Annotated in this window: 64 protein-coding genes, 2 tRNA genes and 1 pseudogene (1 of these 67 running past the window's edge); 13 read left to right on the forward strand and 54 right to left on the reverse strand. The window is 72.5% G+C overall.

Annotated features, from left to right (window positions below):
• Positions 1 to 56: 56 nt before the first annotated feature.
• Complete coding sequence (gene xylA / locus ACWGKI_RS05365) at positions 57 to 1,223, reverse strand: xylose isomerase (RefSeq protein WP_380245594.1); 1,167 nt, start codon at positions 1,221 to 1,223, stop codon at positions 57 to 59.
• Between the two features lie 127 nt (positions 1,224 to 1,350).
• On the opposite strand from xylA, the gene ACWGKI_RS05370 reads away from it, so the two are divergent.
• A complete protein-coding gene (locus ACWGKI_RS05370) occupies positions 1,351 to 2,580 on the forward strand; it encodes an ROK family protein (protein WP_452185266.1) in 1,230 nt (409 codons plus the stop codon).
• A 3-nt stretch (positions 2,581 to 2,583) separates the two neighbouring features.
• Here the strand turns inward: ACWGKI_RS05370 and ACWGKI_RS05375 are convergent, their stop codons facing one another.
• Positions 2,584 to 3,177 carry a DUF6584 family protein gene (locus ACWGKI_RS05375; RefSeq protein ID WP_452185268.1) on the reverse strand — a complete coding sequence of 198 codons (594 nt, stop codon included), beginning with the start codon at positions 3,175 to 3,177 and terminating at the stop codon, positions 2,584 to 2,586.
• 34 nt (positions 3,178 to 3,211) lie between these two features.
• On the opposite strand from ACWGKI_RS05375, the gene ACWGKI_RS05380 reads away from it, so the two are divergent.
• Positions 3,212 to 3,284, forward strand: a tRNA-Arg gene (locus tag ACWGKI_RS05380).
• A gap of 46 nt (positions 3,285 to 3,330) precedes the next feature.
• Positions 3,331 to 3,867 carry a DinB family protein gene (locus ACWGKI_RS05385; protein WP_452185269.1) on the forward strand — a complete coding sequence of 179 codons (537 nt, stop codon included), beginning with the start codon at positions 3,331 to 3,333 and terminating at the stop codon, positions 3,865 to 3,867.
• A gap of 81 nt (positions 3,868 to 3,948) precedes the next feature.
• Here ACWGKI_RS05385 and ACWGKI_RS05390 read toward each other — a convergent pair whose 3' ends face one another.
• Complete coding sequence (locus ACWGKI_RS05390; protein WP_380242527.1) at positions 3,949 to 5,184, reverse strand: MFS transporter; 1,236 nt, start codon at positions 5,182 to 5,184, stop codon at positions 3,949 to 3,951.
• A 351-nt stretch (positions 5,185 to 5,535) separates the two neighbouring features.
• Here ACWGKI_RS05390 and ACWGKI_RS05395 point away from each other — a divergent pair, with 351 nt between their 5' ends.
• Both ACWGKI_RS05395 and ACWGKI_RS05400 read left to right on the forward strand, forming a co-directional pair.
• Positions 5,536 to 10,050, forward strand: coding sequence for a hypothetical protein (locus ACWGKI_RS05395; RefSeq protein WP_452185271.1), 4,515 nt, complete (start codon positions 5,536 to 5,538; stop codon positions 10,048 to 10,050).
• Between the two features lie 37 nt (positions 10,051 to 10,087).
• Entirely contained in the window at positions 10,088 to 10,318 is a 231-nt protein-coding gene (locus ACWGKI_RS05400; protein ID WP_452185273.1) for a hypothetical protein, read from the forward strand.
• A gap of 65 nt (positions 10,319 to 10,383) precedes the next feature.
• On the opposite strand, the gene mscL is transcribed toward ACWGKI_RS05400, so the two are convergent.
• Both mscL and ACWGKI_RS05410 read right to left on the reverse strand, forming a co-directional pair.
• A complete protein-coding gene (gene mscL / locus ACWGKI_RS05405) occupies positions 10,384 to 10,815 on the reverse strand; it encodes a large conductance mechanosensitive channel protein MscL (protein WP_452185274.1) in 432 nt (143 codons plus the stop codon).
• Between the two features lie 103 nt (positions 10,816 to 10,918).
• On the reverse strand, positions 10,919 to 11,575 hold the full coding sequence (locus tag ACWGKI_RS05410) for an SAF domain-containing protein (RefSeq protein WP_452185276.1): 657 nt from the start codon (positions 11,573 to 11,575) through the stop codon (positions 10,919 to 10,921).
• A gap of 254 nt (positions 11,576 to 11,829) precedes the next feature.
• On the opposite strand from ACWGKI_RS05410, the gene ACWGKI_RS05415 reads away from it, so the two are divergent.
• Positions 11,830 to 11,976 (forward strand): hypothetical protein, encoded by a 147-nt coding sequence (locus ACWGKI_RS05415; protein WP_452185471.1) that lies wholly within the window; start codon positions 11,830 to 11,832, stop codon positions 11,974 to 11,976.
• A gap of 14 nt (positions 11,977 to 11,990) precedes the next feature.
• On the opposite strand, the pseudogene ACWGKI_RS05420 reads toward ACWGKI_RS05415, so the two are convergent.
• Positions 11,991 to 12,368 (reverse strand): annotated as a pseudogene (locus ACWGKI_RS05420) (FmdB family zinc ribbon protein); the annotation flags it as partial.
• Here ACWGKI_RS05420 and ACWGKI_RS05425 point away from each other — a divergent pair.
• Positions 12,346 to 14,961: a penicillin acylase family protein gene (locus ACWGKI_RS05425; RefSeq protein WP_452185469.1), complete on the forward strand. Its 2,616-nt coding sequence runs from the start codon at positions 12,346 to 12,348 to the stop codon at positions 14,959 to 14,961. The pseudogene ACWGKI_RS05420 and the gene ACWGKI_RS05425 sit on opposite strands and share 23 nt — an antisense overlap.
• 40 nt (positions 14,962 to 15,001) lie before the next feature.
• On the opposite strand, the gene ACWGKI_RS05430 is transcribed toward ACWGKI_RS05425, so the two are convergent.
• Together ACWGKI_RS05430 and ACWGKI_RS05435 are read right to left on the reverse strand one after the other, a co-directional pair.
• Complete coding sequence (locus ACWGKI_RS05430) at positions 15,002 to 15,454, reverse strand: hypothetical protein (protein WP_452185277.1); 453 nt, start codon at positions 15,452 to 15,454, stop codon at positions 15,002 to 15,004.
• 50 nt (positions 15,455 to 15,504) lie between these two features.
• On the reverse strand, positions 15,505 to 15,948 hold the full coding sequence (locus ACWGKI_RS05435) for a VOC family protein (RefSeq protein WP_452185279.1): 444 nt from the start codon (positions 15,946 to 15,948) through the stop codon (positions 15,505 to 15,507).
• Between the two features lie 142 nt (positions 15,949 to 16,090).
• Between ACWGKI_RS05435 and ACWGKI_RS05440 the strand changes: the two genes are divergently transcribed.
• Positions 16,091 to 16,642: a CGNR zinc finger domain-containing protein gene (locus tag ACWGKI_RS05440; protein WP_452185281.1), complete on the forward strand. Its 552-nt coding sequence runs from the start codon at positions 16,091 to 16,093 to the stop codon at positions 16,640 to 16,642.
• Between the two features lie 10 nt (positions 16,643 to 16,652).
• Here ACWGKI_RS05440 and ACWGKI_RS05445 read toward each other — a convergent pair whose 3' ends face one another.
• Positions 16,653 to 17,321: a 5-formyltetrahydrofolate cyclo-ligase gene (locus ACWGKI_RS05445; RefSeq protein ID WP_452185283.1), complete on the reverse strand. Its 669-nt coding sequence runs from the start codon at positions 17,319 to 17,321 to the stop codon at positions 16,653 to 16,655.
• Between the two features lie 107 nt (positions 17,322 to 17,428).
• Between ACWGKI_RS05445 and ACWGKI_RS05450 the strand changes: the two genes are divergently transcribed.
• From ACWGKI_RS05450 to ACWGKI_RS05465, 4 genes are all read left to right on the forward strand, one after another.
• Complete coding sequence (locus ACWGKI_RS05450) at positions 17,429 to 18,070, forward strand: GNAT family N-acetyltransferase (RefSeq protein WP_380242493.1); 642 nt, start codon at positions 17,429 to 17,431, stop codon at positions 18,068 to 18,070.
• Between the two features lie 92 nt (positions 18,071 to 18,162).
• The gene (locus tag ACWGKI_RS05455) at positions 18,163 to 19,458 is read left to right on the forward strand and encodes a hypothetical protein (protein ID WP_452185286.1); all 1,296 of its coding nucleotides are present in this window, start codon (positions 18,163 to 18,165) and stop codon (positions 19,456 to 19,458) included.
• A gap of 49 nt (positions 19,459 to 19,507) precedes the next feature.
• Positions 19,508 to 19,580 (forward strand) — tRNA-Ala (locus ACWGKI_RS05460).
• 227 nt (positions 19,581 to 19,807) lie between these two features.
• Positions 19,808 to 20,050 carry a BldC family transcriptional regulator gene (locus ACWGKI_RS05465; RefSeq protein ID WP_452185287.1) on the forward strand — a complete coding sequence of 81 codons (243 nt, stop codon included), beginning with the start codon at positions 19,808 to 19,810 and terminating at the stop codon, positions 20,048 to 20,050.
• On the opposite strand, the gene ACWGKI_RS05470 is transcribed toward ACWGKI_RS05465, so the two are convergent.
• From ACWGKI_RS05470 to ACWGKI_RS05565, 20 genes are all read right to left on the reverse strand, one after another.
• On the reverse strand, positions 20,047 to 20,301 hold the full coding sequence (locus tag ACWGKI_RS05470) for a hypothetical protein (RefSeq protein WP_452185289.1): 255 nt from the start codon (positions 20,299 to 20,301) through the stop codon (positions 20,047 to 20,049). The two genes, ACWGKI_RS05465 and ACWGKI_RS05470, sit on opposite strands and share 4 nt — an antisense overlap.
• A gap of 70 nt (positions 20,302 to 20,371) precedes the next feature.
• The gene (locus ACWGKI_RS05475; protein ID WP_452185291.1) at positions 20,372 to 21,037 is read right to left on the reverse strand and encodes a hypothetical protein; all 666 of its coding nucleotides are present in this window, start codon (positions 21,035 to 21,037) and stop codon (positions 20,372 to 20,374) included.
• 318 nt (positions 21,038 to 21,355) lie between these two features.
• On the reverse strand, positions 21,356 to 21,643 hold the full coding sequence (locus ACWGKI_RS05480) for a hypothetical protein (RefSeq protein ID WP_452185293.1): 288 nt from the start codon (positions 21,641 to 21,643) through the stop codon (positions 21,356 to 21,358).
• Positions 21,644 to 21,645: 2 nt separating this feature from the next.
• Entirely contained in the window at positions 21,646 to 24,315 is a 2,670-nt protein-coding gene (locus tag ACWGKI_RS05485) for an apiosidase-like domain-containing protein (RefSeq protein WP_452185295.1), read from the reverse strand.
• 11 nt (positions 24,316 to 24,326) lie between these two features.
• Positions 24,327 to 24,722, reverse strand: a complete 396-nt coding sequence (locus ACWGKI_RS05490) for a hypothetical protein (RefSeq protein ID WP_452185297.1) — start codon at positions 24,720 to 24,722, stop codon at positions 24,327 to 24,329.
• Between the two features lie 24 nt (positions 24,723 to 24,746).
• On the reverse strand, positions 24,747 to 24,884 hold the full coding sequence (locus tag ACWGKI_RS05495; protein ID WP_452185299.1) for a hypothetical protein: 138 nt from the start codon (positions 24,882 to 24,884) through the stop codon (positions 24,747 to 24,749).
• Between the two features lie 2 nt (positions 24,885 to 24,886).
• Positions 24,887 to 25,060, reverse strand: coding sequence for a hypothetical protein (locus tag ACWGKI_RS05500; RefSeq protein WP_452185301.1), 174 nt, complete (start codon positions 25,058 to 25,060; stop codon positions 24,887 to 24,889).
• Between the two features lie 3 nt (positions 25,061 to 25,063).
• Positions 25,064 to 25,297, reverse strand: coding sequence for a hypothetical protein (locus ACWGKI_RS05505; RefSeq protein ID WP_452185303.1), 234 nt, complete (start codon positions 25,295 to 25,297; stop codon positions 25,064 to 25,066).
• A gap of 3 nt (positions 25,298 to 25,300) precedes the next feature.
• Positions 25,301 to 25,792 (reverse strand): AP2 domain-containing protein, encoded by a 492-nt coding sequence (locus ACWGKI_RS05510; protein ID WP_452185305.1) that lies wholly within the window; start codon positions 25,790 to 25,792, stop codon positions 25,301 to 25,303.
• A 5-nt stretch (positions 25,793 to 25,797) separates the two neighbouring features.
• Entirely contained in the window at positions 25,798 to 26,829 is a 1,032-nt protein-coding gene (locus ACWGKI_RS05515) for a peptidoglycan recognition protein family protein (RefSeq protein WP_452185307.1), read from the reverse strand.
• A gap of 77 nt (positions 26,830 to 26,906) precedes the next feature.
• Entirely contained in the window at positions 26,907 to 27,203 is a 297-nt protein-coding gene (locus tag ACWGKI_RS05520; RefSeq protein ID WP_452185309.1) for a putative phage holin, read from the reverse strand.
• The gene (locus ACWGKI_RS05525) at positions 27,200 to 27,400 is read right to left on the reverse strand and encodes a DUF7620 family protein (RefSeq protein WP_452185311.1); all 201 of its coding nucleotides are present in this window, start codon (positions 27,398 to 27,400) and stop codon (positions 27,200 to 27,202) included. The genes ACWGKI_RS05520 and ACWGKI_RS05525 overlap by 4 nt, the downstream gene beginning before the upstream one ends.
• Positions 27,397 to 27,717: a hypothetical protein gene (locus ACWGKI_RS05530; protein WP_452185313.1), complete on the reverse strand. Its 321-nt coding sequence runs from the start codon at positions 27,715 to 27,717 to the stop codon at positions 27,397 to 27,399. Before ACWGKI_RS05530 ends, ACWGKI_RS05525 begins: the two co-directional genes overlap by 4 nt.
• Before the next feature lie 4 nt (positions 27,718 to 27,721).
• Positions 27,722 to 28,315 (reverse strand): hypothetical protein, encoded by a 594-nt coding sequence (locus ACWGKI_RS05535; RefSeq protein ID WP_452185315.1) that lies wholly within the window; start codon positions 28,313 to 28,315, stop codon positions 27,722 to 27,724.
• A gap of 1 nt (position 28,316) precedes the next feature.
• A complete protein-coding gene (locus tag ACWGKI_RS05540) occupies positions 28,317 to 28,502 on the reverse strand; it encodes a hypothetical protein (protein WP_452185317.1) in 186 nt (61 codons plus the stop codon).
• Positions 28,499 to 29,824, reverse strand: coding sequence for a hypothetical protein (locus ACWGKI_RS05545; RefSeq protein WP_452185319.1), 1,326 nt, complete (start codon positions 29,822 to 29,824; stop codon positions 28,499 to 28,501). Before ACWGKI_RS05545 ends, ACWGKI_RS05540 begins: the two co-directional genes overlap by 4 nt.
• Positions 29,825 to 29,837: 13 nt before the next feature.
• Positions 29,838 to 31,397 (reverse strand): glycerophosphodiester phosphodiesterase, encoded by a 1,560-nt coding sequence (locus tag ACWGKI_RS05550; RefSeq protein ID WP_452185321.1) that lies wholly within the window; start codon positions 31,395 to 31,397, stop codon positions 29,838 to 29,840.
• Positions 31,398 to 31,407: 10 nt separating this feature from the next.
• Positions 31,408 to 32,601 (reverse strand): hypothetical protein, encoded by a 1,194-nt coding sequence (locus ACWGKI_RS05555; RefSeq protein ID WP_452185323.1) that lies wholly within the window; start codon positions 32,599 to 32,601, stop codon positions 31,408 to 31,410.
• The gene (locus ACWGKI_RS05560; RefSeq protein WP_452185325.1) at positions 32,598 to 33,419 is read right to left on the reverse strand and encodes a hypothetical protein; all 822 of its coding nucleotides are present in this window, start codon (positions 33,417 to 33,419) and stop codon (positions 32,598 to 32,600) included. Before ACWGKI_RS05560 ends, ACWGKI_RS05555 begins: the two co-directional genes overlap by 4 nt.
• Complete coding sequence (locus ACWGKI_RS05565) at positions 33,416 to 38,074, reverse strand: phage tail tape measure protein (protein ID WP_452185327.1); 4,659 nt, start codon at positions 38,072 to 38,074, stop codon at positions 33,416 to 33,418. Before ACWGKI_RS05565 ends, ACWGKI_RS05560 begins: the two co-directional genes overlap by 4 nt.
• A 44-nt stretch (positions 38,075 to 38,118) precedes the next feature.
• Here ACWGKI_RS05565 and ACWGKI_RS05570 point away from each other — a divergent pair, with 44 nt between their 5' ends.
• Positions 38,119 to 38,259, forward strand: coding sequence for a hypothetical protein (locus ACWGKI_RS05570; RefSeq protein ID WP_452185328.1), 141 nt, complete (start codon positions 38,119 to 38,121; stop codon positions 38,257 to 38,259).
• On the opposite strand, the gene ACWGKI_RS05575 is transcribed toward ACWGKI_RS05570, so the two are convergent.
• From ACWGKI_RS05575 to ACWGKI_RS05695, 25 genes are all read right to left on the reverse strand, one after another.
• Positions 38,249 to 38,650 carry a hypothetical protein gene (locus tag ACWGKI_RS05575; RefSeq protein WP_452185330.1) on the reverse strand — a complete coding sequence of 134 codons (402 nt, stop codon included), beginning with the start codon at positions 38,648 to 38,650 and terminating at the stop codon, positions 38,249 to 38,251. The genes ACWGKI_RS05570 and ACWGKI_RS05575 overlap by 11 nt on opposite strands.
• Positions 38,651 to 38,673: 23 nt before the next feature.
• Complete coding sequence (locus ACWGKI_RS05580) at positions 38,674 to 39,183, reverse strand: hypothetical protein (RefSeq protein ID WP_452185331.1); 510 nt, start codon at positions 39,181 to 39,183, stop codon at positions 38,674 to 38,676.
• A gap of 84 nt (positions 39,184 to 39,267) precedes the next feature.
• Complete coding sequence (locus ACWGKI_RS05585) at positions 39,268 to 39,777, reverse strand: phage tail tube protein (protein ID WP_452185333.1); 510 nt, start codon at positions 39,775 to 39,777, stop codon at positions 39,268 to 39,270.
• A 5-nt stretch (positions 39,778 to 39,782) separates the two neighbouring features.
• On the reverse strand, positions 39,783 to 40,007 hold the full coding sequence (locus ACWGKI_RS05590) for a hypothetical protein (RefSeq protein WP_452185335.1): 225 nt from the start codon (positions 40,005 to 40,007) through the stop codon (positions 39,783 to 39,785).
• Between the two features lie 63 nt (positions 40,008 to 40,070).
• On the reverse strand, positions 40,071 to 40,475 hold the full coding sequence (locus ACWGKI_RS05595; protein ID WP_452185337.1) for a hypothetical protein: 405 nt from the start codon (positions 40,473 to 40,475) through the stop codon (positions 40,071 to 40,073).
• Positions 40,472 to 40,855, reverse strand: a complete 384-nt coding sequence (locus tag ACWGKI_RS05600) for a hypothetical protein (RefSeq protein ID WP_452185339.1) — start codon at positions 40,853 to 40,855, stop codon at positions 40,472 to 40,474. The genes ACWGKI_RS05595 and ACWGKI_RS05600 overlap by 4 nt, the downstream gene beginning before the upstream one ends.
• Entirely contained in the window at positions 40,855 to 41,271 is a 417-nt protein-coding gene (locus tag ACWGKI_RS05605) for a DUF6093 family protein (RefSeq protein ID WP_452185341.1), read from the reverse strand. The genes ACWGKI_RS05600 and ACWGKI_RS05605 overlap by 1 nt, the downstream gene beginning before the upstream one ends.
• Entirely contained in the window at positions 41,261 to 41,662 is a 402-nt protein-coding gene (locus ACWGKI_RS05610; protein WP_452185343.1) for a hypothetical protein, read from the reverse strand. Before ACWGKI_RS05610 ends, ACWGKI_RS05605 begins: the two co-directional genes overlap by 11 nt.
• A gap of 15 nt (positions 41,663 to 41,677) precedes the next feature.
• Positions 41,678 to 41,986: a Rho termination factor N-terminal domain-containing protein gene (locus tag ACWGKI_RS05615; protein WP_452185345.1), complete on the reverse strand. Its 309-nt coding sequence runs from the start codon at positions 41,984 to 41,986 to the stop codon at positions 41,678 to 41,680.
• Positions 41,987 to 42,067: 81 nt separating this feature from the next.
• Entirely contained in the window at positions 42,068 to 43,081 is a 1,014-nt protein-coding gene (locus ACWGKI_RS05620; RefSeq protein ID WP_452185347.1) for a major capsid protein, read from the reverse strand.
• Between the two features lie 16 nt (positions 43,082 to 43,097).
• On the reverse strand, positions 43,098 to 43,484 hold the full coding sequence (locus ACWGKI_RS05625; protein WP_452185349.1) for a head decoration protein: 387 nt from the start codon (positions 43,482 to 43,484) through the stop codon (positions 43,098 to 43,100).
• A gap of 36 nt (positions 43,485 to 43,520) precedes the next feature.
• Positions 43,521 to 44,270, reverse strand: coding sequence for a hypothetical protein (locus tag ACWGKI_RS05630; RefSeq protein WP_452185351.1), 750 nt, complete (start codon positions 44,268 to 44,270; stop codon positions 43,521 to 43,523).
• Between the two features lie 55 nt (positions 44,271 to 44,325).
• Entirely contained in the window at positions 44,326 to 45,252 is a 927-nt protein-coding gene (locus ACWGKI_RS05635) for a hypothetical protein (protein ID WP_452185353.1), read from the reverse strand.
• Entirely contained in the window at positions 45,252 to 46,748 is a 1,497-nt protein-coding gene (locus ACWGKI_RS05640; protein ID WP_452185355.1) for a phage portal protein, read from the reverse strand. Before ACWGKI_RS05640 ends, ACWGKI_RS05635 begins: the two co-directional genes overlap by 1 nt.
• Before the next feature lie 13 nt (positions 46,749 to 46,761).
• A complete protein-coding gene (locus ACWGKI_RS05645; protein ID WP_452185357.1) occupies positions 46,762 to 48,417 on the reverse strand; it encodes a hypothetical protein in 1,656 nt (551 codons plus the stop codon).
• 1 nt (position 48,418) lies between these two features.
• Positions 48,419 to 49,009, reverse strand: a complete 591-nt coding sequence (locus tag ACWGKI_RS05650) for a hypothetical protein (protein WP_452185359.1) — start codon at positions 49,007 to 49,009, stop codon at positions 48,419 to 48,421.
• 655 nt (positions 49,010 to 49,664) lie between these two features.
• Entirely contained in the window at positions 49,665 to 49,988 is a 324-nt protein-coding gene (locus ACWGKI_RS05655; protein WP_452185361.1) for a hypothetical protein, read from the reverse strand.
• Complete coding sequence (locus ACWGKI_RS05660) at positions 49,985 to 50,347, reverse strand: DUF6221 family protein (RefSeq protein WP_452185363.1); 363 nt, start codon at positions 50,345 to 50,347, stop codon at positions 49,985 to 49,987. The genes ACWGKI_RS05655 and ACWGKI_RS05660 overlap by 4 nt, the downstream gene beginning before the upstream one ends.
• The gene (locus ACWGKI_RS05665; protein WP_452185365.1) at positions 50,344 to 50,607 is read right to left on the reverse strand and encodes a hypothetical protein; all 264 of its coding nucleotides are present in this window, start codon (positions 50,605 to 50,607) and stop codon (positions 50,344 to 50,346) included. Before ACWGKI_RS05665 ends, ACWGKI_RS05660 begins: the two co-directional genes overlap by 4 nt.
• The gene (locus ACWGKI_RS05670) at positions 50,604 to 51,500 is read right to left on the reverse strand and encodes a hypothetical protein (protein WP_452185367.1); all 897 of its coding nucleotides are present in this window, start codon (positions 51,498 to 51,500) and stop codon (positions 50,604 to 50,606) included. Before ACWGKI_RS05670 ends, ACWGKI_RS05665 begins: the two co-directional genes overlap by 4 nt.
• Positions 51,497 to 51,655, reverse strand: coding sequence for a hypothetical protein (locus ACWGKI_RS05675; protein WP_452185369.1), 159 nt, complete (start codon positions 51,653 to 51,655; stop codon positions 51,497 to 51,499). The genes ACWGKI_RS05670 and ACWGKI_RS05675 overlap by 4 nt, the downstream gene beginning before the upstream one ends.
• Positions 51,652 to 51,921, reverse strand: coding sequence for a hypothetical protein (locus tag ACWGKI_RS05680; RefSeq protein ID WP_452185371.1), 270 nt, complete (start codon positions 51,919 to 51,921; stop codon positions 51,652 to 51,654). The genes ACWGKI_RS05675 and ACWGKI_RS05680 overlap by 4 nt, the downstream gene beginning before the upstream one ends.
• On the reverse strand, positions 51,921 to 52,211 hold the full coding sequence (locus ACWGKI_RS05685; protein ID WP_452185372.1) for a hypothetical protein: 291 nt from the start codon (positions 52,209 to 52,211) through the stop codon (positions 51,921 to 51,923). Before ACWGKI_RS05685 ends, ACWGKI_RS05680 begins: the two co-directional genes overlap by 1 nt.
• Positions 52,204 to 52,497 (reverse strand): hypothetical protein, encoded by a 294-nt coding sequence (locus ACWGKI_RS05690; protein ID WP_452185374.1) that lies wholly within the window; start codon positions 52,495 to 52,497, stop codon positions 52,204 to 52,206. The genes ACWGKI_RS05685 and ACWGKI_RS05690 overlap by 8 nt, the downstream gene beginning before the upstream one ends.
• Positions 52,494 to 52,595 carry the 3' portion of a hypothetical protein gene (locus ACWGKI_RS05695; RefSeq protein WP_452185376.1) on the reverse strand. It continues 99 nt past the right edge of the window, so only the last 102 of its 201 coding nucleotides appear in the window; the start codon falls outside the window, past its right edge; its stop codon occupies positions 52,494 to 52,496. Before ACWGKI_RS05695 ends, ACWGKI_RS05690 begins: the two co-directional genes overlap by 4 nt.

Below are 52,595 nucleotides of genomic sequence, written 5' to 3' on the forward strand. Positions count from 1 at the left end.
TCTCGTGACCGAGACGGGGCCAAACGCCCGCTCACAACACCGGGTGGGTGGGTTGATCAGCCGATGAGGTGCTTGAGCGCGAGCTGGTGCAGGCGCACCAGGCCGTAGTCGCGCTCGGCGACGGCGTCGACGTCGAGGTCCTCGTAGGAGGAGCGGTCGGCGAGGAAGGCGTCGAACGACTCGCCCTCGGCCAGGGTCGACTCGCCCAGCTCGAAGATGCCCGCGTGCTCGAAGGCCTGCTGCACCTCGGCGTCCTCGCGGTAGGCCTTGGCCTTGGCCGCGAGCATGTCGTACGTCTCCATGTTCGCCTTGGCCGACTCCCACACACCGTCGAGGTACTCGGTGCGGCTGGGCTTGTAGTCGAAGTGGCGCGGGCCCTCGTAGCGCGGCCCGCCGTTCGGGAAGCCGTTCTCGAGCAGGTCCACCGTGAAGAAGGCGCTCAGCAGGTCGCCGTGCCCGAAGACCAGGTCCTGGTCGTACTTCGGGCCGTGCTGGCCGTTGAGGTCGATGTGGAACAGCTTGCCCGCGTACAGCGCCAGCGCGAGACCGTGCGTGTAGTTGAGGCCCGCCATCTGCTCGTGGCCCGTCTCCGGGTTGAGGCCCACGATGTCGCCGTGCTCGAGCGTGCCGATGAGGGCGATCGCGTGCCCGATGCTCGGCAGGAAGATGTCGCCACGGGGCTCGTTGGGCTTGGGCTCCAGCGCGATGCGCAGGTCGTAGCCCTTCTCCTTGATGTAGGCGGCGACGGTGTCGATGCCCTCCGCGTAGCGGGCGTGCGCGGCGTGCAGGTCCTTGGAGTTGTCGTACTCCGTGCCCTCGCGGCCGCCCCACATGACGAACGTCGAGGCGCCCATCTCGGCGGCGAGGTCGACGTTGGTGAGCACCTTGCGCAGGCCGTAGCGGCGGACCGCGCGGTTGTTCGAGGTGAACGCGCCGTCCTTGAAGATGGGGTGCGTGAAGGTGTTGGTGGTGACCATCTCGCAGACGAGACCGGTCTCCTCGGCGGCGTTCTTCACGGCGTCGATGTGCTTCTGGCGCTCGGCACCCTCGGCGCCGAAGGGGAAGGCGTCGTTGTCGTGGAACGTGAAGCCCCAGGCGCCCAGGTCGGCGAGCTTGCGGATCGACTCCGCCGGGTCGAGGTCGGGGCGGGTGGCGGTGCCGAACGGGTCGGCAGCCGGCCAGCCCACGGTCCACAGGCCGAACGAGTACTTGATGTCGCTCACGGGGTTCTCCTCGTCGAGTCGTGTGTCGAAGGCTGCCGGGGACGGCGTCCGGTGCAGCGCCGCCGCGTCCGCGCGGCGTTTTGTTGTACGGCTGAACTATTGCGCGTCGCTGAGCTAGAGTCAACACGTGCCAGCCCCCTCGACGACGACGCCCGAGCGGGCTCCCCGCGTGCCCGACGACGGCGCCGCATCGCGTCAGCACACCCTGCGGGAGCGCAACCTGCGGCTCGTCGCCGGGGCCGTCTTCGGTGCAGGTTCACCGCCGTCGCGCGCGGACGTCGCGGCCGCCACCGGCCTCACGCGGGCCACGGTCTCGACCCTCGTGGACCGGCTCGTGGCCGGCGGGCTGGTCGCCGAGCTCCCGCCCGTCGTCGCGCAGCGCGCCGGCCGACCGGCCGTGCCGCTCGTGCCGGCCGCCCGGACCGTCGTCGGGCTCGGGCTGGAGGTGAACGTCGACTACCTCGGCGTGCGCGCGCTCGACCTCGTGGGTGACGTCGTCGCCGAGCGCGTCGTCACCGGCTCCCTGCACGACTCCGACCCGGTGGAGGTGCTGGGGCGCCTGCGCGCGCTCGCCGTCGACGTCGTGGCCGAGGTCGAGGCCGCCGGCATGCGCGTCGCCGGGGCGCGGCTCGCGCTGCCCGGCCTCGTGGACGCGCGTGCCGCGCGGCTGGAGGTCGCGCCCAACCTGGGCTGGTCGTCGGTCGAGCCCGTCCCCGCGCTGGACCTGCAATCCGGGGACGGCGCCACGCTGGACGTCGAGGTGGCGAACGAGGCCAAGCTCGCCGCGCTGGCCGAGCTCGCCGGCGAGGTGCCGCCGTCGTTCCTCTACGTCTCCGGTGACGTCGGCGTGGGCGCGGGCATCGTCGTCGACCGGCAGCTCTTCCTCGGCGAGCGCGGCTGGAACGGCGAGATCGGGCACGTCGTCGTCGACCCCGCCGGCCCGCGGTGCTCCTGCGGCGCCACCGGCTGCCTGGAGCAGTACGCCGGCAAGGAGGTGCTGCTGCGCGGCGCCGGGCTGCCCGACTCCGCCCCCGTCCAGGCGATCGTCGACCTGCTGCGCGCCGGCGACGACGGCGCCCTGGCCGCCGTGCAGCGCGCCGGCCGCGCCCTCGGCTCCGCGCTCGCCACGTTCGTCAACCTCGTCGACGTCTCCACGATCGTCCTCGGCGGCGCGTACGCCGAGCTGTTCGGGTGGGTCGGCCACGTCGTCGCCGGCGTCGTCGAGGAGCGCGCGCTCGCCGCGCCGTTCGCGCCCGTCGACGTGCGCCCCGCCGCCGCCGGTCCGCACGCCGCGCTCACCGGCGGCGCGCGCGAGGTGCTGCGGTCGGTGGTCGCCGACCCGGCCGGGTGGGTCTGACCGCTAGAACCAACCGACGATCACTCGGACGCCCAGGACGACGCACGTGGCGAGGCTGAGCAGGACGAGCGCGCCGACCGCGACGGCCACGGCGCACCCGACCCGGGCGCCGACGTCGGGCTTTTCGAAGTCGCCGGTCCGACCGTCGTCCCCCGCGTCCTGGGCCGCCGCCCGCAGTGCGGCCAGGCGAGCTGCGGCAACGGGTCCGAGCGTGTCGTCGTCGCCCGGCCATGCGACCGCGGCGAGGCGGCCCCTCGCGGACCGGAAGGCACGCTCGAACGCGGCGAGCTCTACGGGGTCCGCGTCCTCGGCGACGAACGACCAGCGCCCGGCCTGCACGAGCTCGCCCTGGGACCGGTAGACGTCCGCCAGCAGCGACCGGACATCGAGCCGGTGCGGGTAGGTGCGTACGAGGCTGCGCAGACGTTGGATCGCCGGGAGGACCCGACCCTGAGCAAGGTCGTCGTCCACCCGCTGCAGCGTGAGGTTGATCGGTACGTCGGAAGTATCCGGGGGACTCCCTGCCGGCACCAGCCGAGGGATCCGGGCAGACCGGTGTGACGGGACGCTAGGCTGTGGGCGGCCGCGGTCGATCACCGTGGCGGCACGCGTCGCCCCCGCGGTGACGCGCGCGCCTGTAGCTCAGTGGATAGAGCACCGCTCTCCTAAAGCGGGTGTCGGCAGTTCGAGTCTGCCCAGGCGCACTCGGTCGTGCGGGTCCGGTGGTGAATGCGGCCCTAGGCTGACGGCATGCCGCTCTCCGACGTCGAACCGCGCCTGGACTCCGCCGACTCTGCCGAGCAGTTCGTGGCCTACCTCGACTACTACCGCTCCGTCGTGGACCGGAAGCTCGCCGGCATGACCGACGCGCAGCTGCGCACCAGCCTGCTGCCGTCGGGCTGGACGCCGCTGGAGCTGCTGACGCACCTGGTGCACATGGAGCGCCGATGGTTCGTGTGGGGCTTCCTCGCGGAGCAGGTGGATCGCCCCTGGGGTGACAACGCCGACGAGGCGCCGGAGAGCCCGTGGCACGTGCCCGACGGCGTCGGCCGGGAGGAGCTGGTCGAGGCGCTGCACGCGGGTGGCGAGCGGACCCGGCAGATTCTGGCGACGCACGACCTCGGGGAGCGCGGCGCCGTCGGCGGACGGTTCGCGGCCGACGACCCGAAGCACGACGCGCCGCCCACCCTGTTGTGGATCTGCTTCCACGTGCTGCAGGAGTACGCCCGGCACGCAGGGCACCTCGACATCGCGCGCGAGCTGGCCGACGGCGTGACGGGGGAGTAGCCGACCTACCTCGCGGGACTTTGAACTACCTCGCGGAAGTCCGAACTACCTCGCGGGGGTCTGGACTACCTCGCGGGGTCGTCAGTCGGCCTGGGCGTGCGCGATGTTCGCGAGCTGCCGCCACACCAGGGCGAGGGTCAGGCCGGCGCCGACGAAGCCGAACCACATGGGTGCGGTCAGGCCCCAGTGCTCGGCGAGGACGCCGCCGATCCCGTTGCCCACGACGATGCCGCCGAAGACGCACATCATGTAGACGGACCCGACGCGCCCCTGGAACCGCGTGGGCGTGGCGCGCTGCCGCACCGTGTTGGACACCGTGCCCCACACGAACGCGTAGGCGCCGAAGACGAACAGGACCACCAGGGCCACCCACCCCGTCCGCGTGAGCGCCAGCGCGAGATGGAACAGCACCTCCAGCGACAGGCACACCTTCATCAGCGCGGCCAGGGAGTAGCGCCGCTCCAGCCGCCCGTACGTGAACGTCGCGAGGAGGCCGCCGACCGCGGACGCCGTGGTCAGCAGGCCGTACCCGACCGGCCCCATCTGCAGGTGGTCGAGCGAGTACTTCACGAGGATGCCCCAGGGCGCGGCCCACGTGACGTTGAAGACGAGGATCACCAGGGCGAGGGTGCGGACCGGGGGGTTGGTCCAGATCCAGCGCAGCCCCTCGGCGATGTCGTGCCGCACCCGGCGGCGACCGTCGTCCAGGCGCGCCCCGGCCGGGGGCGGGACCGGCGTGAGCACGACCCTGCGCACCAGCAGCACGGCGAGCAGCACGGTCAGCACCTGGGCCGCGAACGGCCACGCGGCCCCGGCGGCGAACAGCGCGGCGCCCAGCGGCGGCCCGACCAGCTGGTTCGCGGTGAGGAACCCGGCCTGCAGCCGCGAGTTGCCGATGCCGAGGTCCGCGGGCCGCACCAGCATCGGCAGCAGCGTCTGGGAGGTCGTGTCCGCGAACACCTCGGCCACGCCCATCAGCAGCATCGCGGCGAGCACGACGGCGATGTTCACGTGACCGGTCACGATGACGACGCACAGCGCTGCCACCACCACCGCGCGCAGCAGGTTGGCGACGATGACGAGGCGGCGGCGGTCGAGCCGGTCGGCGAGCACGCCGGCCCAGAGCCCGAAGATCAGCCAGGGCAGGCGCTGCAGCATCGCGGCGAGCGCGACGAGCATCGCGGACGACGTCTGGGACGCCACGAGCAGCGGCCCGGCCGCGAGAGCGACACCGTCGCCGATGTTGCTCACCCAGGACGCCGACATCAGCCACCGGAACCCGGTGCCCATGCGCGCGGGGGCCACCGCCTCGACCATCTTTCTCACGGGCGCCCAGCCTAGGTGCCCCAGGCAGGGGTCAGCCCTCAGAACTTCCTCACATGAGTTGCCAGATTCCCCCTCCTCGCTTATTGACGTCGCCCCAGCCGACCGGCACACTCTCGGTGACAGCGCGCATCGCCCGCCCCCTGCGCGGTGCGCGCTGTCCCTTGCCGGGCCGAGCCCGGCCCGACGCCCCTTCGGACCCCCCGCCGAGGGGGCGTCTACGCGATCTCCCGCCGTCGGGCCGCGGCCTGGCCGCCCGCACCGCCTGCCGGCCCGCCCTCCTGCTCCCACGGTTCCTCGGCGCGCCGAGCCCGCGCGAGGGGCCCGCCGTTCTACCGTGCTGGCGTGAGAGCCGCCCGACGATCCACCGCCACGACCGCGGTCGACCCCTCTGCCGGGGCCGCTGCCGCGCCGGCCACGTCCCCGCGGACCGGCCCGGACGAGGGCCGGCCGACGGCCCCGGCGGGGGAAGCCCCCGACACCGCGCCCGGCGGCCGCGACCACCAGGACGACCGGCCGGCCGACGCCGCACCGCACGGACGGCGCTCGGCGGAGAGCGCGTCGTCCGCGGCGGCAGCGGCCGTCGAGACCGCGACGCGCCGGTGGCGCGCCTCGCTGGTCGACATGGTCGGCGGTTCGTCGCTGTCGGACGTCGGCCTCCTGGGCGAGGCGATCGTCGACCTCTCGAAGGCGCACCCCAACGGCGTCGCGGGTCTCTTCGCCGGACGCCCGACGCGGCTGTCGAACCTGGTGCGCGAGGGCGAGGCGCTCCCCGCCGCCCGTCGGCGTGCCCGGGCCGTCGCGGCCCGTGCCGCGGAGCACGCCTCGCGCTACGGCGTCGCGCCCACCTACCTCGCCATCGGCGTCGCGACCTGGGTGGAGCACGAGGACCAGCCCGAGGTCCCGTTCGGCGGCGGCGGGCCGCAGCGGCACGACGTCGCCGCGCTCGCCCGGGTCGCCTCCGCCGGCAGGACGGCGCCCGGCGTCCCCGCACCGGACGAGGACGACGCGTTCGACGAGCTCGTGCTGGAGGACCTCGGCGACGCCGGAGCCGCCGCGGCGGACGACGCCGACGACGGCTTCGTGGCGCCGGAGGACGCGACCGGGTCGGACGCCGACACCGGCGAGGCCCCCGCGCTCACGACGTCGATCCCCGTCGTGTCCATGGCGTCGAGGGACCGGTCCGCCGCGCCGCGCGCCACGCCCTCGGACCCCGACGACGCTCCGCCCGCCGGCCGGGTGGTCCACGCGCCCGTCGTGCTGCGGCCCGTCACGCTGACGCCGCGCGGCGACGGCGGGGCGGACTACGACCTCACGCTGGAGCCCACGGTCGAGATCAACCCCGTCGTGGCCCGCACGCTGCGGGCCCACGGGGCGCTCCTGGACCCGGCGGCGCTCGCGCGCGCCACCTTCACCCTGGCGGGCTTCGACCCGACCGACGTGCTGGCCCGCGTGGCAGCCCTCGGCGAGGCGGTGCTCGACGACTTCCAGCTCGACCGCCGGGTGCTGGTGGGGACGTTCGTGCACCCGGGCCAGGCGCTCGTCGACGACCTCGACCAGCTCTCGCCCTCGCTGCACCGGCACGAGGTGGTGGCGGCGCTCGCCGGCGTGGACGACGCCGCGCAGCGGCTCGCCGCGCTGGAGCTGCCCGCCCTGCGCCGGGGCGACGCCGACCCGACGCGCGAGCGTGGTGTGGGCGACCTCGACCCGCAGCAGCGCTCCGTGCTCGACGCGCTCGCCACGGGCGGCCACCTGTTCGTCGACGCGCCCGTCGGGTCCGACGTCGCCGGCACGCTCGCCGCCGTCGTCGGCGAGGCGACGGCCGCGGGCCGCTCCGTGCTCTACGTGACCGGGCACCGCCGCGCGGCCGACCGGCTCGCGCTGCGGCTGGACGCGCTGGGGCTGGAGAGCCTGCTGCTCGACGTCCCCCCGCACCCGACGTGGCGCGAGGACGTCACCCGGCGCCTGCTGTCCGCGATGGCGAGCGAGCCCGAGCACGTGGACGTCGACGGCGCGGCGCGCGTGCGCGACGCCCTGATCGGGACCCGCGCGCAGCTCACCGGCTACATCGAGGCGCTGCACCAGCCGCGCTCCCCGTGGCAGGTGTCCGCCTACGACGCCCTCCAGGCGCTGGCCCGGCTCACCTCGGAGCGCCCGGCGCCGTCGACCACCGTGCGGCTCGCGTCCGAGTCGGTGCTCGCGCTGACGCCGGAACGCCGGCGCGAGATCGCGGCCGGGCTGGAGCGGGCCGCGACCCTCGGCGCGTTCACGCTGCGACCGTCGTCCACCCCCTGGTACGGGGCGCACCTGCTCACCGACGACGACGCGCGGCAGGCGCTGGTGCGGGTAGAGCGGCTGCGCGACGTCACGCTGCCGCAGCTGCGCCGCCAGCTCGCGTACACGGGCGAGGTCACGGGCCTGACGACGCCGACGACGGTGCGCGGCTGGGGCGCCCAGCTCACCATGCTCGGCGGCATGCGCAGCACGCTCGACCTGTTCCACCCGATGGTCTTCGAGCGCACCGCCGCCGACCTGGTCCAGGCGACGGCGTCGCGGCGGTGGCGGGCCGAGCACGGCATCGAGATGGGCCTGTTCGCGCGGCGGCGGCTGCGCAAGCGCGCCAAGGACATGGTGCGTCCGGGCGTTCGGGTGCCGGACCTCCACGCCGCGCTCGTGCAGGTGCAGGAGCAGCGCGACGTCTGGGCCGAGCACGCCCAGCGCGGCGGCTGGCCCACCCTCCCCGAGGGGCTCGCGTCGATCGAGGACACGTACGAGGCCGTCCGCATCGACCTCGAGGCGCTCGAGCCGGTGCTGGCCCCCACCACCCTCGGCGGCCACCTGCTGGACCTCGACCTCGACGGGCTCGCGGAGCGGCTGCAGCGCCTGGCCGGCGCCGCGGACTCCCTGGCGGTGCTGCCCGAGCGCACCAGCCTGCTGCGCCAGGCGCGGACGGCCGGTGTCGGCGACCTGGTCGACGACCTGGCCGACCGGCGGGTGCCGGGCGACCTCGTCGGGGCGGAGCTCGAGCTCGCGTGGTGGTCGTCCGTGTTCGAGCAGCTGCTGAACGCCGACCCGGTGCTCGCCGGGCAGGACGGCGTCGGCCTCGACGCGCTCGCCCGCCGCTTCCGCGACCTGGACCGCGCGCACCTCGCAGCCCTGTCCCAGCCGGTGCGCGTCGCCGCGCGAGCACATCTGGGCGCCGCGATGCGGGAGGACCGGGACTCGGCGGAGGCCCTGTTCACCGAGCTCATCGAGGGCCGGATGACGACGCTGCGTGACGTCGCGGAGCGGCACGGCGACGTGCTGCGCCGGCTGCGGCCCGCCCTGGTCGCCACCCCCACGCTGGTGCCGCACCTGCTGCCCGAGCACCGCACGGCCGACGTCGTCATCCTCGACGCCGTGCAGCACGTGCCGACCGAGGTGGTGGTGCCTGCCATCGCGCGCGGGCGGCAGATCGTGGTGGTCGGGGACCCGCGCTCGGCGTCCGGGACCAGCGTGCACGAGCTGTCCGCGCTGCTGCCGACGGTCACCCTGCAGCCGCACGAGAACAGCCGCGACCCGGAGCTGACCCGGCTGCTCGCCGCCCACGGCTACGAGGGCCTGCTGCGTCCGGCCCCCCTCCCGCGGGCGGAGGCGCTGGTGCACCTCGACGTGGTAGACGGGACCGGCATGCCCGACCCGGTCTCGGGCAGCGTCGAGAGCACGCAGGCCGAGGTGGACCGCGTGGTCGAGATCGCCATCGAGCACGCGCTGACCCGCCCGGAGGAGACGTTCGCGGTCGTCACGGTGACGGCCACGCACGCCGATCGCATCCGCGAGGCGCTGCTCGCCGAGGTCCGGACCAACCCCGCCCTGGCGCCGTTCTTCTCGGGCTCGCGGCCCGAGCCGGTCGTGGTCGCCGACATCACCGGCGTCGCGGGGCTGTCGCGGGACACCGTGCTGCTCTCCGTCGGCTTCGGCCGCACGCCGCACGGCCGCGTGCTGCACCGGTTCGGCGTGCTGGGCGAGGCCGGGGGAGAGGCCATGCTGGTCGGCGCGCTCGGCGCCACCCGCAAGCGGCTGCACGTCGTGTCCTGCTTCCGGTCCGACGCCCTCGACCCGGAGCGGCTGCGCGGCGCCGGCCCTCGGCTGCTGGTCGAGACCCTGGAGCTGGCCGAGCGTCGGTCGGGTGTCGCCGACCAGGTGCGGCTCGGCAACGGTGTCGACGTCGGACGCGCCCCGGACCGTCTCCTGGTCGACCTGGGTGAGCGGCTCTGGAAGCTGGGCTACCTCGTCGAGACCGACTACGGCGCCGCGGACGGCGACCGGATCCCGCTGGTCGTGGGACACCCGGACCTGCCCGGGGAGCTGCTCGTCGCGGTGCTCACCGACGACGCCGCGTACGTCGCGGAGCCGTCCGTGCGGGTGCGCGACCGGCAGCTCGCCGAGCGGCTCGAGCGGCTGGGCTGGGTCGTGACCCAGGTGTGGTCCGCCGCCGCGTTCCTCGACCCGGACGGCGAGGCCGACCGCGTGCGGCGGCTCGTGCAGCGGGTCCGCGACGAGCGGATCGGTACCGCCGGGGGCGTCGTCCCGCCGCGGGAGGTCGTCGTGCCCGTGCTCCCGGACGAGGACGAATCGCCCACCGACCTCGGTGGCACGCCCGACGTCGTCGACCTTCCCGAGCCCGACGCCGAGGTAGCCCCCAAGCATGCCGAGGTAGTACCCGAGGGTGCCGAGGTAGTACCGGACCTTGCCGAGGTAGTTCGCGAGGATGCCGAGGTAGTACCGGAGCATGCCGAGGTAGTTCGCGAGGATGCCGAGGTAGCACCCGACGACGAGCCAGGCGACGCCGGGGAGCCTTCACCTCGCCCGGAGGCGTGATCTCGTCGGCGTCCGGGCCGTGGCGGAGAATGGCCGGGTGAACGACACCCCCGAACCGTCCGAGCCGTCGACGGCCTCCGGCGCCGACAGGAGCATGCCGGACGGCGCGACCGCGCGTCGGCGACCCCGCCGTCGCGTGGTGCGTCAGGGCACCGAGCGAGAGACAGTCATGGGCCAGACGGCCGACGACCGTGCGGGCAATGACGACAAGGACGACAACGACGACCGGCTGCTGCGCGACGTCCCGCCGCACTGGGGCCGCCGCTGAGCCCGTCCGCGGGCTGCGGCCGCACCGGCCACCGGGTCAGAGCGCCACCGGGTTCGAGCGCAGGGTCAGAACTGAGAGCGGCCCGCCTGCGCGGCGAGCAGGTCACGGATCTCCTGGAGCAGCACGGTGTCCTGCGCCAGCGGCGGCGGCGCCTCCTCCTTGCCCCGGGCGCGGCGCTCGGCGAGCTTGTTCAGGGGCAGGACGATCGCGAAGTACAGGGCGGCCGCGATGATGAGGAAGTTGAGCACGGCGTTGAGGAAGCCGCCGACCGAGAGCACCGAGGCCGGGATGTCGTCGTGCGCGGCACGCAGGGTGATGTCCCAGAGGTTCGTCAGGTCGGGCCTGCCGAAGATCGCGCCGATGATCGGGTTGAGGACGTAGTCCACCATCGCGGTGACGACGGCGGTGAACGCGCTGCCGATGATGATGCCGACGGCGAGGTCGACGACGCTCCCGCGCATGACGAATTCCTTGAACCCTGCGAACACGCTCTTCATCTGGTTCCCCCCGGGATGCGGTACGCCGGGCTTCCCGCGGCGACTGACGGTCGCCGATTCTCGCCGCAGCGCCCCGCACGCCGCAACGTCACCCGGCGGCGTGTCACCGGACGAGGACGGCGCCTACGCTCCCGTCGCCGGAGGCCGCGGACAGCCCTGGCGCCTCGTCCTCGGACACGGCGACCAGCGTGACGTCCGCTCCTTCGGGCGTCCCGCCGCCTCCGCCGAGCAGCCCGCTCGAGGTGCCGGTCCGGGTGCCGGTCGGTCGCGGGAGCACGAGGGCCCGCCGCGCCAGGTAGACGTCGGCACGGTCGGCGCGTGCCCCGCCCTCCCCGACACCGACGGCCTCGTGCGCGACGACGAGATCCACGCGGTCGCCGGGGCGTAGCCACCCTGACGCGGTGTCCGCGAGACGGACCGGCACGACGACGGAGCCCCGCGGCGCCCCGGCCATGACGCCACCGCCGGGCAGCAGCTCTGCCCGGAGCGGGATCCCGGCAGGCAGCGTCGTCGCCGGAGCCCGCCCGACGAGCTCCGTGACGTCCGCCACCGCGCCGTCGGGGGCGAGCGTCGCGGCTACCGCCACCGTCGTGAGGTCCGCGGCCGACACGGGCTCTCCGGCAGGGAGGTCGTGCACGGGGACCACGACGTCCACGGACGGCGGCGGCGCGGGGCGCAGCACCTGGAGGACGGCGGTGGCGGCGAACCCGCAGCAGACGGCCGCGAGGACGAAGCGCGAACGCCACAGGGCGGCTCGCACCCGCCGCAGAGCACGCCGACGACTCCCTGCCGCGTCGCGCTCGCGCGCGCCCGGCGGATCGCCATCACGGCGTCGGGAAGACGTTCGGGGGATCGCGTCGGGCAGCGGCATGGCGGCGACGCTAGGTCGCCAGCGCCCGCCGGTCCGTCAGAAGCGTGCGCCCTGTGGACGACGGTCGCCTGGGGGCAGCGTCCCCGCTCGATGGATCAGCGGCGACGTCGCCCGCGAACCCGATAGCTCAGGAGGTCGCGGCCTTGGAGGCGCTCGACGACGAGGAGGACGCGCCCGACGACGAGCTGCTTGACGACGTGCTCGACGAGGAGGAGTCCTTGCTCGCCGACGTGGACGTCGAGGACGCGCTCGAGCTCTTCCCGGAGCCCGACCGCGAGTCCGTGCGGTAGAAGCCCGAGCCCTTGAAGGTGACGCCGACGGAGCCGTACTGCTTGCGCAGGCTCCCGCCGCACTCCGGGCAGACGGTCAGCGAGTCGTCGGTGAACGCCTGGTGGACGTCGAAGGCGTGGCCGCAGTCGGCACACCGGTACGCGTAGGTGGGCACGTGATCTCCTCGGGGCGGACGCCGGCACCTGCCGTCGACGCGGCGATGCTGGCACTCAGGTGATGCGAGTGCCAAGCATACGCCGGACGGTAGTCTCGCCTGCGTGTCAGCGACCGCCGCCCCTGCAGCACCCGGAAGCCCGTCCGAGCCGGATCCCTCCTCGGACGGCACGGAGACCGAGGAGACGCCCCCTCGGCAGGCCAGGCGCTCGCGGCTGCGCAGCGCCGTCGTCGGCATCGCCGTCGTCGTCGTCCTGGCGCTCGTGGCCACCACGGTCTTCACGGTCGTGACGCTGCGCCGCCCGCTGCCGGACCACGAGGGCACGCAGCAGGTGCCGGGCCTGACCTCCGCCGTCGACGTCCGCCGCGACGCGCAGGACGTGCCGCAGGTCTACGCGGACACCCCCGAGGACCTGTTCCGCGCCCAGGGCTACCTCCAGGCGCAGGACCGCTTCTTCGAGATGGACTACCGCCGGCACGTGACCGCCGGTCGCCTCGCCGAGCTCGTCGGTGACGTGCCGGCCGCGATCGAGGCGGACAAGGTCACGCGCACGTTCGGCTGGCGCCGGGTGGCCGAGCAGGAGTGGAACCAGATCTCCGACGAGTCCCGCGCGTACCTCCAGGCGTACGCGGAGGGCGTCAACGACTACCTCAAGGGCCGCGACGCCGAGGAGCTCGGCGTCGAGTACACGGTGCTGGGCGCCAGCGTGGACGTCAAGGAACCGGAGCCCTGGGACCCGGTGGACTCGCTCGCGTGGCTCAAGGCGATGGCCTGGGACCTGCGCGGCAACTACGACAGCGAGCTCGACCGCGCCCTCGCCTACAGCACGCTCGGCGACACGGACCAGGTCGACGAGCTCTTCCCCGACTACGACGCGAGCGGGAACCACCCGGTGCTGCGCAACCGCGACCTCGCGAACGACCGCACCTCGAAGGACGGGTCCGGCGACGAGCAGGACGACAGCGCGTCGGACGCCGAGCTGACCTCCGCGCTCACGGGCCGCGCCACCGGCGCGGGCGCCGCGACGGACGCGCTGGGAGCCGCGGTCGGCTCCGCCCGCACGGCGCTGGAGGCCGTCCCGGTGCTGGTGGGCAGGGGCGACGCGGCAGGCTCCAACTCGTGGGTCGTGTCGGGGGAGCACACGGCGTCGGGCAAGCCGATGCTCGCGAACGACCCGCACCTCGCCCTCTCCGCGCCGGGGATCTGGTCGCAGGTGGGGCTGCACTGCAACGAGGTCAGCGACGCGTGCCCCTTCGACGTCGCGGGCTTCTCGTTCGCGGGCTTCCCCGGCGTCGTCATCGGGCACAACGGCGACCTGGCCTGGGGCCTGACCAACATGGGCGCCGACGTCACCGACTTCTTCATCGAGCGTGTCCGCGGCGACACCTGGCTGAAGGACGCCGACGCGGAGGAGTGGGAGCCCCTCGACGTCCGCAAGGAGACCATCCGGGTGGCGGGCGGGCAGCCCGTCGACCTGACGGTGCGCAGCACGGAGCACGGTCCGATCGTCTCGGACGTGCTCGACGTCGGTGACGTGGTCGGCGCCCCCACCCGGGAGGGCACGGAGTTCGGGGAGTACGCCGTCGCGCTCCAGTGGACGGCGCTGCAGCCGGGCCGTACCGCCGACGCGGTCTTCGCGTTCGACACGGCCAAGGACGCGGGCGACATCCGGGCCGCGGCCAAGCTGTTCGAGGTGCCGGCGCAGAGCATCGTGTTCGCCACCACCGACGGCCACATCGGCTACCAGGCGCCCGGCCGCATCCCGGTGCGCGGCAAGGTCAAGGGCCCGGTGCCCTCGGACGGCACGTGGCCGCGGCCCGGCTGGGACCCCCGCTACGACTGGCAGGGCTGGGTGGACGCGGACGACATGCCCCGTGCGCTCGACCCCCAGGAGGGGTTCATCGTCGCGGCGAACCAGGCCGTGCTGCGCAGCGGATCCCAGCCGTACCTCGCGGACGACTGGGACTACGGCTACCGCTCGGAGCGCATCCGCAAGCTGCTGACCGAGCAGATCGCGGCGGGCCGCCCCTTCACCGCCGAGGACATGAACCGCATCCAGAACGACGACTGGTCGGCGTTCGCGGAGGCGCTCGTCCCGGCGCTCCTGGACATCGACCTCGACGACTCCTACGTCGCGGCCGGGCAGGACCTGCTCGCGGACTGGGACTACCGGATGGACGCCGACTCGCCGGCCGCGGCGTACTTCGCGGCCGTGTGGCGCAACCTCCTGCAGGAGGCGTTCTGGGACGACCTGCCCACGAGCATGCGGCCCGACGGCGGCTCGCAGTGGCTCGTCGTCGTGAAGTCGATGCTCGACAAGTCGGACGACAAGTTCTGGGACGACCGCACCACGGCGAACGTCGTCGAGTCGCGCGACGAGATCCTCACGCGTGCCCTGATCAGCGCGCGGCGCGACCTGACGGTGGAGCTGTCCAAGCAGCCGAAGGACTGGGACTGGGGCACGCTGCACACGCTGCGCCTCGAGCACCCGGTGCTCGGCGGCTCCGACGTGCCGGCGCTGGTGCGCGACCTGGTGAACCCGAACCCCGTGAAGATGCCGGGCGGCTCGTCGATCGTCAACGCGACCGGGTGGGACGCCGGCACGGGCTCCTTCGCGGTCACGACGGGGCCGTCCATGCGGATGGTCGTGGACCTGTCCGACCTGGACGCCTCGACGTGGGTGACCGTCACGGGCACGTCCGGCCACCCGGCGTCGTCGCACTACGACGACCAGCTCGACGAGTGGGCCGCGGGCAAGACGTTCGACTGGCCCTTCTCCCGGGAGGCCGTGGAGGAGTCCGCGAAGACGCGCGCCACCCTCGTGCCCTGACCGGGGCGCGCTGACCGGTCGCTCGTCGTGATCGTCGGCGTCAGAAGTCGTCGGCGAAGGCCGCGCCGTACGCGTCGGCCCACGACAGCTGCTGCGCGAGCTCGGCCGCGTCCGTGGTCTGGCTGGTCCCGGCGGCGGGCGGCGTCGAGGAGTCGTCCAGGAGGGCGATGCCGGCGACGGCGGTGGCCGCCGCCACGACGAAGGCGACGCCCAGGGCCGTGACGGTGCGGCCGGGGCCGCGCAGCCAGCGGCGCAGCACGCCGCCCGGCTCGGCGGCGTCCTGGTCGCCGTCGGCCGTGGTGGTGCCGTCTGCACGGCCGGCATCGGGGCCGTCCACGAGCCCGGCGACGAGGACGTCGAGCTGACGCGTGGTGAGGCGCTCGAACGCGTCGACGACGGCGGGCGCGAGGGTCCTGCCGGCCTGGCGGTCGGCGTCGCGGAAGCGGTCGAGCGCTTCCTGGTCCGCGCGGCCGAGGCGGTGTGCAGTGGTCATGGTCGGCTCTTCTCGGGTCTCGTGGGGGGTGTCTGGGGGTGGCGTCCGGGTCAGCGGCCCGGCGCGCGGGTCACGACCTGCTGGAGCACCCACCCGTTGCCGTCCGGGTCGGCGAACGACGCGTAGGTGCCGTAGCTGTCGGTGGCGGGGTGGGGGCCGGCGACGCGGTTGGCCTCGCCCGCCCAGTGGAAGACGCCGTCGGCGTCGTGCCAGAGGTCGCTCACGTCGGCGCCGCGGCGGCGCAGCTCGTCGCGGGCGGCGGCGATGTCGGTCGTGACGAGGTGCAGCCCCTGGAGGGACCCTGGCGCGGCGTCGGTGAGCCGCTCGCCGAAGATGATCGACGCCTCCGAGCCGGGAGGGGTGAGCTGCACGACCCGCAGGCCCTTCGGGCTGCGGAAGTCCGCGTCCAGGCGGAAGCCGAGCGCCGTGTAGAAGGCGGTCGCACGGTCGACGTCGGAGACGGGCAGGACGACGATCTCGAGCTTGAGCTCCATGGTGTTCCTCCGTGTTCTCGCAGACCGGCGTCACCGGTCTGACTGGTGACGACTCTCCTCGCGTCGCCGTCACCTGTCAAAGTGGTGATGATCACTCCCGCCTGCCCTTGCCTGCAGGCTCGTCACCCGTCAGGATGGTGACGTGATCCATGCCTTCCCCTGCGGCACCCTCGCCCTCGATTTCGTCGGCACCCTGCGCGCGCGACGCAACGACGAGCCCACGGAGAAGCTGACCTCTGCCGCGGACCTCGACGCGTGGTTCGTCGAGTCAGGGCTGCTGGCCGACGCCTCGTCGTCGGGCGCCGCCGACCTCGAGCGCGCCCTCGCGCTGCGCGAGGCCGTCTACGCGCTGGTGTGGTCGCGCCTGCACGACCGCCCGCTGCCCGCGGACGCCGTCGAGACGGTCAACGCGGTCGCCGCGACGCCGCCGCTCACGCCCGTGCTCACCGAGCAGGGATGGGCCTGGGCCGGAGGTGCGGACCAGGTGCTCTCGCAGGTCGCGCGGCAGGCCGTCGAGATCGTCGGCGGCGACGAGGCGGCGCTGCTGCGCGAGTGCGGCCGGCCCGAGTGCACGCAGGTCTACCTGGACCGTTCCCGCGGGCACCGCCGTGAGTGGTGCTCGATGGCCACGTGCGGCAGCCGGATGAAGGCCGCGGCCTACCGTGCGCGGCAGCGCGCCGGCTCGGACGCCTGACGGCGCGGGCTCAGCGCTCCAGCGCGGGAGCGGGCAGCTCCTGCCAGCCCTCGGGTGTCACGACGACGTGCACGGGCACGTCGTGCTCCGCGGCGGGCAGCGGCTGCTCGGCCGAGTCGTAGACCTCCTCGGGGAACACCAGCGCCACGACGGGCACGCCCGGCCGGCGCATCTTCAGCAGCCGGTCGTACCAGCCGCCGCCCTGGCCCAGCCGCACGCCGCGGTCGTCCACGGCGAGCGCCGGCGCGACGACGACGTCCGCCTTCGTGATGGCCTCGGCGCCCAGGGCGGGGCCGCTCGGCTCCGGGGGTCGGCCGGGGGCGCGCTCCAGCAGGTCGTCGGGCCCGGCGTACCAGGCCCAGTCGCGCGCGAGGCCCGCGCCGAGCACGGGCAGCAGGACGCGCGTGCCCCGGGCGGCGAGCTGCTCCAGCAGCACGTGCGTGCCGGGCTCGGTGGGGCGGGAGACGTAGGTCGCGACCACGTCGGCGTCGCGGACGGCGGGCACGGTGGCGAGGACGTCGGCGAGGGCCTTCGCGGCCTCGTCGCGGAGGCGGGGGGAACGCTCGGCGCGGTGGGCGCGGATGGCCCGGCGGAGCTCCTCCTTGGCGTCCGCGACCTCCATCCCGGCGACGACCGGGTACGGCCGGTGTGCTCTCGTTCCCTTGCGGTCGCCGTGCATGGGGCCATTGTGGCAGGGTCCCGTCCGGGAGTCCCGGCGCGCGCCGGTGACGCCGAGAACGGCTTCGGCACGGGCGGGACCGGAGCGTCGGGACGGAACGAGGTGGCATGACGCACAAGCACGCCCGCGGATGGGCCGTGTCGCGGCCGTGGCCGGTGACCCTGCGCGAGGACGGCCCGGCCGGCGCCGTCGTGCTGCGGCCGTTGCGCCGCAAGGACGGGCCGGAGTGGCTGCGTCTGCGGTCCCGCAACGCGGGCTGGCTCGAGCCGTGGGAGGCGACCTCGCCGGGGGAGCGTCCTGCCGCGTCGACGTTCGGCGACTACCTCCGGGTGCTGTCCGCGCAGGCGCGTGCGGGCACGACGCTGCCGTTCGCCGTGGAGCTGGACGGCGCGCTCGTCGGGCAGCTCACCGTGTCCCAGATCCTCTACGGCTCGCTGTGCTCGGCGAGCATCGGGTACTGGGTGTCGCAGGAGGTCGCGGGGCGGGGCGTCATCCCGACGGCGGTGGCGATGGCGGGCGACTACTGCCTCGCCGTGCTCGGGCTGCACCGCCTCGAGATCAACATCCGGCCCGAGAACGCGCCGAGCCTGCGGGTGGTGGCGAAGCTCGGCTTCCGCGACGAGGGCGTGCGCGAGCGATACCTGCACATCCAGGGCACCTGGCGCGACCACCGCACCTTCGCGATCACGACCGAGGACGTGCCCGAGGGGCTGCTGGCGCGCTGGCAGCGCGCCCGCGACGACGCCTGAGCGCTCCGCGCGGCGCCGTCGCACGGGCTCGACCACGGACACGCCGCGACGGCGTGCGTCGGCGTGGTCGTTGCGTCCCCTACCGTCGTGATGTGACAACGTCGGCGGCAGGACTCGCAGTGCTCGCGCTGTTCGTCCTGTGGCTGGGCTTCTTGGTGCCGCACCTGCTGCGGCACCGCCAGCAGCTGCTCGATGCGCGGACGGACGACCGGTTCTCCGGCGGGCTGCGGGTGCTGGCGGTGGCGGAGGCGGGCGGTACGCGCGGGGTGACGGCACCGACCGGCGGGTCGGTGCCGCTGCTGGTGCCCGGCACGTCGACGGGCGGCGGACGAGGGGAGCGATCGATGGGTCTGGACGACGACGAGGGCGCGTCGCGCGCCCTGACGACCCTGCGCGCCGACGCTGCGGAGGGTCGGCAGCACGAGTCCCGTCTCGCGATGCTGGAGCGGCGCGCCGCGCGGGCGCGCCGTCGGCTGCTGCTCACCGTGCTGCTGCTGCTCGTGACCGCCGCCGCCTGGGTCGTGGTGGCCCTCGGCCTGGTGGGCTGGGTCGCGGGCGCCGTGCCGTCTGCGCTGCTGCTCGGCGTGCTCGTGCTCGGCCGGGTGGCGGTGCTGCAGGCGCGTCGCGCCGACGCGCGCTGGGCGGCGGAGCGGAAGGCTGCGCGACGCCAGGCGACCGAGGCTCGCGCGCTCGCCAACGGCGGCCCGCACGCGCCCCGCAACCGGCCGCGGGTCACGGGGCACGCCGTGCGGCCGTCGGCCACGCACACCCAGATGATCCCCCGGGTGGCCGCGCCGGGTGCCCAGCCTGCGCCCGCTCGCCCGACACCTCGTGACTCGTCCCGCGTCACCGTCCCTCCGGGCGGTGCCCGCGACGAGGAGAGCGCGGAGCCCGAGCCGGTCTCGTCCCCTCGCGAGGCGCCGTCGTCCGGTCGGGACGTCTTCGACGTGCGCGCCGACGAGGTGCCGGCCCTGCCGGAGCCCGTGGTCGTCGTGGACCCAGGTCCCGGACCGGCCCCGCTGCCGGGGCCGCCGCCGGTCGGCAGCGACCCGTGGGAGCCGGTCCCCGTGCCGCTGCCCACGTACGTGACGAAGCCCGCCGCGCCCCGTCGTGAGCCTCGCCCGCTCGTGGCCTCGTCGTCGACGGCGCCCGGCCGCGTCGTGCCCGTCTCCGACGCTGCCCGTGTCGCCGCGCTGGCCGCGACCATGCAGGCGGCACTGGGCCCGACGGCGACGCCTGCGGGCGCCTCGGAGCAGCCCGGTGAGCGGACGGCGCCGGCCGCCGACGCCGTCGCCGACGTGGCCGCTCCCGAGGAGCCGCGGCCCCGCACCGAGACGCTCGGCCTGCCGCTGGACGAGATCCTCGCGCGGCGCCGGGCCGCAGGCTGAGCCGATTTGGCATGCGCCCCGGCCGGGATGTTAATGTTGCTCCGCACTTGGGGCTATGGCGCAGTTGGTAGCGCGTCTCGTTCGCAATGAGAAGGTCGGGGGTTCGAATCCCCCTAGCTCCACCGAGAAGAAGGCCCGGAACCGCAACGGTTCCGGGCCTTCGTCATTCCAGCCGCTCGAAGCGGCGGGGGTACATCTGGGGGACCATCCGCCGATCAGCCCTCGATGACTCGGATCGCGATGGCCCGCTCGCCGTCGCGCAGCTGCCCATCGAGCAACGCTCGGGCCTCGTCGTACGTCGCTCATCTGAGACCACGCGTTCCCCAGCGGCGTCCGGGAACAATGGGGCATGATGGCGAAGGTGCGCAGAGCTGCAAACGACGAGCCGCCCGGGCTCCTGTCGCCCGCCGAGGTGGCGCGCCTGTTCAACGTCGAGCCGAAGACGGTCAGCCGATGGGCCACGATCGGCAAACTACGTTCAATGCGCACGCTGGGTGGGCATCGACGATTCTTCGCCGACGAGGTCTACGAGCTCTTGCGCGCGACGCGAGCTGCCCAGGGCAGCCGGGACCACCCAAGAAGCAGATCCTAGGCGGCGAGCGGGATGCAGCACTCGCGCCTGACCCATGCTGTCCAGGTCCCCCAACCGGGATAGTCGGCGGTGAAGGCGAGCAGGCCCGGGGCGCGGTGGGTCACGACGCCTTCCACGGTGACGACTCCGCCGCCGTAGGACCGCGCGGTGCAGCGGGCGGGCACCGGGGCCGGCATGAGTCGCTGTCCGCGCGGTGCCGCGTCGTGGTGCTCGATCAGGCCGCGGTTGTCGCGGGTGTCTAGCTCGCGCATGCGTCCAGTGTCCGCCGACCCGGTGACAACGGGACCAGATGAAGTCCCCAGGGCCGAATCGCCCAAGGCGTCATCTGAGGCGAGCGACCAGAGGTTCCACCTTCTCTCGAACACGCTCTATCGAGTTCGCCACTTCCTCGAGCGTCGTCATCTCGCCTGGCATCCCCGGAGCGAGCACCAGTTCGTTGCGAGTCTCCGTGCGCACCACGAAGCGCATGTCGACCTCCGGAGTGGGTTCGACCGAGCCCAGGCTGCTCAACTGGATCCGCTCGCCATCGCGGAGAAGGCGCAGGTTGCACAATTTCATCTTCAACGGGCTGACCTCCTCCGTCCCGATCATGCTCCCCTCCGTTGACAGGAAGAGAGCTCCGCGAGCCGCCGCAACTAGGAGGTGGCGGTGCTTATCGGCGATGTCGAGCTGATGCAGCAACCAGAAGTCGTCGTCGCCCCCGGCCCAGGGTTGTAGCTTGTAGAGCTCATGGCGAACGTTCGCGTCGACGCCGGGCAATTGGGTCTTGGCCTGGTTCGGCCATTTGCCCTCGGTTTCCGCGATCGGGAAGGACGTCTTGCCCCTTCTCTGGCCGGCGCCGTCCTGGCCTGCGAGCTCGAATGCGAGGTAGTCGAGCGCAGTGCGGGCGCCGTGCACGGCGTCACCGAGGAGGCGTCCGATCACTGTCGGCGGTTCAGACAGGATTCGGACCGTCCCCCAACGCGAGCCCTCGTCGTCGGTGGTCACGAGCTCAACACGTAGAGCTTCTTGCGCGTATGCGTTGACCTCTGCGAGCAGGGCGCGGCAGTGTTCCCGCGCCCCGTCGAACCTTACGTCGATGCCCACACGTCTCCGCATCTGCAAACGCAAGCACGGCGGCAGCAAATGTTGAAGCGTGGGCAAGTCAGAATCACCCGAAGATCACCCCGCCGCTACGCGCTGACGGGCGTCCGAAGCGAGGTCTCACGTCAGGGTCGCCTTCCCCGCGGCCACGACGAAGACGCCCCCGCCCACCCCGCGAAGGGTGGACGGGGGCGTTCGTCTGGCCGCGGGCACGGCGGCCGGTCAGGGGGCGGAGGGCGGCAGCAGGGTCACGACGTCGATCACGCCGGCCTCACGCACGAGCACCTCGGGATCAGCCGCGGCGCGCATGAGCGCGAAACTGCGGCCCATCTTCAGAACCACGCCGCCAGTGCCCTCGGCGTCGGGCCCGGCGACGAGCAGGCTTGCGGTGTCGCCGTCGCGGGTGAGCGTGTGCCAGGTGTTGCCGTCGAGGGTGACCTCGAGCGTTCCGGCGGGCGGCTCGGTGAGGTCCCAGTGGATGACCTCGCGGCCTCTGCGGTCGATCTGCATCGCTACCCCCTGGGAGACGAGACGGTGAAGGTGGATCCGTGCGGGCCGGACGGGCGGAACGGGTTGCCGTAGGGCCCGCGTGCGATGACGAGCTCCGGCTCGACGTCGGGGACGTCGGAGCCGGCGAGGGCCGCCCGCGCGCTCGGCAGGGTGGCTGCGAGCGTCCCGGCGACCGAGAGGGTCCCGGCCGCTACGGCCGTGGTCTTGGGCAGCGTGGCGGTGAGGGTGCCGCCGATGACGCCCTCGACGGCCCCGCCGAGCGCGCTGGTGGTGCGTGGCAGGGTCGTGGTGAGCGTGCCGGTGATGGTGACTGTGGCGTCGAGGTCGGCGGTGACGGCGGGCAGCGTGGCGGCGAGGGTGCCGGTTGCGACGCCCTCACCGTTGACGGACGCCGTGACGCGCGGGGCGGTCGCGGCGAGGCTGCCGATGACGACGACGCTCGCCGCGGCCATGGACGTGACGGTCGGCGTACTCGCCGTGATCGTGCCCGTGACGGTGACGCTGCCCGCGCTCGCCCCGGAGGCGGCGGGCAGGGCGCCCGCGATGCCGCCGGTGATCCGGACGGCGCCGGCCGTGGCGCCGGTGACGCGCGGCAGGGGTCCGCCGAGCGTGCCCTCGATGGCCGGGAACGGGTCGGCCTCGAAGACGTACAGCCAGTCGGACTGCCCGGCGGCGTTGTTGCCCGGCGCGGCGAGGCTGCCCGACGACGCGAGCGTGGTCGACGCGCCAGTCGTCGGGTCGAGGCGGCGCACCGTGGAGTTTGCGCCGAGCCGGGCCAGGTCGACGGTCATCGCCCGCGACGTGGGCGCGTACAGCACCGCGGCGGAACCGTCCGACGAGACAGCCGCGGTGGCGTAGGCCGACTCCAGCGGGTCGACCCGGGAGGCGGTCTGCGTGCCCGTGGCGGGCGGCGTGCCGGCGCCGGAGGTGAGGAACGTACCCGCGGTGTCGGGCACGAGACGGTGCCACGGGATGGCCGCGACCGCGTCGGCCATGACCTTCTGGTGGGCGAGCATCGTCGAGGGCAGCAGGCTGGTCCACGTCGCCTCGGTGCCGTCCTGCGGCGGGTTGTACACGCCGTCGCGGCCGTACTGGACGCCGACGGTGCCGTTCGTGAGTGCGGCGCCGAGCACACGGCGCAGCGTCTCGGACGTCGTCGCCGCGCCGCCCTCGTTGTTCTCGCCCTCGAAGTTGCCCTCGGCGAACACGACGGGCCCGTTGTTCAGGGCGTAGGCGCGGCGGGAGAGCGGCGCGTACTGCTGGTAGGTGTACGTCGCCTCGAAGTCGACCTGGCCGGCCCAGGCCGCGTTGTCCGACGACGTCTGGTCCTGATACAGCTGCACCGTGAAGGGCTGCAGCGCCCCGGCCGCCCGCACGGCGGTGCGCACGGCCGCGACGATGGACTCCTGCGCGGCCCACTGCTCCGTCAGCCAGTCGACGCCGTACCCGAACAGGACGTTCGGATAGTCCTTCAGCGCGGTGCCCCACGCCGTGCCCCAGGCAGTCGCCTGCGCGGTGGTGCTGATCATGTTCGCGGGCCCGACGAGGAACCACACGGTCACGCCGTACGTCGCGGCCATCTCGACGAACGACTTCACCCGGGCGACCCACGTGGGGTTCACGGTGGAGTAGTTGCCGGGGGTGGTCAGCGCGTGGACGTTCGAGCCGTCCCACGTGGTCGCGTCGGTGATGTCGAGCTCGGGCAGGCACATCACGTAGCACGTGTTGATGCCGTACGCGGCACGGTTGGCGAAGTAGGTCGGCCAGTCGGCGGGTGCGCCGCCGATGATGTACCAGGGGGTGTCCCCGCGCAGGTAGACGGGCTGGCCGTTCTGGTCGAGGAAGTGGCGCCCGGCGATGGTACGGGGGTGCGGCTGGGCGACGGTGGTGGCGGTGCCGGAGGCGGCCGCCGACAGGCGGGGGAGCGCGGCCGTCAGGGTGCCGGTCGTCGTCGGCATGGTGACGGAGCCGGTGATCGTCGCGGTCACGCGGGGGAGCGATGCCGAGGCCGCCCCCGCCACGGCGACGGCCGCAGGCTGGATCGTCGCGGCGTACGCGTGCGCGAACGACGCTCCGGAGGCCCACGACGACGTGGGGACGCCGGCCGTGTCCGCCGGTGCAGAGAAGACGCCCTGCCGGGCCGCCGTCCCGTGCGGGACGTCGACGACCTGAGTCCACCCCGCGGCGGGCAGGATGTCGGCGAGGTCCTGCGCGACGACGCCGGCCAGGGCGAGCCAGTCGTCCGACCCGGGGGCGATCGCTCCGACGACGGACGGGACGGCCGCGCTGCCGGCGAAGAACGCGCCGAACGGGCTGCCCGAGCCGGTCGCATTGGTGACTCGGTGGACGACGGCGGAGCACTGGAACGGGCTACCGCCGAGCGAGTTTGCGGTGAAGGTGTACGTGCCCGTGTCGGCCGCGGTGGCGCGCTTGTAGAACCAGCCGAGCCCGCCGCCGTACACGCCCTCGACGGTGATCGAGTCCCACCCGCCGAGGACCCAGCCGGACGGGATCGTCATCGCGCTGGCCGGCGGGTTCGGGGTTCCCCACAGGCCGAAGACGTAGGCGATGAGGAGCGAGCCGGACGCCACCCCGGACGGGACTGCAGGCGCCGCCGACGCGCCCGCCGCGTTGGCGGCGGACGTCGTCGCTGCGACGACGGGCCGGGCCACTGGTCAGCCTCTCAGGCCACGGGCACGGTGAAGGAGGGGACGCCCAGGTCGAGGGTCGCGCCGGACGACAGCGCCGTGGTGGCGAGCTGCATGTCGCCGCCGCCGCCCGTCGCCGTGACGGTGCCGTCGATCTTCCCGGTGCCGCCGCTGGTCTTCACGCGGAAGTAGCCCGCGGTCCCCGTGGCGCCGACGGTGACCGACGCGGGGTCGGCCGCCGTGAGCACGCCGCCGGAGGAGGTGAACGAGCCCGCGATCGTCACGGTCGCGAGCAGGGTGCCCGTCGCCGTCGTCTCCGGGGTGGCGGGCTTGCTGCCCGAGCGGATCTCGATGGTGGCGCCCGAGCCGATGTCGGTGGCGAGCGCTGCGCCCATGGCCTGCGCGGCGGTGGCGGCGATGGAGATGGTCATGACGGACTCCGATCAGGTGAGGGCCTACAGGCCCGGCCAGCGGCGGTAGTTGGCGAGCTGCTCGCGGGCGCCGTTGACGGCGCCCAGCGTGGTGAAGAAGACGATGCCGACGACGTACAGGACGACGTCGCGTGCGGCGGCGGCCGCGGCCCGGGTGGTCACGGTCAGTCCGTGAACGGCGGCAGGTCGCAGGACCCGTCGCAGCCGATCGGGGCGCAGTCGCGGCACTGGATGCCGTACGCCTGCGGGTGGCGGACGAGGGCCGGGGGCGGGTCGGTCTTGGCCGGGGAGGGGGCGCACGGCGCGCCCCCCGTGCCGGGGCGAACGCCGCGCGCCATCGGTCAGCCCTCGATCTCGGCGCTGGCGGTCGGCCGGTACGCAACGCCGAGGCCGCCGGCCACGAGGCCGAAGACCGCGGTGACCACGCCGCCGGACGCCACGACCTTGGTCGCGACATCGGCGTCCAGCCAGATCGGTGCGAGGCCGGTCGCGAGAAGTACGAGCGCCGAGGCGCCCAGAAGGACGAAGTACGCCACCGTGCGCACGCGCGCGGGGACAGCAGGAGTGGGGGTCATGGGTCAGCCCTCCAGGGGGAAGTTGAGGCGAGCGAACTCGCCGTGGAGTTCGAGCGCGGCGACGTCGTAGGCACGCGCCGCCTCCTCGCGGGTGGCGTAGGCACCGAGGTAGCGCTGCCGCCCGTGAAGCTTGATGTTCGCGACCCACGCGCCCTTGGCCTTGCGCCAGCTGACGCCCTTGAATCCGCTGGTGTTGTGCCGCGGGCGGCGGTAGTTGTGCATGTTGTCGGCGTGGGTCGCCGGACGGAGGTTCGCGCGTCGGTTGTCGAGGCCGTTCCCGTTGATGTGGTCCACGTAGGGCCAGCCGGTGATGAGCGTGTGCATGAGGATCGATCGGCGCCTCTGACCGCCCCGGATGGACTCCTGGTGCACGGCATAGGCGTGACCCTTCGAGACGCTGGCGGCCCACGGTGTGGACGCCGTCACGCGGTCGTAGTCCTCCGCGTCGACGAGGGCGACGAGGCCCTGGCTCAAGGGGATCTCCACGGTCGACATCAGGCTCAGCCCCGCTTCACGAGAGCGGCGATGGTTTTGGTGCCGATGTCGCCGTCGTCGTCGACGCCGAGCCAGCGCTGGATCGCCTTCCAGCGCGAGATGAACCGGGAGCCGGGGCGCCCGGTGACCTGCAGGCCGGTGAGCCCGGCGACGCGCTGGGCGATCTTGTTGCGGTACTTCCCGGCACCCTTCCCGGCGCCGCGGCACAGGGAGAACCAGGTGTCGGGGCCGGCGACGCCGTCCTTGTCGATGCCCGCGTCCTCCTGGAACTCGCGCACGCCGCTGGCGGTCATGGGGCCGAAGGACGAGTCCGCCTTGCCGATCTTGTAGCCGCGCTCGAGGAGCGCGTTCTGCAGGAGCCGGACCTGCCAGCGCCGGGAGCCGAGGCGCAACGTGGGCAGGCGGTGAGGCTTGCGCTTCGCGCCGACGACCGGCGCGCGGTCCTCGCCGCGCGAGGCCCCGTCACCGCCGCGCGCCGCGACGATCTCCTTCGCGCGCTCGAGGATCCCCGGGATCTGCGGGATCCGGTTGTCGCCCGGGCACGCCTTGCCACGGGCGCCGGACCACTTCACGCCGCCGCGCTGCAGCCGGCCACCGAGCTGGCCCGAGGGGAAGTTCCCGTCGACGCCGAGCCGGTGCCAGCCGATGCCGCCCTTCGGGTCGTCGGAGCGCTCCATGAGCCGCAGCGGGATGCCGTCGACCATGTGCGCCTCTGCGGCGATGACCGCCAAGGACTCGCACTGCGCGGCAGTCCATCGGCCGCCTGCGTCCGCGCCCTGGGTCTCGACGCTGATCGTGTTCTTCGCGCCGTACTCGGCGGCGGAGCGTGCGCCGGTGCCGGCGTACTGCTCACGGGCGCCGTCGCGCGCCACGTGGAAGTGCGACCCGGCGTGCCTGATGCCGGAGAAGTAGCCGAACAGCGACGGCTGCTCGCCGGCGGACAGGTGGAAGACGAGGACGTTCGGCTTCACGCCCCCGCGGGACAGGTTGTTCAACCAGTTGATCTGCCGCTTGCGTGCGCACGCGTACCAGCTCATCGGTGCCTCCGGACATGACGAAGGCCCGCACGGTGGCGGGCCTCAGGTGGGGTTTTGTCTGCGTGGAGTTGGGGGCGTCAGCGGTTCTCTCGCCGTGCCGCGACTTGCCGGGCGATCAGTTGCCAGAGTCGCTGCAGGCCCAGCACGCCGAGGACGGTGAACATCACTGGGACGAACCACTCGCGGATCGAGTACTGCGGCCAGAGGTACGCCGCTGCCACGATCCCGAAGGCGATCCACAGGGCGAGGGAGACGGACCAGACGTTCCGCCCCTCCGGGTAGCGCCACCACTTCGTCAGCACGGTGTACGTCACCCAGAACGCGAACCACACCGTGAAGGCGAACAGAGCCGCGGCCGTGCGCTCGTCGATCATGGCTGCCTCCCGCTGTACACGTGCGCGATGCTCGGGCCCAGGTGGTTCTCCTGCTGGATCTTGCGCAGGCGAGCCCCGATCCGGCGCGCTTCCTTGCCCTGCTCGACGACCTCCTGCAGGTGGTCGACGGACGCCTTGAGCGCCCTCTCCGCCTCCATCTGCTTGGCCCGGTGCTGCTTGTGTCGGTTCCAGATCATGACGTCGCCTCCCCGCGGGGCGGCTCTTCCCGGACCACGGACAGGCGCTGAATCTGCTCGCTGCGCGCCGCCTGCAGTACCTCGAGCACGCGCACCGTGGTGCGTGAGTTCTCGATGAGCTCGGCGTCGTGCTCCGTGCTCTCCTTGAGGGCTGTGAGCGCGGTCTCCAGCGCAACCCGGTACGTCTCGGCGCGCTTCTCCGCGGCGTCGACCTCGCGGCGCGACGCGAGTCCCTTCCCGGTGATGAGCATGAGGACCACGACACCGAGGAGGGTCCCCGGGGTCAGGTCCGTGAGCCACTGAGGCAAGAACTCCATGCGCTCAGTCCGCCCAGTACCCGCCGGAGATGCGCGTGAACGCGGCGGTCCCGGTGACGGTGTAGATCTTCACGGCCTTGGCGACGTCGATGTAGCCTTGCCGGCCGCCGCCCGTCGACCCGGTGGAGGTCGAGACCGGCTCCTCGCGCACGGGCGGGGCGATTCCGGCCGGGAGGGTGAACGCCGTCACGTACCCGTCGCCCGCCCCCACCGACGTGTTCTGGATGGTCCCGGAGAAGCGGACCACGTTGCCGATCTGGCGGGCCTTCACGGTGACCGGGGCCGTCCACCCGGTACCCAGCGACGTGACGGTGAGCCAGTCGGTGTCGGGGATCTCGACGTCGTCGCGCTCGTCCCTGATGCGGATGAACTCCTCACCCACGCGCACGAACAGGGCGCCCGGGTCCGCGACCCACCAGGCGAGGCCGTCGGTGGCGATCCCCTCGCCGGCCAGGTCGGCGACGGCCGCCTCCGCGGTCGCGAGGTCCGGCACCCGCATCACGTCGTTGATCGAGGCGGAGAAGTCGCGGAAGGCAGGCAGGAACGCCGACGGCCCCCCACCGCCCGGGACCTCGTGACCGCGTGCATCGGTGACCATGTCAGGGCTCCTCGGTGTCGGCCGGCGCGGGCTCGGCGGTGATGGGGTGCGACGCCGCGGTGTGCAGCTCCAGGTCGACGACGACGGCGTAGCAGATGCCGCACGCGCTCCACGGGGCGCGCGGGTTGGGCTTCGGCGCGGCGACCGGTTCCGGGTCGCCGCTGGGCTCGACGGCCGGATCGGTCACACTCGCCTCCGGTAGGTGACTCGCAGGGTCATGCCGGCCGTGCCCTTGCCGCGCAGGCCGCGGTACGCGCTGCCGTTGACGACCAGGCCGCGGGAAAGGCCGGTGCGCCAGTTGTCGAGCGAGCCCGGCCCGAGGTCGAGGCGGAGCCACTTCGAGTCGCCCTTGCCGAGCGAGGTCGTCGTGACCGTGGCGCCTGTGGTCGGGGCCCCGTTCGGTCGTGAGCCGTTCTCGGCGACGACGATGCGGATCGGCTGGCCGAGGGTGCGCTCGCCGAGGCGGGCGTCGACGAGCCGGACCTCGATCTTGAGGATCTCCACGGCGCGCAGGTCCTTCACGCGGGTGCCGTAGGTGGCGAGCCCGGACAGGTCACCCGAGCCGTACCTGGAGCCCTGGTACAGGGTGTAGGGGTAGCCGTAGCGGCCCCGGTTCCAGTCGTCCCAGCGGTGCACGGCGTGCCGGTATGTGCCGGTCGAGGTGGGGGAGATCGTCTTGGTGACGGTCTCGTACTTCGCTGCACCGCCAGACCCGCCACCGCCGGACCCGGACGGTCGCGACGGCGGCGGCGCGGGCGCCGGGCCGGCGATCGTCGCGGTGTCCGACCAGCTCGACGTGCCGCCCGCGTTCGACTGCGCGATCTGGACCTGTCGCGTGCGGCCCTCGGCGACGGAGATCGTCGTCGAGCCGCCGGTGAGCCCGGTCCGCACCGACCATGCGCCGCTGCCGTAGCGCCAGCGCACGCGGGTCGAGTCGACGTCGCTGGGTCGCGGCCAGGAGACGGTGACGGTCGTCCCGGAGCGCGACAGGCTCGGCTCCCCGGGAGTCGAGGGCTTCGCCGGCGTCCAGCCGACCTCGCACACGGCGATCGCTTCCGACCCGTCGGACGCCCAGTTGAGGACGACGACGTCGCCCACCGCGGGGTCTACGTAGGACGTCCCGGTCGCGGCAGTCACGATCGCGCCTGCGGCGTTGACCTTCACGCGGCCGGCGCCGGGGATGGCGGTCACCGTGCCGCGCGCGGGAAGGAGGTCCGGCTCCACGGGCGGCTCGGCGAACTGCCCCTTCGGTCCGAGGATGCACGCGCCGCGGCCCGTCCACTCGTTGCGCAGGACGATGACGTCCGTGTCGACGACGTCGGGCCAGTACGTGTCCGCCGCGGCGAGGAGCCACGTCGGGTCGCCGCCGTCCAGCGACACGAGTCCACGGTTCGACTCTCCGTCCCATTCCAGCAGCGGCGTCACGACCACGCGGCGCAGGTCCGTGCCCGCTCGCACGCCCTGGTCGAGCGCCTGCACCAGCGGGGCGAGGAGGTCTTCGTCGGTCATGGCCCCCGCCCCGTCAGTACCCGACCTGCACGGGCGTGAGCAGGTCGTAGGAGACGTCGCGCCACAGCGCGTTCGTGCCGTTGCACGTCAGGTGCAGGCCGAGGTTCGTGCGGTAGGTGCCGTCCGTGACGTTCACCGACCCGCCGGTGTCCAGGCGCCGCACCCGGATGCCGGTGCCGTTGAGGATGATCTCGACCTCGACGAAGTCCACGCGGTCGGCGTTCGACAGAGCCGGCGTCAGAGCGGCTGTGCCGATGTTCACCGCGGCGACGCCCGGGTCGACGCGGTAGACGTCCAGGGTGCCGCTGCGGCGGAACAGGAAGTGGTAGCCCGACTGCCCGGCCGCGGCCGCGTCCTGGTACGCCACCCCGTCAGCGGTGGCGCCCAGGAACACGCCCGCCCAGCGCGCGGTCGTGCCGGTGTTCGGGCCGCCGCCCGAGTCGAACCCGAGCCGTGCACGGAACCGCAGCACGCTCGTGCCCGCCACGGGGCTGAGGGCCGGCGCCCACGACTGCCGCATCGACTTGCTGCCGGCCGACGACATGCCGTTCATCCACAGCGCGCCCTGGCTCGTCTGGTAGTTGATGGCGGGCGTCGTGTCGCCGGCGCTGCTCCAGTAGTCCCAGCCGTACCAGGGCGCGGCGCTCGAGTACGGGTCCCGCGGGCAGCGAGGGAAGTACCCGGTCGCGCCCCACGGGTCGTCGAAGAACGCGCCGTCGACCGACTTCGCCTGCAGCGCCGTCCAGTCCGCGGGCGTGCCCACCGTGTACGGCACGACCTTGATCCCAGCCGCGCGGAACGCCGCGATGTCGGGCGCGCTCATCGACTGCCCCGGCCCGAGGAACTCGATGCCCGAGTTGACGAGCTCGGTCGGCGTCGTGGTCGTCGTCGTGCTCGTCAGGAGCATCGACGCGATGCCGGCCGCCGCGGTCTGCTGGACGACGTCGAGGGTGAACGACTGCACGATGACCTGCCGGTGCAGGCCGCGCGCCACGATCGAGTCGATGACGTCCTGCGTGGCCGCGGCGTCCTTGATCTCCGCGACGATGACGACCTGCCCGCCGAACTCCGCGAGGACGTCCTCCCACATGGCCGGCGACGCCGCCTTGCCGCCGGGCCACGGCGAGTTCACCTGCCGGGACTTCCACTGCGCGAGCGTCATCGCCGACACGGTCGCGGTGGCGCCTGACATCGTGCGCGTCGTCGTGGCGTCGTGGATGCACACGAGCTCACCGGTCGCGAGCTTGCGCACGTCCGTCTCCGGCAGGAACCCCGAGCGGAAGCAGTCGCGGTAGCCCTCCAGCGTGTGCTCGGGGTGGATCCGCGCGCCGCCCCGGTGCCCGACGATGATCGGCGCGGTCGACGCCTTCAGCCGGTCCACGAGGTCGGGCGCCGGCGTGACCCCCAGGATGGCGAGCTGGTTGGTCACCTCGGCGCCGACCGTGTCGGGCAGGTCGTCCACGGCCGCCGCGAACTCGTCGATGGCGCCGGCGAGGGCGAGGAAGTTCGCGTTCATCGCCTGGCCCCAGCGTCCACGGCGGGTGCCGGGCACCGGCAGGTCGAGCTCGACCATGTGTTCCCCCTCAGAATCCGTAGGCGTCGTCACCGAACGCGCCGGTTCCGTACGCGTACTCGCTGTTCAGGTCCGGCCGCACCGCACGCTCGGAGGCGATCGACAGCGTGATGGACATGGCCGTCTTGCCGAGCAGGTCGAGCGACACGGCCAGCACGTATCCGATGCGCTCGACGCCGTCTCGCAGCGCCGTCAGCGCGTCGTCGGGCTCGACACGCGGGTCGGGCGCGACCTGCATCTGCACCGTGCGCGCGGGCCGCAGCCCGGCCGCCAGCCGCTCCCTGCCGGCGGCGAGCGCCTGCTCCGCAGACTCGATCTGCTCCGACGTCCACGACTCGGTGACACGGCCGTAGGTGGCGACCGCGAACGGGCCCGTCGTCTGCTCGACCATGACCGACGCCGCGGCGCCGCCGTCCTGCGAATGCTGCGACAGGACGGTGACCGAGTTGACGATGCCGTCGCGGGTGTCCGACCGGGGTGCAGAGATCAGCGTCGGCATGCCCGCCTGGCCGCGCGGCTCCCCGTCGCGGTAGACCCCCTCGGGCTCCGGAGCATCGGGCAGCGTGGGCAGCAGCTGCACGTCACCGTCAGCATCCATCCGCAGGCGGGCCGGGATGGCGTCCGCGATGTCGTACAGGGCGTCGAGCTTCGACCCGGCCCACTGCGTGCCGGGCAGGGCCGCGCGGTCCACGACGGCGTCGTCCACGGTCACCGACAGGGTGTCGGGGAGCAGGCGTGCGAACTCGGACACCAGGGTCGCTTCCTCGTCCGGCGACTGCGGCACCTGCAGCACGTCGTCGACCGCGGCCTGCAGACGGCCGACGCACGTCACCTGCACCGTGCCTTCCTCGTCCTCCTCCCACGCCTGGACGCGGACCCGAGCGAGCGGCGTCACCCACTCCTCGCCGGTGACCGTCGACGTGATGACGACCGCGATCGTGAGCGTCTGCCCGAACGTCGCCAGGGGGTGCGCGACGTCGGCGCCAGGCATCCAGTCGAAGCGGCGGCCGCCGACCGCCGTGTAGCGCGGGACCGTGATCGACACCTGCTCGTGCACGGCACGGGCCGCGACGTCCCACGAGATCGAACCATCGATGATCGGCACGTCGTCCGAGAGCAGGTCCCCCATCGGCGACCAGGACTGGATGACCGTGCGCCACCGGTAGACCGACGCCATGACTTCGTCGGGTGCACCGTCCCTCATGGCGCGAGACCGCCCCAGTCGAAGGCGTCCACACCATCCCAGGTGAGCCCGTCGATCTGCGCGTCGAAGTCGTCGAACGTGTAGCCGAGGGTCGTCATGAGGGCGTCGAGGTCGTCCCACGAGTAGATCGTCGGGACCACGGACGGCTCGGGGTCGTCCACCCAGGTGAGCGTCAGGTCCCACACGCGCGACGTGGACACGCCGCTGTCGCCGCCCCACAGCACCGACGACGCCGCGGTGATGACCGCGAGGTCCGACGCCGGCAGGTCGCGTGCGTCACCGTTCGTCCGGAGCACCACCGCGCCGCCAAGCGCGAGCACCTCGCGCAGGGCAGCCGACGCCTCGCGCGACAGGCGGAGCGACGCCTGCATCGTCCCAACACCGCCAGCCGCCAGGACCATGACCGGACGTGAGCGCCCGTGGATCTCGAACGTCGACGAGTGCAGCGACGGCGACGACGGCAGCCCGTTGTCCACCCACGCTTCGATCGGCACCACGATCGACGAGTCCATCGACTGCAGCAGGTAGCGGTCCTCCGCGCCCGCCGGCGCCCACGGCACCGTCACGAGGCTCGACGTGAAGTCCTCACCGGTCGACAGCGTGATCCGGTACTGCACGCCGACGTTCACCGGCGTGCGCGTGTCGATGAGCCGGATCTGCGCGCCGTCGGAGATCGCCGCGCCACCCTGGACCAGCACCTCCTCACCGGCCCCCACCCGGTGCACCTCGTACTCGATCCCCGCTTCCAGGTCCGAGACGAGGATCTGCACCGGGCGGGGGTCCGCCGACGTCAGCAGCGCCGCCGTGATCGTGGTCATCGCTTCCCCCCTCGGGCCAGCGCGGCCGAGCCGGTCACGGCGGACTTGATCGTCGAGCGCACGATCCCCGAGATCGGCTTCCCCTCGACGTCGAGCGTGAGGGTGACGCCGTTGAGCGCCGACGCCAGGGCCGCCGCGTCCGTCGTGACCGTGATGTGCTGCTGCATGCCGCCGGTCGATGTCGACGCCAGGCGTCGCGTCTGCTCGGCCGTCAGCGCGTACGAGTTCGTCACCGGCACGATCAGCTCGGGCCCGAGTTCGCCTGTCAGGTACGGCTCACCGGCCGACATCGGGCCGCCCATAGCTCGCTTCTTCAGCCCCGACTTCTTCCCGGTGAGCGCCAGTGCCAGACCGTCAGCCATGTAGACGCCCCAGTTACGGATCGCCTTCTCGACCTTCGCGTCCTGCTTCCCCAAGCTCTTCACGAGCGACTGCGCCGCCGACAAGCCGAACGCCTCCGCAACCTGCGTTCCAGCAGCGGTCGAGTACGTGGCGATGCTCTTGTACGCCGTGTTCAGCGACTTCGAATCCGCCTGGCCCAGCCCGAGGAGCGCATCCGCAGCCGGAATGCCGACCTCCACGCCCATCCCTGCGACCTCCTCGAGGATGACGCCCGCGAACCCCTTCTTTCGCAGCGCTCCCAGCTTCGAGGCGAAGGCCTTCACCTTGCCGGCGTACCCTCTCGCGGCGGCCAGGTACTGCTTCCCCGTCACAGCCTCGGCCTTGCCAGTCCACGGGTTCACCGTGCCCTCGACACCGCCGAGCGTGAACCCACCAGCCAGCGCGGACCCGACCGACGCCTTGATCGACGCGATGTCCTCGAGCCGGCCCTTCGCCGACTCGAGCCGCTTGTCCAGCGACTCCGCCTGCCGGTACAGGCCACGCATGGCCCACTCCGCCTTGCCCGCCCGTGCGGCGAGAGTGCGCGACTGGCTCTTCGTCAGATCGCCCGAGCGTGCAAGCCCGAGCATCTGGTCGACCACGCTGTATGCGCCGGCGGCTCCAGAGGTCGCCTGCGCCAGAATGTCGCTGCGTCGGAGGTCGGTGCCGAACTGCGTGCGCTCGTCACGGAGGTTCGACAGCCGGTCCGACTGCCTCGACACCTCGTCCTTGCGCTTGTCGTACTCCCGCTCGAGCCGGTCTGCCTTCCGCTCCGCCTCGCTGAGCTTCCGCGCTGCCGCCTTGTCGTCGGACGCCATCTTGGACTTCTGCGCGGTACGCTCCGCCCGCTCGGCGTCCTTCACCGCAGCGCGCGCGTCCCTCAGCGTCGCGGCCGTCCGGTCGCGCCGCAGCTTCGCCGCCGCGAGGGCGCGCTCTGCCGCCCCGACGCCGCCCCCGCCGAGACGACCACCTCCCGCGAGCCCCTGCAGGGCCGCCAAGGAGTCGCGCGGGATCCGCCGCCCGTTGATCGCCGACATGATGTCGTCGCCGTAGTAGTCCGACGCCGGTTCGTTCACGAGCCACTCACGCGAGCGCACCCGTGCCAAGGGCATCCCGTGCTCGTCCACGCCGAGGAGGTTGTCCTCGCGCGGGTCCACGGGCGGCATGCCCGGCAGGCGGCCGCCACCGTTCAGCGCCAGGTGCACGTGCGAGCGGTGCGTGCGGCGCGTGACGGCGGCGACGTCGTTCGTGTAGTGCCCGTTTCGGATGAACCCGCGCGGTGTGTAGTACAGCTCCTTCGCCTTCGAGCCGAACGCGCGCGCCAGCAGGTCGAACGTGCGGCCCATGTTCGGCGACACGATGTCGATCGCGCGGCCCATGCCGTGGTACGAGGGGTAGCCGGTCGCCGTCACCGCGCCCGGCCGGTAGCCCGAGGTGATGCGCGCGCCCCCGTCGATCGCATGGACCGCCTTCGTCATCGCCGCGACGCCGCGCGGTGTGCCGCCGGTCCAGCCCGCGCCCTCGCCGTCACCCATCTGCGAGATGACACGGGCGCCGACCTTGATCGTCATGCCGCCGTTCTGCACGACGAACTTGCTGACCGCCCTCTGCGCCTCGCTCGTGTCGGCGCCGACGTCGATCTTCGGCTCCATGCGGTCGAAGTAGTCCTGGGTGCTCTCGCCCTTCCTGCGGGCAGAGCTCGTGTCCGCGCCGACCTTGATGTCCGGCTTCTGGTCGCCCACCCAGGACGTCAGCTTGAGCACGGTCTCACGCCCCTGCTTGTCCTTTCCCTTGATCGTGACCGTGCCGTCCGAGTCGTCGACCTTCGCGGTGTAGTCGGACAGGGTGGCGATCGCAGAGCCGTCCTTCGCGCGGATGGTGACGCTGCCGTCGGCCTCGTTCACCTGGGTGGTGACCTCGTCCAGCGTCTTCGCCGCGGGCGCGCCGTCGCCCTTGATCTTGAGGGTGCCGTCGGCGCGTTCGATCGAGACCAGGAAGTCGCGCAGAGCGGTCGACGCGGCCGCCGTGTTGACCTCGACGTCCGCCACGTAGTTCCCCGCGACGAGGCCGAGGGTGTCCGCGAGGGCTCGCGCCTTGGCGAGCGGCATGCCCATGCCGGTCGCCATGTCGACGTAGTCCTTGCGTGCGCGCTTGATGACCTCCTGGACCTTCGCCTGCGACCTGCCGTTCTGCTCCATCGACGCTGCGACGGCGAGTGCCTTGTCCGAGATGCCGTCGAGCACCTCCTGGTTCGCGCGGCCCTTCTCGGTCGTGATGTCGAGGGTCTCGCCGTTCTCCTTCAGCGCCTTCTTCGCCGAGTCGAGCTGCTCCTGGTACTGACGGCGGGCATCGCGCTCTTCGAGCACCACGCCCGCGGCCTTCTGCTGCGCCTCGATCAGCTCGGCCAGCGACGCGACCTGCTCATCGATCGCGCCCGTCGTCGTCTGGTAGTTCGCGTTGAGCTCGTCCTGCGCGAGACCGGCAGCCTTGTCGGCCTCCGTCTTCTGCGCCTGCTCCTTCTGCGCGTCTGAGAGCCGGCCCGACTGGTCGTCGATCGCCATCGTGAACCGCTCCGCGTACTGGGACGCGTTGAGCATGGTCCCGTTGACGCGCGCGCCGCCCTCTTCTGCGTATCGCCGGGCCGCGGCCGTCACCTTGTCGTAGGCGGCCGAGTTCCCGAGGATTGCTGCCTGGACGTCCTCGGTGGCGACACCGATCTCCTTCGCCTGGTCGAGGATCGTGCCGGGGTTCTTCCCGAAGATGTTCTCGACCCAGTTACCCTGGTCCTCCGAGATGCGCGTCGACAGGGTGCGCATCGTCGCGTCGGTGATCTGGCCGAGGCTGTCGAGCGTCGCGATGTACTCGTCGGTCTGGGACCGCGCCGTCGCAGCCTCCTGCGCCCACACCTGCAGCCCGACGGCCGCGAGCCCGACAAGGCCGCCGGCGACGGTCGCCGTCTTGCCTACGGTCTTCCAGGACACGCCGAAGTCCTTGAGTGCCGCGTTCGCGTTGTTCAGCCCGATCACGAGCTTGCCCGCGCCCGCCGCGCCGAGCGCGAGCACGCCCCCGGCGCCGAGCGCCAGCGTGATCCCCGACAGCACGCTGCCGTCGATACGGCCCAGCGCGTTCACGAGGTCCGTGGCCCCCTGCACCATGCCACGGAGCACGTCGTTGCCGCCGGAGCCAGCGCGGATGAACGCGGTCTCCACAGAGCCACCGAACGCCTCGATGTCGCCCGAGAGGTTGTCGAGCCGGGCCGCGGCCGTCTTCGCTGCGTAGCCCTGGTCGTCGACGTCCTTGGTCCACTTTCGGACCTTCTCGGCACCGGCGTCGTACAGCACGTTGGCGGCCTGCAGCGACTCGTTCCCGAAGATCCGGCCGAGGGAGTTCGCGCGCTCCTCATCGGTCAGCCGAGACATCCTCGTCTTCAGCTGCTCGGCCGTGCCCGCGAGGCCGACGAACTTCCCCTGGCTGTCGAAGACGTTGATGCCGAGGCTCTCCATCTCCTTCGCCGCGACCTTCGACGGCGACGTGAGAGACGAAACCATCGACCGCAGCGACGTGCCCGCCTGCTCGCCGACGATCGCGTTCGACGCGAACAGCGCGAGGGTGCCCGTCGTCTCCTCGAGCGTGACGCCGAGCTGCGCCACGGGAACACCGGCGTACTTCAGGGCGCCCGCGAGATCGGAGACGTCGCCCTGCGCCTTGCCGGCGCCCGCGGAGAGCACGTCAGCGATGTGCGTGACATCCTCGCCGCCGAGCTTGAATTGCGTCATCGCGCCAGCTGCGATCTCCGCCGCGTCAGCCACCGACAGTGCGCCCGACGCGGCCAGGTCGAGCGTGCCGTTCAGGCCGCCACCGAGCACGTCCTGCGCCGTCACGCCGGCCTTGAGGAGGTTCTCGATGCCCGCCGCGGCCTCGGTCGCCGAGAACGCCGTCTTCGCGCCGGCGCCGATCGCAGCCTCGCGGAGCTTGTTCAGTTCGACCGTCGTCGCGCCGCCCGTCGCCTTCACGGCAGACATCTGGCGGTCGAACGTGGCGTACGTCTTGATCGCGAGCCCTGCGCCGGCGACCGCCGCAGCCCCCACCAGGCCGAGACCAGTGGTGACGCCCCGCGCCGACTGCTCGTACTTCGCCAGGTACTGCTCGGCCGACTGGCCGTTCTTCGCCAGGTCCGCGTTGACGTCCTTGACCGCCATGCGCGCGGTCTTCATGGCGCTGGTGAACCCTGATGCATTCGCGGTGAGGACGTACTTCACGGTGCGATCGGCCACGAGTTCACCCCCCGATCTGCGCGGAAATGAGAGAGGATGGACGGATGACACAGGCACCGGAGCGGGAGGCGACCTCGACGCGGCGCGCCGCGCGACGGCGGCTGCCCTGGAACCAGATCGCGGCCACGATCGTCGGCGTGGTGATCCTGATCGCTGCGGCGATCGGGTGGTCCGTCACGGGCTGAGTAGCGCCGCCACCGCCGGGCTCTTCGCCTGCGCGGACCAGATCAGCGCGTCCTCGTGCGGTGCGGCGTTGCCCTCTGCTCGGGCCTTCTGCGCGATGCGGATCGCCGTTGTCACGTGGCACCGGACGGGCGGCGGAACGTCGATGCCGAACTCCGCCTCGCGCGCCTGGCAGACGTCCTTGGGCCACCCGCACAGGGGGCAAACCTCGGACGCCTCCCACTCCGCGAGGGCGAGCATCCACTCCCGCTCGGTGTCGTCCCACTCGACCTCAGGCCAGGACGTGACCATCCGGCCGGCGTCGTCGTACTCGTAGACCGTCGTTGGCTCCCAGCCGAGGAACCGCTTGTACGAGACGCCCAGGGTGCGCGCTGCCGTGACCTCCGCCCGCACCCTGGGATCGCGGAGGCGCGAGATCAGAAAGGGCGGGTGCGGTCCCGGTTCAGCGCGAGCACGGCGACACCGAGGTTGGTGTACTGGCCGTCGGACATCTCGTCGAGAGCCTCGGCCCACTCGTCCTCGGTGACCTCCTCGACGTCGCCGGAGTCGTGGTGCTTGACCGACCGGACCGACTCAGGCAGCACCTCGGCCAGGAACGACGACCAGTTCAGGTTGAACTGCTCGTCGTTCGCGTTGCCCTCGCGCGGCGGGTGCGACTCCTCGATCTCGGCCCACCGCTTGCGCGACACGGCCTCGAGCTCGACGTCGAGCACGGTCGCGTCGCCGCGGGCCTTCGCGTCCTCGAACGCCTTCTCCGCTTCACGGACCGCGGCCCGTGACTTCGACGCGAGCCGAGCGTCACCGTCGTTGGCCGCGGCGTTCTTCGCCGCGACGACGGCGTCCGACGCGGCCTCGATCTCCGCGGCGACGGCGGCGTCCGGGTAGAACGGCACCGTGCGGCGGGCGCGCTTGATGTTCAGGGGCATGGCTTCTCCTCAGGGGTGACAGGGGTTCAGGGGTGGAGCCCGGCGGCCGCGGACCCCTGTAGCCGCGGCCGCCGGGGGACTGGGTCAGGCGCCGGCGACGACCTCGACGTCGTCGTGGCCCTGGCCGGTGACGAACGTCGGCCAGGTCGACCGGGTGACCGAGTTGGCCTCGGGCGCGACGTCCTGCTTCATGCCCGGCTTGATCGGCAGCACCGACACCTTCTGCGAGGCCGCGATCGCCGTCTCGTAGGGCAGGCCGCGACGGCGCACGACGTACATCTCGGTGCCCTCGACGAGCGTGTCGACGAGCTCGTTGAACTCGGTCTCGTGGACGGAGTTCGTGTTGTCGATGCCCGTGAGGGTCAGGCCGCGGGTCTTGCGACCCGGCTGCCCGTACGTCTCACGCGAGCACAGGCGGTCGTCGGTGATCGTGGCCTGGTCCGCGGTCGGCGCGTAGCCGTCCGGGGTCAGGTAGCACGAGATGTCCACGCCGGCCGTGATCTCCGCGACCGTCGGGGCCGCGGGGTTCGCGATCGCGGGCACGAGCCAGACGGCCATGTTGCCGTCGAACGGAGTGCTGGGGATGTCGACCATGGGGATCAGTTCTCCTTCTCGGGGGCCTCCGCGGCCGAGGTGTTCGGCCGCGTCTCACGCGAGGCCGTCCGGCCCGCGAGCTTGGTGTGGTGCTTCGCCGGCCGCGCGAGGGGCGACGGGGGGTAGAGCTTCGGCTTGACCTGCTCGAAGCGGCCCGAGAGCACCGCGGGGTCGTTCTCCTGCCGGTCGAACTCGTGGCCGGTCTGGTGGTCCTTGACGCGGATGAACACAGCGCACCTCCGGGCATGCCGACGAGCCCCGCACCGGTCGGTGGGGGCTCGTAGGGGTAGGGGTCAGGCCGTCCGGGAGACGGTCAGGTCGAACTCGAGGATCACGACCTGGTAGCGCAGGTCGGTGTCCGTGGCGGTCAGGCCGGCCGCGTAGGGCCCGGCGATGCGCGGGGGCCGCAACTTGCCGCAGGACCAGCCAGCGACGTCAATCCGCTTTCCGGACCACGCCTGCTCTGCCTCGCCCGCCAGGACGAGCGCCTGCAGCCCCGTCGCCGCGGCCACGGTGACGCGCCAGGTGCCCGTCGCGCCGTGCGTGTTCGCGACCATGCCCGGCTTCGGCTCCGGCACCTGCAGGTTGCCGACGAGCCAGGGGGGAGTCGCGGTGCTCGGGGCCTGGAAGTCGTGGAACGTGCGACCCGCGGGTGCGAGCGCCTTGAGCGCGTTGAACAGGTACGCCGGCGTCGTCACAGCAGGCCATCCAGGATCTCGCCGAGGTACTTCTCGACCGCCTGCGCCTCAGCCTTCCCCGGCTTGTCGATGTCGACCCTGCCGCCACCGCCGTTCGCGCCACCGTCGACAGCGACGCCGGCCAGAGAGCCGATACCACCGACCTCGGGGCCCACCTCGTAGCCGAACGACCCGCCGCCGAAGAACTTCCGTTCGTACGAGATGCGGGGAGGCTCACCCGACGTCGTGGTGAAGTAGGCGGACCCCTTGAACGCCTCCTGCATCCCTTCCTTGAGCTGCTGGGCGCCCTTCTTCAGCACCTTGTCGACCTCGGGCAGGACGCGGACGGCCGCCTTCGTCAGGTCGGCCTCGATGCGCCGCAGGTCACCAGAGCCATCCATCAGGGGCCCTCCTCGACAGCGAGTCGGTACGCAGTCGCCCGGCTCTTGTTCAGCAGCGCCTTCACCTGGAACTCGCGCCCGACGAGGTGCGGGTCGTTCTCCGCCGTGACGATCGTGATGTCGTCGCCCAACGTGGGCTCGTAGTCGTCGGCCGTCTGCGCGACGGGCACGCTCACCGTGTACCGCTGCACCGTGAAGACCCCGGTCGCGGCTTCAGGCGTCCCCTCCTGCGCGGCCCACGACTGCACCCGGCAGCGGCCCTCGTAGACCACGTTCGGTGTCGTCGTGACCGCTCCGGTGTCCGGGTCGGTGCCCACCACGCCGGTGCCGCGCGTGATGCGGCAGCGGTCCGGCATGAGCTCCTCGGCCGTCTCCCGGCCGAGCGCGAGCGCGTACGCCGCCAGGTCAGCAACCACCGGGAAGCCTCCACGCCGGGACGCCGAGCCGGATGCTCCCGACGCTCGACGGCGACTTCGGCGCGAGGAGCGACTCCTCCTCGCCGCTGACGTACAGCAGCCCCGTCGACGTCGAGTTGTCGATCGTGGCCTGGAAGTCGTCGAGGCCCAGCGATCGCAGGGCCTTCGGGTTCCGCACGACGCGGAGCACCATGTCCTCGACGACGCCCCGCACGAGCTCGACCGCGAGCGTGCCCGCCTCGATGCGGGCGGGCACGCTCGGCACGATGGACACGAGCCGCAGCTCGGCCTTCGCGATGAGCTTCGCGAGCTGGGCGTCGACCGTCTCGCCGTCGGGGATCGTGATGCCGAACGCGGCGTCGCGGATGTCGCCGGGAACCACCTCGAACATCACGCCTCCCCAGGGTCAGGACTCGTCGGAGCCGTCGCCGCCGGCGTCCTGGGCCGCCGTGATCGCGGCGACGATGTCGGCCTTCTTGGTGGCGTCGCCGAGGTCGACACCGGCCTCGGCGGCGTGCGCCCTGAGCTCGTCGACGGTCATCTTGTCGATCGGCTTCGGCTCGTCGCTGTCGTCGGTGGCGGGCCCGTCGGTCAGGTGGTCGCCCACCGTGACGCCGGTCGGGACCTCGTCGCCGGCGGCCAGACGCACGGTGGCGCCGCCTTCGTCGTACGCGTACACGACCCCGTCGAGGTCGTCGCGGATCTTGCGCGCCATGGCGGCGCTCCTTCCGGTAAGTCAGATCAGGGGGTGGTGCGGTGCGGGCCGCGCCAGAGACACGGCCCGCACCGTGACAGGTCAGAGGACCTTGGCCTTGAGCGAGAGGTTCGCGTTCGCGAGGACCGGCATGCCGATCGCGTCCGACACGACCTCCGCGATCATCGGCGGCTTCTCGTTCCGGTAGACGCCGACCACGACGCCCGGCTGCTCCACCTCCGCGATGCCCCAGCCCTCCTCCTGCGAGGACAGCGTCTGCCCCCAGAAGGTGGACCCGAGCTGCGTCTCCTCCCACGCGTCCGGCTCGACCGGCTCGGGCAGCATGAGCAGTTCGTCGTCGGGCAGCACGAGGCCGCTCGACGTGCGGCGCGTGTAGACCTCGACCGGGGGCAGGCCCGCGCCCTCGATGGTCGCGTTGACGTCCGCGACCGTCGCCGGCCGGGACCCGCCACCCACGAGGGAGGTCTTGAACTCGTCGCCCTGCGCGAGGGCACGGGCGACGCGGCGCGAGACGAGGATGGCGCCCGGCGCGACGCCGTTCGTCGTCTCGTACACGTCCGACCACGTCTGCAGGTCGGTGAGGCGGGACACGCTCGACGTGGTCCACACCGCCGAGGCGGTGACCGTGTGCGACGCGTCGCGGCCGAACGAGTCGGCCGCCCCGAGCTCGGGGATGGTCGCGACGCCCGTGCGGAGCACGATGCCGCGGAGCCGCTCCATGCGGTCGGAGATCGCGAGCGCGACCTGCCGGGCCACGTTGAGGATCTCCCCGAGGATCGTGTCGTCCGACGCGCCGCGCGAGCGCAGCTGCTCGTACTCCGAGACCGGGATGTTCTTCCCGATCGCGGGGAGCTCGAGCGTGACCCGCTTGCGCGACGGCTTCCCGCCGACCGTGGGCTCGGCGTCGTAGGCGCGGAACTCCGCCTCGGCCACCAGCCCCGCGGACCCGGGCACGAAGCGGACGTTGATGTCCGAGACCTCGCGGTTCGGCAGGAAGCGCGACAGGTTGCCCTTGCGCGCCTCGATGTCGTTGAGCGCCTCCCGGACGTACCCCGTGAGGGTCGCCGGGTCGATGATGTCAGTCCAGAGAGCCATGATCCGACTCCTCCTCTCAGACGAAGACGAACGTCGTCGCGGCGCGCTTGGCGGCGGCCGCGGGGGCGGTGAACGTGCCGGGGACCTTCGAGGTCCGGACGCGTCCGTGGTCGAGGACCGGGACCGCGAAGTCGGCGGTGCCTACGACGGGCTGGTCCGTCAGGACGAAGCCGGCGAGGATGCCGGCGCCGGTCGTGGTGCCCTCGGTCGCGTCGTAGGGCACGAGCACGCCCGAGACCTTCGCGACGGGGGTGCCCGACGGGATGTACCCGTTCGGGTAGTGCGTGCCGGCGGTGAACGTGGAGATGTCGAGGACCTCGGTGCGCGCGTTGGCGATGCCGTGCGTGGACCCGAGCCAGGACTGGTCGCCACCGCCGAACGTCTCGTTCTTGAGACGGGGCATGGTCGTTCCTTCCCGTGGTGGGGGTGGGTGAGGGACCTACTGCTTCTTCTGGCGGCGGTCGTTGAACAGGTCACGGCCCGCGCCCACGCCCGAGGTCTTCCCGGTCGTGTGGTGTCCCTGGCCCATGTCGGGCCACTTGCCGCCGGCGGGCGCGAGCCCGTCGACGTACTGCTGCACCTTGTCGGTGTCGACCTCTCCGCCGTCGGCGGTGAGGAACTTGGTGAGGTCGAGCGGCGCGAGGATCGTCGCGAGCTTGTCGCTCGGGATCCGGCCCGCAGCCGCGACCTTGAACTCGGCGGTGACCAGACGGGGGAGCACCTCGGCGTGCGCGGCGGTCTTCGCCGCGGCGGCCGCCTCGGTCTTGGCGTCCTCGATCGCCTTCTCCTCGGCGGTCAGCGTCTTCGCCTTGAGGTCGTCGCGCTCCTTCTTGATGGCGTCGTAGTCGGCGTACTTCCCGGCGCGGCCCTCGTGCTTGCGAGCCTTGTGGCGCCAGTACTCCGCCTGCTGCTCCGCCGTCATGTCCTTGACCGGCGTCTTCTCGGGGAACGCGTACGTCTCGCCCGTGTCCGGGTCCTTGAACGTCCCGTCCGCCCCCTGGTCGCCGGCCTCGCCCTGGCCGGCGTCGCCCTGGCCGGCGTCGCCGCCGCCGTCACCGTCCCCGGCGCCGGCGTTCATCTGGGCGTCGCCGAACGTGCGGCGGTGGAACGCCAGCAGGCGGTCGATCCCACCCGGCGCCGCGATGTCGATCTGGTCCGTGCCGGGCTGGTACAGGCGTGCTGCGCGCATGACGATGCTCCCCATGTCGGGTGGTGGTGGTTCGCCCCCGTAGGGGGCGGACGCGTCAGGCCCTGACGGCCTGGCGCGCGGTCTGGTTGCGGAGCCGGCGTGCCGCCGCGAGCTCCTCCTGCGACGCCGCGCGGGTGTCGGGGCGCCGCACCGGCGGCAGCCCGCGCTCCTCGCGCGCGGCACGGTTCCGGCCCGGGGCCGCCGACCGCTGGCGAGCGACCAGCACCGGCCCGAGCTCGCCGTGCTCATCGACCTCGTACGCGACGCGCGTCTCCTTCAGATCACGCGCGCTGGTCGACGCCGAGAGCCCGTACGTCTCACGGAACGCGTCGTCCATGTCCCAAGGGCTGCCCGGGTCGCTCGCGCGCGTCACCGGCAGCGTCGTGCACTTGCACCGGTGGTGGATCGGCAGCAGGTTCTCCCGGCTGTACACCCGGTCCGCCGCGGCGACGCACAGCCCGCACGAGCCAGAGCGTGACAGCTCGGGGTGCACGACCCGCCGGTACCCGACCACGGCCGTCGAGCCCATGTACGACGCGCGGGACTGCGCACGGCGAGCCAGACCGATGTCGATCCGCGTCGTCGCCTCCGCGCGCTGCAGGCCGAGCTCGACGGCGTCGACCAGCGCCTTCCCCTTCGACACCTCGAAGCGCACCGTGTCGGCTGGCCGCCCATACGCGGTCGCCCACGACGCGACCTCCATGCGCAGGGGGTCAACGATCGACAGCGTGCGGCCTCGCGGCGCCGAGCCGGCCATCTCGCCGATGGCGCGCGTCAGGTACGCCGACGTGAGCGCCGCCGCGGTGCGCGACGCCGAGCGCACCGCCGCCCCCGCAGCGGCGGCCGCCGCCGTGATCGCCGCGTGGTCGTACCAGTCGAGGTCCGCGTACGCCGCCTGCACCTGCGCGACGGTGGAGTCCTCGAGCGCGGCCTGGTTGTCGGCGTCCGCCTTCGACAGCGCGGCCACCGTCTCCCAGTCCATCAGGCCTCCGCCGGCGCCTCAGCGGCCAGCGCCTGATCCTGCAGCTCGTCCGGCGTCGGCGAAGGGTTGCGCGCGGCGGCCGCGGCCGCCGTCTGCGCGGCCAGGGTCGCGGCGAGCACCATGTCGTCGGCGCGCTCCGTCTTCATGAGCTCGATCTGCGCGGGGGAGTACTGGTAGATGTCCCGCATCCGGGTCTCCCACGGCACGTCGGCCGCCTTCGCCTTCACCGCGGCGTCCGACTTCTCCGTGAGCCCGTATCGCTCGGCGGGCCGCCAGACGATGTCGATGCTCTCCGGCCGCGCCCGCTCCGCGTCCCCAGACATCAGGAACAGGGCCGCGAGCGCCGCGGCGTGCACGGCCCCGAACCGGTCCTGCCGGTCCTCGATCTTGAACGTGCGGCCCTCGCGCGCGAACGCCGCGCCGGCCGCCGACTGGTTCTGACCCTCAGGGGAGAACATCGCCAGCGGCGTGAACGTCACCGCGGACAGCTGCTGGATCGCCTTCTCCACGCCGGTCCAGATCGGGGTCAGGTCGACGGCGCCCGACTCCCACATCTCCGCCGACGCGGGCAGGAGCCACAGGGCCCCCGGGTCCGCCGAGAAGACGTCGTTGTAGTCGATCCGCTCGCCGGTCTCCTCGTCCTTCTCAGGGAGATCCTTCTTGTCGGCGACCTTGATGCCACGCTGACGGAACGCCTGCAGCGTCGCGACCACCATGCCCTGCAGCACCATGTGGTCGAGCCGGTCGAGCAGGTCACGGTGGCGCTGGAACTCGCCGATGCCCTCCTCGTTCCGGTACCGGAACACGGGCATGAGCGTCTCGCAGCCCGGGGGGAGGGCCAGCCCCTCCTCGCCGCCAGCGGCCGCGTCCCACTCCCACGAGCTCGAGAACCGGGCACCGCCCTTCGACGCGGTCCTACGGTCCCGGTACGCGCGCCAGACCCTGCCCGGCCGGTACAGGTACGCGTAGTCGCGCTCGTCCCCGTTATGGTGGAAGAACTTCCCCGCCGCGACGGTCTTCGCCTGCACGACAGGGTCGTGGATCGTGACGACCTGGCGAGGATCCTCCGACGTGTACCGCGGCTCGCCGTCGTACATCGCGACGATCGCGTACCCGTTGCCGGCCGCGAGCGACAGCCGGTGCACGTCATCCGACTCGTCCTTCATCCCGGACGCCCGGACCATGCGCCACGCCTCGGGGTCGCCCGTCGCCGCATTGTTGACCGACGTCATCACGGACTGCACCCTCAGGGGGTACTTCACCGCCTTGACGACCATCTCCGCGAACGCCGTCCGCGACGCCTTGAAGAACCGCTGTGCCGACTCGGGCGCGTTCTTCAGCGACGACGGTACCGGGGCGTTCCCCTCGTACCGGGCGAACAGTTCGTCCACACCGCCGCCGCCAGCGGACTCCGGCTTCCGGCGCTTCTCGAGCTTGTCCGACAGCCGCTTCAGGTACCAGCCGGGGGAGTCCTTCGTCTTGACGTCGATCGTCACGGGCCCTCCCTCCTCACCTGAGCCGGCGCGGACGTACCGCCGCGCGCTGGACGTTCTCTCCGGCCTTCACCGCGTCGAGGTACCCCTGCCACGACAGCAGGGCCGCCATCGCGGCGTCGAACTTCCGGTCCGGGTGGATCTTCCCGAGGATGAACATCGGGTCGCCGTTATCGTCGACGAAGTTCGTCTTCGCCTGCCCCGCGTTCGCGATGTGCCGGCCGAAGTCCTCGTGCAGCGGGTCGTCCGCAGTCCAGCCGACGGCGCCCGACGCGATCGCCTCCTGGAAGGCGCGGATCGCGTAGGCCGTCGTCTTGTAGCGGTTCGTCCACCACTCCTCGACGCGGCCCTTGTGCTCGCCGGCCCACGTGCCGACCTCCGTCACCCAGTACGGCGGGTCGCAGTACATGCGCCACACCTCGTACTGGTCGAACAGCTCGTCGACCTTCTGGTTCACCTCGCCCTCGGGGACTTCCCAGTCCTCGACGTCGAGGTCTCGCTCCCAGATCGCGGCGAGCTCCTGCGTGCCCGTCGCGAGCTCGGTGACGACGAACGCCGTCGAGTCACGCCGGCGGGCGCCGTCGAAGCCGACGACGACCTTCGCGCCGCGCGGAATCCGCGTGCGCGCCGCGCCGTCATCGTGGCCCCCGACGCGCGCCAGCTCGCGCCACCGCTTCGTGTCGAACGCCTGCTGGCCCGACCGCACCCAGCGGTTCAGCCACACCCGCTCCAGGTACGACGTGTCCGCGCCCGGCCGGTCCCACTTCGACGCGATCTCGTCGAACTGCCCCGGCCCGAACTCGCCGGCCGGGCCGGTCGCCTCAGAGACCGCCACGATCCGCTCGGCCTTCACCGTCAGGTCGTGGCCGCCGTCGTCCGACCGGTACAGGTAGAACAGGTCCGGCCGCTCGATCTTGCCGTCACGGATCGCCTCAGCCTCCGTGTGCACCTGCTCCGCGACCGAGCCCTGCCCGAGCTCGCCCGCCGTGCCCACGTACAGCGACCACGGGTCGTCCAGCGGCCGCTTCGGGAGGTTCGCGTCCATCGTCTGGTGCGCCTCGAGCTGCCGCGGCAGGTACAGGCGGTGCGGCTCGTCGAAGCAGTTCAGCGTCGTGCGGGCGCCATCACGTGACCCCGGGCTGTTCGCCAGCGGGACCGCCTTGCCGTCCGCGCGCCCGTACTCGTCGAGCCGGACGATGCGCTCCTGCGACACGTCGAACAGGTCCGCGTCGGGCCCGTTCTCGATGATGTACGTCAGCGCGCCGAACGCGAGCTCCTCCACCTGCTCGACCGTCACGGCCAGCATCGGGATGTACGGAGACCGCACCGGCCGGCCCACCGGGTTCCCGCTCGCGTCCCAGCCGTCGAACCGTGTCGGGCCCTCCGGGTGCAGCTCGCAGAACGCGACGAGCGACATCTTCTCGGTCTTCGCCAGGCCCTTCCGCACGGACAGCCCCACGCGCTTGAAGCGGCGCCGCCCCTCCCACGGGTGGCCCTTCGGGTAGACCTCGAACGCCCGGTACAGGAACGCCCGGAACTCGGGGTCGATCTCGTACGCCTGCCCCTGCAGCGAGCCCGGCCCGTAGACCGCACGCTCCTCGATCAGGTCGCAGATCTGCGGGCCCAACGTCGGCCAGTACTCCTCGTCGGGCCCAGGGACGACCAGGAGCACGTCAGCCGACGAGGCTCAGACCCCCGCGAGGGTCCTCGTCTCCGCCGTCCTTCTTCGGCCTCTGCGTCCGCGGCACCTGACGACGGCGCTCCCCACGATCCTCCGCCTCGTCGGCACGCTCGATCTCCGCGCGCAGCGACATCAGCGCCTTCGGGTTCAAGCCCAGCCGGTCGGACAGCATGCGCGACTCCTTCGCCGCGTCGAGGTCGCCCTGCTCCGCCCGCACCTTCCACCGCACGTACTGAGCGACCTCGCGACCCGCGTGCGACTCCTCCCAGATCACCGCCTGCGGCGTCGCCCACAGCTCCGTCCACAGCGCGACCTCGGCGTCCGTCGCCTGCTCGATCTGCAGCGACAGGGTCGCGACGAGCATCTCGTTCTTGTTCAGGTCGCGGCGCAGACGACCCTTCGTCCGCCCGTCCTCGGCCTCGTCGAGCTGCACCTGCAGCGACGCCACACGATCACGCGCCAGCTCAAGCCGCGCCGTCATCGTCACGTCGGGCTGCAGCGGCCACGCCGGCGCGGAGCCCGCACGACCCTCCGACGGCAGCGTCCGGAAGCCGGCCTTCGGGTTGTTCCGCCGAGCGCGCACGCTCGGATGCTTCGGGCCAGGACCAGGCATGACGACCTCCCATGACGGGGGAACGAACGGGCCCGCCCATGTCGGGTCAGCCCGGAGCCAGCGCCTGCCGGCTGTTGCACGAGCGGCACAGCACCGCGAGACGCGACGACGTGCCACCCAGCGCGACCGCGGTCGAGTGCGCCGCAGTCAGATCGTGCGAGGGATGCGCCGGACGCTCCCACCCGGGACACACCCAGCCGTGCTCAGCCACCCACGCCGCGACAGCCTGACGCCGCCGCTCACGCTCCCTCGGGTTCCGAGCCGCCACCGAGCTCGGCGACAGCGGCCGCCGCGAGTGCTCCGCGCAGTACGTCCTGCCGACGACCCGCGCCTCACACCCCGTCCGACCACACCGCTTCGGCGCTCTCGGCACGGCGCCTCCCGGGGCGAACTATGACCACCACCAGGAACCCTCCGAACCCGTACAGCAGAAAATCTGCAGACCCCAGCGGTACAGCCGTGGGGTGGGGGGAGGGGGTGGTGGCCCCGGCCTCCGGCGGGAACGCGGAACGCCCCGGGCCGTGTGGGCTCGGGGCGTTCTGGTTCCGGGGTCGGTGAAACCTCGGAGGCGTTGCACCCAGGATAACCACACGCGTGTGATTTCGCTGGTGGGCGCGCGGTCGCGTCAGGGGGTCGGCGTGTGGCTCTCGCTCTGTTCGGCGAGGAGGGTTGCCCACGGGGTGGTGTCGATGCCGACGGCGTGCAGATCGCTCTCGACTGCCGGGGACATCTGCTTGAGGGCTGCGAGGTGGAGCAGGGCATACAGCGTGTGATCGTCGAGGAGGGCGGCTGCCTTCGCCATCTCGACGGCCTGCTCGAGGTGGGCGAGGTAGGCGGCGTGGGTGTCGGTGCAGCGGGTGAGCTCGGTGAGGATGGGCGTCTCGGGTCGCTGGTCTGCGTCCACTCGCTGCCAGCCGAGGGCGTGCATGATCCGGTCGGTGGTGCTCATGGCCGCCACGACTCGTCGTAGTCGTGGTGCTCGGCATAGGGCAGGGCGAGCACGCGGAGCGTGCGGTCCTTCTGCGCTCGGGCAGCCTCGGCCTGGCGTGCGTCCCACTGCCCGGCGGGGTCAGCCCAGTACGCCACGATGTGCCGTTTGGCCTCGACCTCGGCCCGCACGCGATCGGGGTGGATGGTGACGAGTGGCCGCCCTCCCGTCCGATCGAGCACGTCCGGGTGGGAGTCGACGATCAGCTCCCACGGCGAGATCTCCCGGGTGATCACACCTCGTTCGAGATGCAGCTCGGCATCCCGCACTGCGGCCTCGTCCTCGTCCAGCCGCGCGGTCAGGAACTCGGTGATGGTCATCGGTCCTCGTCCTCCTCGGCGATCATGGTCGCGCCGCATGCGCACCGCAGCGTCACGGCTCGGGAGCAGAGCGTCTGCTCGGAGATCCAGACGTGCTCGTGCGGAATGTAGATGCGGGCGTCGTCGTGGCGTTCGGGCTGGACGCTCTCGCTGGCGGTGAGGGTGTAGACCTCGCCGGTGTCGCCGCTCGTGATGCGCACCTGGTCGCCGGGTTGCGCGGTGCGGGCCCAGTCGCCGAGCTGCTCGATCCAGTGGGTCATGCGACGGATCCTTCCACTCGGGTGGTGATGTCGCCGAGGCGGTAGAGCGGGGCGCCGCGCACGTCGGTGCCGGCGGGGGTGACGAGACCGCGGTGGATCCAGGAGCGGAGGGTGGCGGCGTTGAGTCCGGTGTGGACGCGGCGGGCCTGCTCGGTGGTGACGAGCGCGTCGGGGTGGGTGGCGGGGAGCTGGGCGTGGACGAGCATGTTGGTGTGGTGGAGGCGGGCTTCGTTGGGCCATTCCATGCGGCAGCGGGTGCAGCGGCGGACGTCGTCGAGGCCGTCGGTGGTCCAGTCGCGGATGATGCGGCCGCCGCAGTGGACGCAGGGGACGGGCTCCTTCTCGGGCGCGATGCCGAGGAGGCGGCGGACGGTGGCGCGGACCTGCAGGGCCTCGGCGTGGTAGTCGGCCCAGGCTGAGTCGGCCTGGTTCTGCATGGCCCAGAGGGTGCGGTCGAGGAGGTAGCCGAGGGGGTCGCCTCCGGTGGTCTCGTCCCGGGTGGTGGCCCACGTGTCGGCCCATCCGTGGAGGATCTTCACGGCGTCGTCGGGGTGCTTGACGGCGGCGATGCGGGTGTCCTCGGGGTCCTCGACGATCTGGTCGAGGCCGAAGGGGAGGCGTGCGGCGTCGTCGCTGGTGGTGATCTTGTCGCGGTCGTAGCGGATGGCGCGGAGGTTGACGAGCTGGACGCCGAACTCGAACGTGGTCATCCACTCGGCGACGTCGGAGACGATGCGCTTGGCGCGGGTGACGCACCGGTCGCAGACGGTGTTCGCGGTGTTGAGGGGCTCGCCGCACTGGGTGCACGGGCTGGTGGTCTCGTCGCACTGGGTGCAGGCGAACAGGCCGGTGTCGGTGGGCGTCCACTCGTGGTGGCAGCGGGGGTCGGTCATGCGTGGTCCTCCTGGTGGGTCCCGAAGCCGATGGTGGGGCGCTCGATGTGGGGGTCGGCGCGTTCGACGAGCGCGTCGGTGGTGGACTCGTGCTGGTCGGTCTTGTCGTGGCGCTCGCGGTGGATGTCGAGGGTGAGCGCGAGGCGGATCCTCATCGGGTCCTCCCTGCCCATCGCGCGAGGGCGGCCGCTGCCTGGACCCCTGCACCGAGGAAGCTCCTGCGCACGTCGTGCTCCGCCCGGTGGAACTCGCGGGCGGCGGCCGTGATCGTGTCGAGCTCGGGGCCGTGGAAATCGCAGGCCGCGCATCCGGCGAGGAGGTTCGGCCTGCGCGGCTGGCGCAGGCGGGCGATCGCCTTGCGGAACCCGGTGAGGTCCGGGGTGATGTCGATGCTGATGATGTCGTCTCTCGGCGTGCTCATCACTCGCCCCTCTCGGCATGGCCCCGCAGGTCGAGCAGGGTGGCGACAGGGACTGCCGCGACGGGGTAGTCGCTGCCGGGGTAGTACATGACGGCCTGGAGCGGCAGGGCCTCCCGCAGAGCCTCGGCCTTCACCTGCCGGTCGTGCTCGGCCAGCCCTCGCTCGAACTCCGAGAGGGCGTCGATGGCGGTCAGGATGCGCTCACCCGGAGTCTCGCCGGTCGCCTCACGGACGCGCATCCGCGTGTAGGCGTCCGCCATCTCGTCCGTCGTCGGCGTGTAGTCAGCCACGGTCGTCCCCCTTCGGGTCGAACAGGTCGAGCACGACGTCGGCGTCATCACGCCACTGCATCCAGTGGCCCTCCCGTGCGCACTCCCCGGGCGTGTCCTCGTGGAAGTGTGCGAAGGTGTCGACGTCCCGGTCATGCAGGGCCCGCGCGATGTCGTCGCGGTGCTGGCGCAGGGCGTGCGTGGCGGTGTCCGCATAGTCCCGGAACATCGCCGTGAGGATCGGGTCGCGGCTCGGGTTCCAGTCATCGGCCAGCGCCTCGGCCACGGTCTCCTTCGGCGTGCTCATCGCGCACCACCTGTCGTGCCGCGCCGCCACGTGTTCCCGTGCCCGTCGTCGTGCGCGACGGCGTCGGGGTGGCCGGCGGTGACGATGCACGGGCCTGC

This window comes from Isoptericola sp. NPDC055881, from assembly GCF_053615895.1.

What these genes read in the sequence shown, in the direction of transcription:
- ACWGKI_RS05470 (WP_452185289.1), bottom strand. Translation starts at nt 20,301, where the DNA reads ATGCGCGAGCTAGACACCCGCGACAACCGCGGCCTGATCGAGCACCAC.
- ACWGKI_RS05465 (WP_452185287.1), top strand. Translation starts at nt 19,808, where the DNA reads ATGATGGCGAAGGTGCGCAGAGCTGCAAACGACGAGCCGCCCGGGCTC.
- ACWGKI_RS05530 (WP_452185313.1), bottom strand. Translation starts at nt 27,717, where the DNA reads ATGGAGTTCTTGCCTCAGTGGCTCACGGACCTGACCCCGGGGACCCTC.
- ACWGKI_RS05555 (WP_452185323.1), bottom strand. Translation starts at nt 32,601, where the DNA reads ATGAGGGACGGTGCACCCGACGAAGTCATGGCGTCGGTCTACCGGTGG.
- ACWGKI_RS05450 (WP_380242493.1), top strand. Translation starts at nt 17,429, where the DNA reads ATGACGCACAAGCACGCCCGCGGATGGGCCGTGTCGCGGCCGTGGCCG.
- ACWGKI_RS05680 (WP_452185371.1), bottom strand. Translation starts at nt 51,921, where the DNA reads ATGAGCACGCCGAGAGACGACATCATCAGCATCGACATCACCCCGGAC.
- ACWGKI_RS05625 (WP_452185349.1), bottom strand. Translation starts at nt 43,484, where the DNA reads ATGCCCCGTCTCAAGAACGAGACGTTCGGCGGTGGCGACCAGTCCTGG.
- ACWGKI_RS05600 (WP_452185339.1), bottom strand. Translation starts at nt 40,855, where the DNA reads ATGGATGGCTCTGGTGACCTGCGGCGCATCGAGGCCGACCTGACGAAG.
- ACWGKI_RS05635 (WP_452185353.1), bottom strand. Translation starts at nt 45,252, where the DNA reads ATGGACTGGGAGACGGTGGCCGCGCTGTCGAAGGCGGACGCCGACAAC.
- ACWGKI_RS05585 (WP_452185333.1), bottom strand. Translation starts at nt 39,777, where the DNA reads ATGGTCGACATCCCCAGCACTCCGTTCGACGGCAACATGGCCGTCTGG.
- ACWGKI_RS05515 (WP_452185307.1), bottom strand. Translation starts at nt 26,829, where the DNA reads ATGAGCTGGTACGCGTGCGCACGCAAGCGGCAGATCAACTGGTTGAAC.
- ACWGKI_RS05550 (WP_452185321.1), bottom strand. Translation starts at nt 31,397, where the DNA reads ATGGTCGAGCTCGACCTGCCGGTGCCCGGCACCCGCCGTGGACGCTGG.
- ACWGKI_RS05480 (WP_452185293.1), bottom strand. Translation starts at nt 21,643, where the DNA reads ATGCAGATCGACCGCAGAGGCCGCGAGGTCATCCACTGGGACCTCACC.
- ACWGKI_RS05390 (WP_380242527.1), bottom strand. Translation starts at nt 5,184, where the DNA reads ATGGTCGAGGCGGTGGCCCCCGCGCGCATGGGCACCGGGTTCCGGTGG.
- ACWGKI_RS05490 (WP_452185297.1), bottom strand. Translation starts at nt 24,722, where the DNA reads ATGACCATCTCCATCGCCGCCACCGCCGCGCAGGCCATGGGCGCAGCG.
- ACWGKI_RS05675 (WP_452185369.1), bottom strand. Translation starts at nt 51,655, where the DNA reads ATGAGGATCCGCCTCGCGCTCACCCTCGACATCCACCGCGAGCGCCAC.
- ACWGKI_RS05580 (WP_452185331.1), bottom strand. Translation starts at nt 39,183, where the DNA reads ATGCCCCTGAACATCAAGCGCGCCCGCCGCACGGTGCCGTTCTACCCG.
- ACWGKI_RS05620 (WP_452185347.1), bottom strand. Translation starts at nt 43,081, where the DNA reads ATGGCTCTCTGGACTGACATCATCGACCCGGCGACCCTCACGGGGTAC.
- ACWGKI_RS05445 (WP_452185283.1), bottom strand. Translation starts at nt 17,321, where the DNA reads ATGCACGGCGACCGCAAGGGAACGAGAGCACACCGGCCGTACCCGGTC.
- ACWGKI_RS05690 (WP_452185374.1), bottom strand. Translation starts at nt 52,497, where the DNA reads ATGAGCACGCCGAAGGAGACCGTGGCCGAGGCGCTGGCCGATGACTGG.
- ACWGKI_RS05670 (WP_452185367.1), bottom strand. Translation starts at nt 51,500, where the DNA reads ATGACCGACCCCCGCTGCCACCACGAGTGGACGCCCACCGACACCGGC.
- ACWGKI_RS05660 (WP_452185363.1), bottom strand. Translation starts at nt 50,347, where the DNA reads ATGACCATCACCGAGTTCCTGACCGCGCGGCTGGACGAGGACGAGGCC.
- ACWGKI_RS05505 (WP_452185303.1), bottom strand. Translation starts at nt 25,297, where the DNA reads ATGACCCCCACTCCTGCTGTCCCCGCGCGCGTGCGCACGGTGGCGTAC.
- ACWGKI_RS05630 (WP_452185351.1), bottom strand. Translation starts at nt 44,270, where the DNA reads ATGCGCGCAGCACGCCTGTACCAGCCCGGCACGGACCAGATCGACATC.
- ACWGKI_RS05655 (WP_452185361.1), bottom strand. Translation starts at nt 49,988, where the DNA reads ATGAGCACCACCGACCGGATCATGCACGCCCTCGGCTGGCAGCGAGTG.
- ACWGKI_RS05570 (WP_452185328.1), top strand. Translation starts at nt 38,119, where the DNA reads ATGACACAGGCACCGGAGCGGGAGGCGACCTCGACGCGGCGCGCCGCG.
- ACWGKI_RS05520 (WP_452185309.1), bottom strand. Translation starts at nt 27,203, where the DNA reads ATGATCGACGAGCGCACGGCCGCGGCTCTGTTCGCCTTCACGGTGTGG.
- ACWGKI_RS05435 (WP_452185279.1), bottom strand. Translation starts at nt 15,948, where the DNA reads ATGGAGCTCAAGCTCGAGATCGTCGTCCTGCCCGTCTCCGACGTCGAC.
- ACWGKI_RS05560 (WP_452185325.1), bottom strand. Translation starts at nt 33,419, where the DNA reads ATGACCACGATCACGGCGGCGCTGCTGACGTCGGCGGACCCCCGCCCG.
- ACWGKI_RS05535 (WP_452185315.1), bottom strand. Translation starts at nt 28,315, where the DNA reads ATGGTCACCGATGCACGCGGTCACGAGGTCCCGGGCGGTGGGGGGCCG.
- ACWGKI_RS05610 (WP_452185343.1), bottom strand. Translation starts at nt 41,662, where the DNA reads ATGTTCGAGGTGGTTCCCGGCGACATCCGCGACGCCGCGTTCGGCATC.
- mscL (WP_452185274.1), bottom strand. Translation starts at nt 10,815, where the DNA reads ATGAAGAGCGTGTTCGCAGGGTTCAAGGAATTCGTCATGCGCGGGAGC.
- ACWGKI_RS05510 (WP_452185305.1), bottom strand. Translation starts at nt 25,792, where the DNA reads ATGTCGACCGTGGAGATCCCCTTGAGCCAGGGCCTCGTCGCCCTCGTC.
- ACWGKI_RS05615 (WP_452185345.1), bottom strand. Translation starts at nt 41,986, where the DNA reads ATGGCGCGCAAGATCCGCGACGACCTCGACGGGGTCGTGTACGCGTAC.
- ACWGKI_RS05545 (WP_452185319.1), bottom strand. Translation starts at nt 29,824, where the DNA reads ATGACCGACGAAGACCTCCTCGCCCCGCTGGTGCAGGCGCTCGACCAG.
- ACWGKI_RS05430 (WP_452185277.1), bottom strand. Translation starts at nt 15,454, where the DNA reads ATGACCACTGCACACCGCCTCGGCCGCGCGGACCAGGAAGCGCTCGAC.
- ACWGKI_RS05500 (WP_452185301.1), bottom strand. Translation starts at nt 25,060, where the DNA reads ATGGCGCGCGGCGTTCGCCCCGGCACGGGGGGCGCGCCGTGCGCCCCC.
- ACWGKI_RS05665 (WP_452185365.1), bottom strand. Translation starts at nt 50,607, where the DNA reads ATGACCCACTGGATCGAGCAGCTCGGCGACTGGGCCCGCACCGCGCAA.
- ACWGKI_RS05525 (WP_452185311.1), bottom strand. Translation starts at nt 27,400, where the DNA reads ATGATCTGGAACCGACACAAGCAGCACCGGGCCAAGCAGATGGAGGCG.
- ACWGKI_RS05385 (WP_452185269.1), top strand. Translation starts at nt 3,331, where the DNA reads ATGCCGCTCTCCGACGTCGAACCGCGCCTGGACTCCGCCGACTCTGCC.